Raw genomic sequence first — 57,671 nt, forward strand, 5'->3', positions numbered from 1 at the left:
AGGGGTCTTGAGTCATTCCAGCGAACCTAAGTGAGACTAGGAATCTACTGACAGCTCGCTTTGAATTCAAAACCTTTTATCCATAACCCGAGCATGCTAGTCATAGGTACTGAATCACGCTCGTGCCTCGTTGACCAGAATGACGAAAAGGAAGACTCTCAATTAAAGCCGAAAAGTAATTACTTCTCGTCTTCTGGCAGCTTCACGTTGAGCTCAAGAACCGAAATATCATCGTCCTTGTGTTCGAACGTCAAATCCACCATGTTTGGATCAATCGCAACGTATTTGCTGATCACCTTCAAGATGTCCTCTTTCAATTGAGGCAAGTAAGAAGGCGCAGGATCGTTCTGGCTACGACGCTCAGCAACGATGATCTGCAAACGCTCTTTGGCTAGATTCGCAGAAGTTTTCTTTTGCGGGCGGAAAAATTCTAGTAGTGACATGTCTAGCCTCCGAATAGTCGTTTAAAGAGTCCTTTCTTCTCCTCAGTAAGGAAACGAAATTCAACCTGGTTGCCCAGTAGGCGGTCTACCGTATCAGAGTAAGCCATGCCTGCATCTGTGTTCTCGTCAAAGATCACTGGCACACCTTTGTTTGATGCATTCAGTACCGCTTGGCTTTCTGGAATTACGCCCAGTAGAGAAATGTGTAGGATCTCTTCTACGTCTTCAACGCTTAGCATCTCACCTTGTGTTACGCGAGAAGGGTTGTAACGCGTCAGTAGTAGGTGCTGCTTAACTGGCTCAAGACCTTGTTCAGCGCGTAGTGACTTAGAATCTAAAATACCTAAGATACGGTCAGAGTCGCGTACCGAAGACACTTCTGGGTTTGTCGTTACAATCGCTTCATCTGCGTAGTACAGCGCCATCAGAGCACCTTGCTCAATACCTGCTGGAGAGTCACAGATGATGAAGTCGAAGCCCATTTCATCCAACTCAGTGAACACACGTTGCACGCCATCTTTGGTTAGCGCGTCTTTATCACGTGTTTGAGAAGCTGGAAGAATGAATAGGTTATCTGTGCGCTTGTCTTTGATCATCGCTTGGTTAAGCGTTGCTTCACCGTTGATGACGTTAACAAAGTCATACACCACGCGGCGTTCACAGCCCATGATAAGATCGAGGTTACGCAAGCCGATATCAAAATCGATCACCGCAGTCTTTTTGCCCTTAAGAGCCAGACCAGAGGCGATGGCTGCGCTTGAAGTGGTTTTACCAACGCCACCTTTACCAGACGTTACTACAATAATGCGTGCCATTTTATTTCCTTTTTAGACTAAATCGTGAGTGTTTCTAGATGTAATGATTCTTCGGCTTTACTGATCATTACTTTCTTTTGCCAATACTCACTCTCAATTTGATCGCTCAACCAGTAATCTCCTGCAATGGAAACCAGTTCAGCTTGTAAATCGTGACAAATAATTCGTGCTTCTTGTTGGCCGCTCGCCCCAGCAATGGCGCGTCCGCGTAGGGTGCCATGAATGTGGATAGAGCCATCAGCAATCACTTCTGCACCAGCGCTTACGTGTGCCAGTACAACCAAGTCACCGTCTTTGGCGTAAATCTGCTGGCCAGAACGTACAGGCGTACGAACGATTTTGGTCGGCGCCATTTTCGCTGGTGCTTGAGTTGGAGATTTGCTCGCAGACATGATGGCGAAGCCCGCTTCAGAGGCAAGGTTTTGAACGCGCTTATCTTTACAGCCAGTCACGCCAACCGGAATAAACCCTGCATCGGCGATGCCTTGTTTAAGTGCGGTGAAATCAATATCGCCTTCTACTTTTGCTATATTGATAACCAGAGGTGCGGATGCGAAGAAAGAGGGTGCTTGAGAAACCTTTTCTTGCAAAAATTCGACAGTCTTAGCGATCTCGTTGTCAGAAAGGTGTAAAACTGACAATGTAAAACTGCTACCTTTAAGGTCAGGTGAATGGGTCATCGTGGACTTCTTGCCTTTATTGAAAGAGCGTTGCCTTAAACTAGGTCTGTCATGTTATATTTCATCCTTTAGCGCAGCAAGTTCTCAAGCGGGCAAATAAGTGAATTAATCTCAAATTTGCTATCAAGTTTGCGAGAATTTTACGTTTTCAACAAAATCCGCACTCAAAGCGGGTAAATCAGCACAAAAGGCTCGTCATGCTTTGTTCTATTTATAAAAGCTCCAGAAAAGAAGGCACTTATCTCTATATTCCGAAAAAGGATGATTTCTCACAGGTTCCTGACACGTTAATGCAGATGTTCGGTAAGCCTATGCCGGTGATGACAATCAAACTTGATGGTCGTACTTTGGCACAAGTTGATGTCGAGAAAGTGAAAACGTCATTAATTAATGATGGTTTCTTCCTACAGGTTCCGCCTCCGCCGGAAAACCTACTAGAAAAATACAAAGAACAAAAAGCCCAGCAGAAAGGCGAATAACGTCACCGCTTTTCATCTGGGAATTCTGCCTCGCTCAAGGAGGGCGATATGAAAAAGATACTGGCAGCAATGCTCAGCGTTGGTATGTGCACTTCAGCCTTTGCAAGTAGCGATGGCTTTGATGAATACCTAAATAAATTGCGTGCAGAAGCGCGTGATAAAGGCATTTCCGAACAGGTGATCAGTGCCGCTTTTGCTGATGTGGAATACAAACCACGTGCAGTCAAAGCCGACCGTAACCAACCTGAGAAGAAACTGACGTTAGACGAATACATTCCGCGCGCGGTACCTGAGTGGAAGGTTAAGCAAGCGAAGCAACTGTATAAAGAACACTACGCTGAACTTAAACGCATTGGCGATGAGTTTGGCGTGCAGCCGCGCTTTATCGTTGCTCTATGGGGCGTAGAAAGTAACTTCGGTAAGTTTACTGGTAACTTCCGAGTGATCGACGCGTTGTCGACCATGGCGTTTGAAGGTCGTCGTGAAGAGTTCTTCCGTAAAGAAACCATGGCGGCACTACAAATCCTAGATGAAGGTCATATCGAGCTAGAGAACTTCAAAGGTTCTTGGGCAGGCGCGATGGGTCAATGTCAGTTTATGCCAAGCTCATTCCTACGCTTTGCTGCGGATGGTAACGGCGATGGCAAGAAGGACATCTGGCAATCAGAAGCGGACGTGTTTGCTTCTACTGCGAACTACCTAAGCAAATCTGGCTGGGATGATAAATTCACTTGGGGTCGCCAGGTTAAGGTGCCACACGGCATCGACCACAACCTGCAAGGTCGCGAAGCGGAAAAAGGTAAGTATCTGCAAGAGTGGAGCAAGCTTGGCATCACCAAATACGATGGCAGCCCACTTCCTAAGCTGGACGAAGACATCAAAGCTTGGCTGATCATGCCAGACGATGAGAACGGTCGTACTTACCTGGTGTACAACAACTACAATGTGTTGATGAAGTGGAACCGCTCTTACTACTTCGCACTGGCGGTAAGTCACTTAGCTGACCGCATCACATTCTAGGTTGAATGTATAAACGAATAAAAAGGGGCTCTTCGGAGCCCTTTGTTTTCTCTATTTGAAACGAGGTTTGCGTGTTATCTGAACGTGCTGCACAAATGGTGATCTTCTCAGCGTTGATCAAACATAAGAACTTTACCGCTGCGGCAAAGAGCCTAGGTGTGTCTGTTTCTCACGTCAGTAAACAGCTCAGCCAGTTGGAAGCTTCACTGGGCATTAAGCTTGTTCAACGCACCACGCGCAGCTTCACACCAACCGAAGCTGGGCAAACCTTCTATCACCATTGTGAACAAGTGGTGCAAGCTGTTAGCAGTGCCACGTTAGAGATGGAAAGCCAACGCGATGAAGTCGCCGGTTTGGTTCGTCTTGGGTTGTCGCAGTCTTTTGGCACGCTGCATATCATCCCTGCCATTCAAGAACTTCGTGAGAAATACCCGCAACTGCAAGTCGAAGTGCATTTGTTCGATTACAAGGTCGATATGCTCGAAGAAGGCTTGGATTTATGGATCACCAACAATGAACACCTACCAGAAGGCTACATTGCTCAGCGATTAGCAGATTGCCAATTTGTGGTAGCGGCATCGCCGGATTACTTACTCAAGTTCGATACGCCAACCGAACCGAATGACTTGTCGCAGCATAACTGCCTTATTTACCGCAGTTGGGAGCGTGACTACACCAGTTGGGCGTTCACCAATCGCGAACAAGAGCTTAATGTGAAAGTCTCTGGTAACTACTCGGTCGATTTAGCAGAAGCGGTGCGTGATGCTGCAATCGCAGGGTGGGGGATTGCTTACTTAGCCACTTATTTACTGGGGGATGAGTTCCGCTCAGGCAAATTGATCCAGCTTCTACCTGATTGGAGAGCCAGCCAATCCATGCCGTTTTATGCGGTGTACCCAAGTCGTCAGCATATGCCGAAAAAGATCTCAGCAGTGATCGAATTCATCAAACAAAAGATCGGATCGCCTTGCCATTGGGATCAGCGATTAGCCCCGTATATTTCGATTCCGAAGTAGGGAATACATAAGGTGATTTGAGTCACAAAATTTTTCCAAATCCAGAAACATCTTTTCCATTTGGAAATAATAACTTAAGGCAAACGTTTATCTTTATTTAATTCAAAGAGTTATTTTGCTGGTTAAAGAGTGAGCAGACGAGATTCTCAGCCTGTTAACATCCCCAACTTGCAGCATTTTTTACGCTCTATACAATCCGACGCCTTTCCTGTTCCCCCTTTTGTCGGATTCATTTTATGAACTCAATTCTTGGTATCGTAGTCATCCTATTCGTAGCATGGCTGCTTTCGACTAACCGTAAGAACATTCGTCTACGAACGGTGTCTTTGGCTTTTGCTCTGCAAGTAATCTTCGCGCTATTGGTACTTTACGTACCAGCGGGTAAAGAAGCGCTTAACGCAGTAACTGGCGCGGTTTCTAACCTAATCAACTACGGTCAAGAGGGCATCGCGTTCCTATTTGGCAACCTAGCAACAGGTGGCTTTACTTTCGCGATTAATGTTCTAGGTATCATCATCTTCTTCTCAGCGCTGATTTCTGGTTTGTACCACATTGGTCTAATGCCAAAAGTAATCAACCTGATCGGTGGTGGTCTACAGCGTTTGCTAGGCACAGGCCGTGCAGAATCGCTATCTGCAACAGCGAACATCTTCGTTGGTATGATTGAAGCGCCACTAGTCGTGAAGCCATACCTTAAACACATGAGCGATTCTCAGTTCTTTGCAGTAATGACTGGTGGTTTGGCATCGGTTGCTGGTGGCACGCTAGTGGGTTACGCATCACTGGGTGTGGATCTTAACTTCCTAATCGCGGCGGCATTTATGTCAGCACCAGCGGGTCTTCTAATGGCAAAAATCATGATGCCAGAGACAGACAGTGCAGCACAGGATATGGATCTAGACCAAGTAGAAATGCCACGCGCAACCAACGTGGTTGAAGCAATGGCAGACGGCGCAATGTCTGGTCTACGTATCGCAGTGGCGGTAGGTGCAACGCTATTGGCGTTCGTGAGTGTTATCGCGATGCTAAACGGCATTCTAGGCTGGTTCGGCGGTCTATTCGGTATGGAACTGAGCTTCGAGCTAGTACTTGGCTACCTATTCGCACCAATCGCATGGTTGCTAGGTATTCCTTGGAATGAAGCTATCGTGGCTGGCTCCCTGATCGGTAACAAGATCGTGGTAAACGAGTTCGTAGCCTTCATCCAACTGATGGAAGTGAAGTCTCAGCTAAGCGCACACTCACAAGCTATCGTAACCTTCGCACTGTGTGGTTTCGCAAACATCTCAACCATGGCAATGCTAATTGGCGGCCTAGGCTCACTCGTACCAGAGAAGCGTTCATTCATTTCGAAATACGGTTTCCGCGCAATTGCAGCAGGCGTAATGGCGAACCTGATGAGTGCATCAATCGCTGGCGTGATTCTGAGTTTGTAACAGAACCCCTCCCTAACCCTCCCCTTAGAAAGGGGAGGGGACTAGACCTGAGTGCGCTGATTGTGAAGCGCTAATCCACAATTAATATGATGTGCGCTGTGATTTCATAGGGAAAAGCGATCTCAGTCCGGTCCTCCCCATTTTCAAGGGGGAGTTAGAGGGGGTTGTTGCTTCTAACTAAATACAGTTTCGGTATTTGAATAAGTCTGCGAACGAAAAAGCGCTCTCTGTCCGGTCCTCCCCATTTTCAAGGGGGAGTTAGAGGGGGTTGTTGCTCCAAACTAAATCCGGTTTCGATATTTGAATAAGTCAGCTAGCCAAAAGCGATCTCAGCCAGGTCCTCCCTATTTTCAAGGGGGAGTTAGAGGGGGTTACTGTTCCGAACTAAATTGAATAACCTTTCCAAAACAGACTCGGTTTGCTTCATCACTTCTTCGTTGGTAAATCGCAGAACCTTAATCCCCAATGTTTCCATGAATGCATCCCTAATTGTATCTTTCTCTTTTCCCTCATCAGAGAAATGGCTATCGCCATCAATCTCAATAACCAAGTTCAATTCCGCACAATAGAAGTCAACAATATAGCGACCAATGCCATGTTGCCTACGAAACTTTACGCCAAGCTGTTTACGTCTGATTCTTTGCCAGAGTACCTCTTCAGGTTTTGGCATATTTGCACGTAACTGACTCCTGATTTGCTTTTGGTACTTTAAGTTAAAAGTTCGTTGTGGCACTGGTGCTCCCTTTGCGTTCTTGACCCCTCCCTAACCCTCCCCTTAGAAAGGGGAGGGGACTAGATCGGAGTGCGCTTAGTGTGAAGTACCAGTCGACAATTAATATGATGTGCGCTGTGATTTCATAGGTAAAAGCGATCTCAGCCCAGTCCTCCCTCTTTTCAAGGGGGAGCTCGAGGGGGTTGTTGCTCCGAACTAAATCCAGTTTCGGTATTTGAATAAGTCAGAAAACAAAAGTGAGCTCAGTCCAGTCCTCCCCATCTTCAAGGGGGAGCTAGAGGGGGTTGCTGCTCCGAACTAAATCTAGCTTCGGTATTTGAATAAGTCAGCGAACCGAAAGCGAACTCAGTCCAGTCCTCCCCATTTTCAAGGGGGAGTTAGAGGGGGTTGTTGCTCCGAACCAAATCCAGCTTCGGCACTTGGATAAGCCAGGGAACCAAAAGCGAACTCAGCCCGGTCCTCCCCATTTTCAAGGGGGAGTTAGAGGGGGTTGCTGCTCCGAACTAAATCTAGTTTCGGTATTTGAATAAGTCAGCGAACCGAAAGCGATCTCAGCCCGGTCCTCCCCATTTTCAAGGGGGAGTTAGAGGGGGTTGTTGATCCAAACTAAATCCGGTTTCGGTATTTGGGTAAGTAAGAAGGCCAAAAGCGATCTCAGCCCGGTCCTCCCCATTTTCAAGGGGGAGTTAGAGGGGGTTGCTGCTCCGAACTAAATCCGGTTTCAGTATTTGAATAAGTCAGCGAACCAAAAGCGAACTCAGTCCAGTCCTCCCCATTTTCAAGGGGGAGTTAGAGGGGGTTGTTGCTCTGAACTAAATCCAGTTTCGGTATTTGAATCAGTCAGCAAACCAAAAGCGAACTCAGTCCAGTCCTCCCCATTTTCAAGGGGGAGTTAGAGGGGGTTATTACTCCAAACAAAAAGGGCCCCTTGCGGAGCCCTTTCAGTATCATAATTCTTTATTTCTTCGTATGGAATTGCTCGCAAGCCAGCATCGTGTTCTCAATTAGGCTTGCTACTGTCATTGGGCCAACGCCGCCCGGGACAGGGGTAATGAAGCTCGCGTTCTCACGTGCTTTATCGTATTCCACGTCACCGACTAGTTTGCCTGATTCAAGACGGTTGATGCCCACATCGACCACAACAGCGCCTTTCTTAATCCACTCGCCAGGAATGAAGTTTGGTTTACCAACTGCAACCACAACAAGGTCAGCTTGGCGAACGTGACCCTCTAGATCTTTAGTAAAGCGGTGACAAGTTGTTGTTGTACATCCAGCGAGCAACAGCTCAAGTGTCATTGGGCGACCAACGATGTTTGATGCGCCAACCACAACTGCGTGCTTGCCACGTAGCTCAATGTTGTATCGGTCAAGCAGCGTAATAATGCCTTTTGGCGTACAAGAACGAAGCTTAGGAATTCGCTGTGCTAGACGGCCAACGTTGTAAGGGTGGAAGCCATCCACGTCTTTCTCTGGGTGAATACGCTCAAGAACGTGCGTTGCATCGATGCCAGCAGGAAGTGGCAACTGAACAAGAATGCCATCGATTTCTTCGTCGTTGTTTAACTCATCGATAAGTGCCAACAACTCTTCTTCCGACGTTGTCGCAGGAAGGTCAAAAGACTTAGAGACAAAGCCAACTTCTTCACACGCACGGCGCTTACTGCCAACGTAAACTTGAGAAGCTGGATCTTCACCAACTAAAACAACTGCAAGACCAGGAGCACGAAGGCCAGCCTCAACGCGAGCTTTCACACGTGCTGCAACTTCGGATCGAACAGTTTGGGAAATGAGAGTTCCATCTATATTTTGAGCAGTCATGACTTTCCTTTTTAAATTGAGAAGGCAAATTATTTGCGGCGCATTGTCGCAGAAAATCTATTTAACATCCATACGCAAACGTTTGCTTTGGGGTGTTTTTGAACATTTATCGCTTTAGTGCCCTTTTTTTAGGCATTCAGATCAGAATGTTATGAAAACCCGTTGATTTAAGCGCTTGAACTCGTATAATCCTGTCCCTGTAGCGCGCCCTTAGCTCAGCTGGATAGAGCACGTCCCTTCTAAGGATGTGGTCATAGGTTCGAATCCTATAGGGCGTGCCATTTATTTAGAAACCCTGATAACTCTCCCGAGTTATCAGGGTTTTGTCGTTTTAGGCGCCAGAATTTCCAACTCAACGTCTCCTACAACTTTTGCACTACCTTCTAGTCTTTGCAATCAATAGCACTTACTATGTGTTCAGTTCAATTGCAGCCTTATCTTTATGTCTTCTACCTCCAATTTCTATAACCAAAATGCGAGCTCATTAGCGGAGCAATATAACTCGACGACGTTTGAGAATGTTCACGCGAGCTGGCAGGCTTTTTGGCCTCATGCTGGCGATCGGGTATTGGATGTGGGAGCAGGATCTGGGCGAGATGCAAAATGGATGTCGGAGCAAGGCTGTGAAGTGATTGCTCTTGAGCCTGCTGCATCTCTACTAGCGTTTGGTAAAGTTAAGACGGGTGATTCGGTTACTTGGCTTGACGATGCCTTGCCTGCGCTTGAGAAAACCACCAACTTAGGGCTTCGCTTTGATCTTATTTTGGTGAGTGCGGTTTGGATGCATCTTGCGACTTCTCATCGTGAACGCGCTTTCCGTAAGCTCTCTAATCTACTAGCACCAAATGGTCGATTGGTCATAAGCCTTCGTCATGGTGACTTCACTGATGGGCGCAAAGCTTATCCTGTCTCCGTTCAAGAATTAGAAAAGCTGGCGAAGAACAGTGCGCTTATGGTTAGGCATGTCTCCGACAGTGACGACCAACTCAAGCGTGATGACGTTCATTGGCAGACAATTGTCATGTCACTTCCCGATGATGGTTCAGGTGATCTCAACAAGGTTCGCCATATTATCGTGAACGATTCTAAGTCAGCGACTTACAAACTGGCATTGCTACGAACCTTATTGCGAATTGCAGACGCACATTCTGGAGCCGTTATTGATCATACAGACGGGAAAGTCGCGATCCCCCTTGGTTTAGTTGGCCTTTATTGGATTCGTCAGTTCAAACGTCTCATCGATAAAGAAAACATCCAGCAGAATTCCAATGCCTCAAAAGGGCTCGGATTCATTAAGCCTGATGGTTGGGACAAACTTTCTCATTTAAGTCCTGATGATTTAGCGATTGGCACCATGTTTGTTGGTGATGATGCGGCTGCTTTAGACCAAGCGATTAAAGACAGTTTGAAAACCATCAAAGATGGCCCAGTTACCTATACATACCAAGGTGACAAATCGAATCCATATTTTGAAATGGTACGTTCATCGAAAAAGCATAAAGGCACTATTGTTGTTGATGGAGCATTCCTTGAAAGCTATGGCCAATTTATTCTGGATGAGAGCTTGTGGGACTGCTTTAGGCTTTATCACTCTTGGATTGAACCTCTGGTGGTCAACCAATGGATCCTTGAAATGCAGCGGTTTAGCTCAAACCAAGAGCGAGGCATCGCGCTGCAAACATACCACGACTGTTTGGTTTGGATTGATAAAGATCACGACACTCGCGCGGTACGCAAGCGGGTAGAGCAGTTGCGTTCGAATCACTCTGAGATCATCAGTGTTTGGAGTGGAAGCAAGTTGCGTAACGAATACCATGTTGACCACTGTTTACCGTTTGCTTATTGGCCGAACAACGATAAATGGAACCTGCTGCCCACATCCAAAACTGAAAATCTCAACAAGCGCGATCGGCTGCCTGCGGTCTATCGGTTGAATGCGTCGAAACAACGTATTTTGGATTGGTGGGAATTAGCGTGGGGAGAATCAGAGACACTCAGCCAATCATTCTTTACAGAAGCATCGCTGTCTTTACCCAATGTGCCCGCCTCCTGCCAAGACTTTGAACATGTATTTGAGGCTATGGGGTTGCAGATTCGCGGTGTGAAAAGTCGCCTTTGTATTGCTGAGTGGTAACTGAGCTCTCCGTCCAAGTTTTGATGGAGACGGAATGCCCCGAGATTAAGACTTCGGTAACCTTCCATGCAAACTGTATGCATGGAGGTGAGCATGGTGAATTTGACGGTTGATGCGCTGGTTCTGGCGGCTCTCTCTACCGCTAGTTGGGATGGTGTTTATCACTGTGAGGTTGGACTTGGTCAGACCAACTCTGGTCTAAATGCATGGGTTGAGTATCAACTTTCTATTGATGATGAAAGCTGTACTTTGGGCATCTTGGGCTTTCAGACAGAAGAGAACATAAAGTGTGCGACGAGTCGTCAAGACCACACTATCGATATTTTATTTACGTCTTATTCTAACGGTAGAGTTACCAATCGATATGGTGTTCAACTTTACCAAGTTGGAGAGCCTCTACTCAGACTAATTCAGCGTGAAGACAGTGTTGTGACTGAGTGGAAGGCCATTCAACCGAATTCCGATGTGCAACAAACTACTTATTGCTTTGATCGGAAAGAAAAATCATGAAGTATGATTTTTTCTCATTCCTATTCTTATCCTAAATGTTTTCTATAAAGCTCACCGATCCACCTCACACTTTTGTGCTTCACAACTGATACTGATGTTAAAAAAGTAAGAAATGGACTACAGTTTTACAAATGTTTTCCCACTGTGGTTTTATCGTGAAAACGGTTTCTAAGCGATTGTATAAGCTACTAAAAATAACAAAGCTTAAGCACAAAAAAGATAAGGTTTTTTCCTTTCCTAACAGCCTGATGCGTAAGAATCAGAAGGTTGTAAACACACTCTCGCCTTTATCTTTATTCCCTAATAAAAATGATGTTTCTTGTTCGTGTTTTTCCTCCTCTCCTGTTGATGCCCTAGCTTGGGGTAATCGCGTTTCACCCGAGTTTAAAAGCAAAGTCAGCGACATTTCTCAAGAGCTCAATATAGACCCAAACCACCTAATGGCTTGCATGGCGTTTGAAACGGCAGAGACGTTTAGCCCGAGCATCAAAAATGGTTCTGGAAGTGGCGCAACAGGGCTGATTCAGTTTATGCCTTCAACGGCCGAGGCGCTGGGTACCAGTACCAGAAAGTTGGCCAAGATGAGCGCAATTGAGCAGCTCGATTACGTCAAAGCGTACTTCTTGCCGTACCGTGGCCGAATGGACTCTCTTGAGGATGTGTACATGGCGATCCTCTATCCGGCTGCCATTGGTAAACCCCATTCGCATGTGTTGTTTAAACAGGGGTCGATCGCGTATCGTCAGAACGCGGGGATCGACCGCAACAACGCTGGCAAGATCACGTTAGGTGATGTGTCCTACAAGGTGAGGCGCAAGCTAGAGAAGGGCAGGCACCCCAAGTTTTACGGTTAACTTTCCGTTCGGCGGAGGATCAGAAGGTCGCTCCGCCATCCACTCTCAAATCATGCATGGTGATATGACCTGATTTATCACTGAGCAAAAACTCAATCGCGTTGGTGATGTCCTTGGTCTCGGCAATCTTGTTTAACGGAATGCCCATGCGATGGGAGACCAAGTTGCCTTGAATTGTTTCTCGCTCGCCATAAGCTTCATTCCACATCTGCTCTTGCATTGGGGTCCGGGTTGAACCGGGGCTAACGATGTTGCAGCGAATGCCATGCTCTGCCAGTTCTAACCCCAAACATTGCATCCACATGTGCAGGCCAGCTTTGGAAGTGCAGTAAGCGGACATCTTGACGCGTGGTGTGTCTGCGGCGTTGGAACCGACGGCCACAATCGCGCCTTGCTTGCTGTGTTTGACCAGAATTTTAGCCAGTTGTTGTGTGAGCAGCATGGTGCCTTTTAAGTTCACATCCAAGGTTTTAGTCAGTGCTTTCAGTGGCAAATCTAAAACTGATTCGAGATGCAAAGTGCCAGCACAAGTGACGATGTAATCAGGGATAAGTTGGTCTTGCTCTAGATTGTGGCAAGCGGTTTGAATTGCCTTTGCATCTGCCAGATCAAAAGGGACAAGCAGCGTATTCGATTGTTGGCATTCTGGTAGCGACTGCTGGAAGGCATCGAGTGCTAATTGAGTGACATCGCAGGCAATCACTCGTGCTCCTTGTGCCAATAAGCTTTTGGCACATGCTAGGCCAATCCCTTGTCCTGCGCCGGTCACTAAACACAGTTTGCCGTTGAATTCTGAGCGGTTTTCACTCATTCCTTTCTCCTTTTGTGCAACAAGTATCAAATCAAAATTGGATGGATGATAATGATTTTTGTTATCGTTGTCGCGATATTAACAAGGAGGTCGTGAAATTGATGAATAAATTTGGCTGGAAAATCAAACCTTGGCTTTTGGCTGTGGGGCTCGTTGGAATGGTTGGGTGTGAGTATTTACCACACTATGCCGAGGTGAACTTAGCCCAGCAGAAAATTGAGCAAGTAGTGAAACAAGCCCAGCCTGCAAATGCGGCCATTTTAAAAGCGTTCGAGCAACACAATTTTGTTGGGATCGGTGATTACCATTGGAACGATGCATTTCTGAATTACGCTACCGAGCTGGTGACGACTGAGGCGTTCTCTGACCAGGTTACTCATATTGTGGTTGAGTTTGGCAATGCGAAATACCAGCCAGTGCTGGATGAATATTTGGCTGGGGGCGAGGTGACTCAAGCGCAGTTGGAGGAGGTGCTTAGAGGGTCGATTTATTTTATGGCCTGGATGCCTGATGCGTACCGAAACTTTTTTGAGGCGATCAGAACGCGCAATGCGGCCTTGCCTGAAGGGAAAAAAATTCAGGTGCATTTAGCGGAAGCCCCTTTTGATTGGCAAGGCCTTCAAGATGAAAAAGTGTGGAAACTGGCGGCGAAGAATAAAACCGATCACTTCTATCAAATTGCGGCTGAGCGAATGGCCAAGCAAGAAAAAGCCCTGTTGATTTTTGGCGCTTTTCATTTGGTTAATGCGCCCAAGGATTACGTGGCAAAAACGCAAGACAGCGCTTGGCCACTGGCGACGCGTTTGGAACAAGCGTTTCCAGACAGCACGTACTTAATTTGGCCAATGACAGAGCCAGAAGTGGTGGAAACTTTCCACGGTGTGTCAGCCCCAGCGCTGCTGGACGTGAAACAAAGCCCAATTGCGGAGCTGAGATTTATCGACCTCTTGCCGAAGGCCCGTTACAAGTTAGCGGCTATGGACAAGATGGATGCGCAAGTGGGCGAATTGTTTGATGCGTTTCTTTATCTTGGAGCAAATCAACGCACGACAGTATTTCCTCGTGACGTGATGGCAGACCGAAATTGGGTGAATGAGATGCAAAGACGCGTGGATTTAATTGGCGGAAAGATGCAAGACCGCTTCAATGAAATACGAACGTTGAGCGATGAAAAATACGGCTTTAACGATCAGGGTTAATTCACGTCCTATTACGTAAATTCATTGATCCGATCAATGATTGATGGCTGATTCCAAAAGGGTTCAGCCATTTTTTATGTCCGGTAATTTTTCCTCTTAAGTTTTCTAACTATAAGTAATTATTTGCTTTTTTCCATATTCATACTATGGGATTAATTTATAGAATTATTTATAATGCGAGTGATAATTATTATCAAAAAGTGTTTGAACAATTGATTTTGTATGTGTAGTCTCACTCGTCAAATGAGAAGGGATCTCATTTGGAACGCTATGTTTAATAAAGCTTGAGAGATGATTATGCTTCGTAACTCAATGGGAAGTAGCACTATGCTCACCGAGTTTCTTAACGCTCATACGGATGATGCTTCGTTCTTTTTTAGCTCACCGACGGTGACCTTACTTACCCAAGGCATTGCCGCAGAATTTTCCCAACAGGTGAAATTCTCCGAGTTAGATACTCACATCAGTCAATTACTTGAATCGGCAAAGGATGCGGGAAACCAAAACCCCATTGCGGTGGGAGTGATTCCGTTCTCTGAACACAACCCGGTGCACTTTATCGTCCCAGACAGTCTTATCACGACGTCACCAATCAGACCGGATAAAGTATCTGATGTGGATGGGGTTGCTGATTGTCCACCTTCATCGATCCAACCGATTCCTACTCCTGAAGAGTACATGCGCAGTGTTGAGTTAGCGGCGACAAGCTGCTGTCGAGAGGACATTGATCTGGATAAAGTGGTGTTATCACGCACCATGCAGGTCGATACGGAGGAGGAGATTGACCGCGCACGCCTCTTGAAAACCTTACTCAAACAAAACCCAGGTGGCTATACGTTTTCTACCCGTATTGGTGGCAGTCAATCTGACGCGTACTTAATGGGCTCGAGTCCTGAATTGCTTGTATCACGCAAAGGCCCGCACGTTTGTTCCAACCCTCTGGCGGGTTCTCGCCGACGCAGTGACAACGAATGCATTAACCAGCAGCAAGGTGAGCTGATGATGGAGAGCGCGAAAGATCTCCATGAGCATGCCGTGGTGGTGGATGCAGTTGAAAAAGCGCTGCAGCCTTGGTGCCATAACCTGTATGTACCGATGGTGCCATCGGTGATAGAAACCAAAGCCATGCTTCACCTCTCGACTCGCATCGAGGGCACGGTATCGGATGCAAACACGAGTGTGTTGAAGTTAGCAAGTGCACTGCACCCAACGCCAGCCGTATGCGGTTATCCGACGGCGCAAGCTTACGATTTTATTAGCCATGTTGAACCTTTTGACCGCGGTTACTTTACCGGTCTTGTTGGTTGGGTTGATGCTCGTGGCAATGGTGAATGGGTGGTCGTGATTCGTTGTGCGGAGGTCGAGAAAAAACGCCTCAAAGTATACGCGGGCGCTGGGATTGTGGCAGGCTCTGAGCCACAAAGTGAGCTGGAAGAAACCGGTAACAAGATGCGCACTGTCCTCAATGCGTTGGGCATCGAGATCCGTGAAAACATGGAGGTGGTGCAATGAGTCGCGAATCCATGCAAGCATCCGGCTTTACCCCATGGCCAGAAGCGCGAGCAGAACAATATCGCCAAGCTGGTTACTGGACAGATCAAACGATCCCACAAATGTTACAAGCCAGCGCTATTCGACTGCCACAGCAATTGGCATTGGTAGATGGCGAGCGTGAGTGGACGTATCAATCTTTGGCACAACAGGTCGACCAACTGGCGGCAGGTTTCCAAACCAAGTTGAGTCTCAAATCAGGGGACAAAGCGGTGTTGCACCTGCCGAACATTGGGGAGTTTTATCTTAGCTTCTTCGCTCTACTCAAAATTGGCGTGCAGCCCGTACTGGCTTTGCCTGCGCACCGTTATTCGGAGATTCGATACTTTTGTCATTTTACCGAGGCAAAAGTATTGATTACTGCACCGCAGCGAGGTGTGAACACGGCTGATATCGCGCAGCAAGTTGCGGCTGAATTACCGAGCCTTACCAGCATTGTTTGGGCGGGTGAAGCGAGTGAAATGCCTAGTGGTAGCCTAGCGCTCGATAGTCTTTATTCAAACGAAGCAGAACTGAATGAAGAACAGGGAGAAGACTTCGCGTTCTTCCAACTTTCTGGTGGCACTACGGGCACGCCAAAACTGATCCCGCGCACTCATAGCGACTATCTCTATAGCGTTCGTGCCAGCAATGAAGTTTGCCAGTTCTCAGATCGAACTCGTTACCTTTGTGTGTTGCCTGCGGCGCATAACTTTCCGCTTAGCTCGCCAGGTGCACTGGGCTGTTTAATGGCTGGTGGCACTGTGGTGTTAACACCAGATGCTAGTCCTCAGACGGCGTTTTCTTTGATTGAGAAATACCAAATTACCGTGGCGGCTTTGGTTCCACCATTAGCACTCTTATGGCTGGATGAAGCTGCGCGAACAGAACATGACATTACTTCCCTTGAAGTGTTGCAAGTGGGTGGTGCTCGTTTTAGTGAAGAAGCTGCAAAGCGAGTTCGACCAGAGTTGGGCTGTACCTTGCAGCAGGTGTTCGGCATGGCAGAGGGGCTCGTAAACTACACCCGTTTGGATGACCCCGAGTCTGAAATCATTTCTACCCAAGGTCGGCCGATGTCGCCAGCGGATGAGCTGTTGGTTCTCGATGAAATGGGCAACCCCGTTGAACAAGGAGCTGAGGGGATTTTGTTCGTGCGTGGCCCTTACACCATTCAAGGCTACTATCGTGCGCCAGAGCATAATCAGCGTTCTTTTACTCAGCAAGGGTATTACCGCACGGGTGATATTGTCGTTTTGACCGAAGCGGGCAACTTACAGGTGGTGGGGCGCGATAAAGATCAGATCAACCGTGGTGGAGAGAAGATCGCTGCGGAGGAGGTCGAGAACCATCTGCTTGCCCATGACTCGGTGCACGATGCCGCCGTAATTGCCATTCCGGATGACTACTTAGGTGAGCGCAGTTGCGCAGCATTGGTTTGCCCAGAACAGAATCCTAGAGTGATTGAAATAAAACGCTTTTTAAGAGATCGCGGCTTAGCGGACTTCAAGATCCCCGATCGCGTTATTTTTGTTGATGTACTGCCGAAAACTCCCGTCGGAAAAATAAATAAAAACAAGCTACTAGAACTCGTTTAACCAACCCAGCGTCGCAAAGGCTTTTGGGGCGCTGAGCTTTTTTAATATTTTGGAGACAAGCCCAATGGCCATTCCCTCTCTCTCTGGTTACCCATTGCCCAAGGCGATACCAGAAAATCGTGTTAACTGGTCTGTAGACCCCCAGCGTGCCGTGTTACTTATTCACGACATGCAGCAGTACTTCCTCAATTTCTATGATGTCGACAGCGAGTTGATTCAAACCCTGACGCGTAACATTCAGGCGATCAAGCAAACCTGTATTGATGCAGGGATCCCCGTGGTGTACACCGCGCAACCTGGTGACCAAAAGCAAGAAGACCGCGCATTGCTGACGGATTTTTGGGGACCAGGTTTAAAAGCCGACGACAGCATGACTCGCATTTTTCCTGCGTTAGCGCCTACCGAGCAAGATATTGTTTACACCAAATGGCGTTACAGCGCATTCCAGCGTACGCCGCTTAAATCCATGATGGATGAAACGGGACGCGATCAGTTGATCATCGTTGGTGTTTACGCTCACATCGGTTGTTTGCAAACCGCGGCAGAAGCCTTCATGACCGATATTCAAGCCTTTATGGTGTCTGATGCGGTAGCGGATTTTTCTTCTGATGATCATGACATGGCGCTCAACTACGTTGCTGGCCGCTGCGGTTATGTTCTGGATAAACAGCAGCTCCTGTCTCAGATAAACCGTGCCGATGAGTTGATCGGTGATGATTTCTCTATTCCTCAATCTCAGCCCCACTTAACTCAGCAATTGGCTGCTTTGCTAGAAGTGCCAGTCGATGAAATGACACCAGAAGATAGCCTATTGGATTTCGGTTTGGACTCCGTGCGCATGATGTCGCTGGTGAGTGATTGGCAACAAGCGGGACTTGATGTGAGTTTTATGGAACTGGCTGCCAAACCCAGTTTGCAAGATTGGTGGCAACTGATCGAGAAGAAACGGACTTAGCAGCCAAAGAATAAGAAAAACAAAGGAATGAACATGTACGATTTACCTTATACAGCGGAGCAACTGTTGCCGCTGACGGATGCCCAAGCCGGGATTTGGTTTGCCCAGTTACGCGATCCAGAAAATCCAATTTACAAGACAGGTGAATACCTAGTGATTGATGGCAAGGTGGATGAGCCTTGTTTTGTTGAAGCGGTTAAAACGGCGATTGATGAAGTAGATTCCTTACACGCTAAGTTTGTCACCACTACCGAAGGCCCACGCATGGTGATTGACCGCCAAAACTGGCAGGTAGAGCGAATCGATTTCTCACAACAAGATGCACCGCTGGATGCAGCCGTCGATTGGATGAAGTCTGAGTTGAAACAACCTGTCGATTTAGAGCAAGGCCCGTTATTCGTTATGGCATTGCTCAAGCTTTCAGAAGACCAGTTCGTGTGGTTCCTATCGCTTCATCATATCGCGATTGATGGCTACAGCATGTCCTTGGTGGCGGGACGCGTGGCACATATTTATGGCCAACTCGCTCAGGGGAAACCATTCGACAAGATCGAGTTTGTCGACCAGCAAGCCTTGCTAAAAGAAGACGATGACTACAAAGCGTCGGAGAAATACCAAAAAGATCGCGCTTTCTACCTTCAACGTTACGCAGACCATTCAGATACCGTCAACCTCGCGGGCAAACCGACCGTTACATCAGACCGTTTTTTACGTTTAAAAGGCGCGATGGAAGTCGACGATTTCCAACGCATGGAATCACTGGCGAAACAGTGTCGGACCCACTGGTACAGCGTGCTCATTGCATCCATTGCTGCTTATGTGCACCGTATGACGCGTTCAAATGAAGTTGTTCTTGGTGTGCCTTTGATGGGGCGTTTGGGCTCTGTTGCGATTCAAACCCCAGCGATGCGCGTGAATATTTTGCCCGTGCGCGTCAGCTTTGAACAAGGCTTGGATATTAAGACGCTGATCAAACAGGTTAACCAAGAGTTTTCCTCGGTTCGTCGTCACCAAAGCTACCGTTATGAAGAGCTTCACCGTGAGCTTAACTTGGTAAAAGACAACCGTAACCTATTTGGTCCTTTGGTTAACATCATGCCGTTTGAATACGAGCATAAATTTGGCGAGCTTAACTCCAAAGCGCATAACTTGTCGGCCGGTCCAGTAGATGACATCTCGTTTTATTGTTACGAGCTTGGTGGTCAGCTTCATATCGATATGGATGCCAATCCGGAGCTGTATTCCGAGAAAGACATTCACGAGCATCAACAGCGTTTGTTCCACTTTATGAGCGACTTTTTTGCAAGCGCGCAAGCTCAAGATCCAGCTCTTTGCCAAGTCAGCGATATCAATATTCTTCTTGCTGGTGAGCGAGAGAAAGTCATCGAAACTTGGAACGACACTGACCACGAGGTACCCGAGACGACGTTAGCCGCTCTGTTGGCAAGGCAGCGTATTCTTACCCCCCATTCACCAGCAATAATCTTTGAAGGCCAAAAGCTCAGCTACGAAGAGTTAGCGAAAAAAGTCTACTCGTTGACCAACTGGCTGACGGCAGAAGGCGTTACTCTGGGTGATCGCATCGCGGTGTGTGTGCCAAGAAGTGAAGAGTTGATCGTTGTACAGCAGGCGATTCTGGCCGCAGGTGCGGTTTATGTACCGGTGGACCCAGATTATCCAGAGGGCCGTATTCACTACATGCTCGAGTCCTCTGCGCCTAAGTTTGTGTTCTCTACGTCGGCACTGCAAGACAAGTTGCCGCAAGGTGTGGAAGTGAAGCTGGTCGATGATGACACTCTGCCAACCATTTACAAAAGAGTCGAGCCACTGCCACCGCAAGTGAAGCCTGAGCCGCACTCTCCGGCCTACATGATTTACACCTCTGGTTCGACGGGCAAACCAAAAGGTGTGGTGGTCACCCATGATGCAATCGTTAACCGATTGCTATGGATGCATGACCAATATCCGATTACTGCGAAAGATCGCGTGTTGCAAAAAACGCCTGCGGGCTTTGATGTGTCGGTGTGGGAGTTCTTTTGGCCTATGATGGTTGGCTCATGTTTAGTGATCGCGAAACCGGACGGACACAAAGATCCGATTTATCTGCAAGATCTTATTCATCGCGAGAAGATCACCACGCTGCACTTTGTGCCATCTATGCTGCAAATCTTTGTTCAGCAGGCGGACGCCGATTTATGTCAAAGCTTACGCCAAGTTTTCTGTAGTGGTGAAGCGTTGCCTATTGAGTTAGTTAATCACTATTACCAAGCATTCAACGCGCCTCTGCATAACCTTTATGGCCCAACAGAAGCGGCTGTGGATGTGACTTATTGGCCAAGTGAAGCCAATACCGAAGGCACGTCGATTCCAATCGGGCGTCCAGTGTGGAACACGCAAACCTACATTCTGGATGATGCATTAAACCCAGTACCGCCGGGTGTGGTAGGGCACTTGTACATTGCTGGGCGTCAATTGGCGCAAGGCTACCATGGTCAGCCAGAACTGACGGCAGAACGCTTTATCGACAATCCATTTGGTCCACAAGGCAGCCGAATGTATCTATCGGGGGATTTGGCTCGTTGGCGTGAAGATGGTGCGATTGAGTACTGTGGCCGTAGTGACTTTCAGGTCAAGATCCGCGGTTTCCGTATTGAGCTGGAAGAGATTGAGAATGCCTTGGCCAATCACCCAAGTGTTGCTCAAGTGGCGGTGTTGGCTCAGGAATACAATGACGGCGACAAACGCTTGGTTGCTTACGTCACCGCTGAGATTACTGAGCAGGGTATCGATAGTAATGCATTGCAAACGTACCTCGCGGAACCACTGCCAGAGTATATGGTGCCGAGCTACTTTGTTGAGCTTGAAGCCTTTCCATTAACGCCTAACGGCAAATTGGATCGCAGCGCACTACCGAAGCCGGATCTGTCTGGTCAAGTCGGTACCAAGGGGCCAAGTAACTTAGTTGAAGAGCGTTTGTGTAAGTTGTTCTGTCAGTTATTGGATCTGCCTGCGGTCGGTGTGGATGACAACTTCTTCGAGCTTGGCGGGCACTCCCTATTGGCTGCGCAGTTGATTGCCCACGTGAAAGAAATCATGGGGATTGAGTTGTCATTGGCGGCGGTATTTGAATCGCCAACGGTTTCCGGTATCGCGGCCAAGCTCAACGGCAGCGAAAGTGATGATGCACTGAGCATTTTGTTACCGCTGCGTAAGCGTGAAGGCAAAGCGGCTATCTTCTGTGTACACCCCGCTGGTGGTCTAAGTTGGTGTTACGCAGCACTGACGCCAATCATTCCTTCTAATGTTCCGCTTTATGGTGTCCAAGCTCGTAACCTTGGTGACCCTTCTGCACCACTACCAAAGAGCATGAAGGAAATGGCAGAAGACTACGTGGCCGCGATTCGTGAAGAGCAACCCTTTGGGCCTTACCATCTTCTGGGTTGGTCAATTGGCGGCATGATTGTTCACCTAATGGCGGGCATCTTACAAGAGCAAGGCCAAGAGGTGGGCTTAGTCACGTTACTGGATTCTTACCCTGCAGAGCAGTGGCAAACCATTCATCCTCCGGGAGAAGAGCAAGCGCTTGGTGCTCTGATCCGTATGGCGGGGGTTGAGTTTGATGAAGCCGCGCATTCCAGCATCACTAAGCCAGAGGTGATCGACATCCTGCAAGATGCAGGTTCTTCCATGGCGCACCTGAGCACCGAGACCATCACAGCCATGATTGAGGTGGTGATCAACAACAACCAGCGTGTACGTGATGCGGTGGATTACCACTACCAAGGTGATGTGCTGTTCTTCAACGCTGAGAAGCCACCAGAAGAGTCGTTCCTCGATCGTAATGGCTGGTTCAAGTACATGGAGGGTGACCTCAAAGTGGTTGATGTGGCCTGTTTGCACCGTGACATGATGCGTCCAGAGATGCTGCGTTTGATTGGTACCCACATGGTGAAAGAGCTAAGAGAGAGATTCGATGTTTGATTCGTCAACACAATCTAGATCGAACGCTCAGTTGGAGGGGATGATTTCCCCTCTGGCTTTCTTCAAAGCCAAATTGGAAGCTGGTGCCATTTTGGCGATTGGCGAAGCGCATTGGTATGGCGAGTTGTTCGAAAAGATGACCGACGTATTGTTGGATGCGGAACTCGATGGGGTGTTTTCCCATTTATTTATCGAGTTTGGTAACGCGAAGCACCAAGCTTTACTCAACAATTACCTAATGGGCGAGACGATTACCGATGCAGAACTGGCTGCAGTGTGGCTGGATTCGGTTGCATTTCCAGCTTGGTTACACCCGTGTTATGGCCAGTTCTTCCAACGTTTAAGGGCGGTGAATGAACAGCGCAAGGTGCCTATCAACGTTGTGCTGACAGAGCCTTCTTTCCAATGGCAAGACATCGCGCATGCGGGAGAGTTGGCAAAGATTAATGCCCAACGTGATCAAGCGTTAGTCGATGGTGTTGAGAAGCAAGCGGTGAAGAGTGACCGAGGCGTTGTGGTGCTTGTTGGTGCGCGACACATTCTCAAGCGTTCTCCGACGTTAGGTTTTATGGCCAAGCATAAGACGTTTGGTGATTTGGCTCAGCAGAAGTTTGCTCAGCGTTACGTGTCTGTGTGGCCGCACATTCTGACGAGTGAGTTCAGTCACACAGAACATGGCATCTATGCGACAACGCAGCCTAAGTTAAGCCAAAAGTCGTTCCTCGATTTGATCCCGAAGAAACCACCAGTCAATCCTTACGCGTTTATCTCGCTGGATAAATTGGTGGACGCTTATTGGTATCTAGGGCCGCAAAGTCGTCAATTGGACGCACATGGTGTGAACGTACCGTTGATGTGGAAATTACGGCTAGAACAACGGTTGCCGTTAGTCAATGAGCGGCAGCAGATGGTGATCAAAAAGGTCATCGAATAACGAACATGACAAATTCATTAGGAAAAGTAGCACAGCGAGAATACGTATTGCTGGTCAAAGCAGTAGTGTCCATGAAATGAGAGATTTGGCAATTTTGCTTTCAATGCGTCTTGGTTGCGGCCAATCAACGCAAAGCTAAATTGCCCTGAATGTTTGTTCTTGGGCTCTAACGTAATCTGTGCATCGAGAAAATCGAAGTACACCTGAACGAAGGGAAAGCAGCACTTAAAAATGCTTTCCTTGATACTGAATATCAGCGTATCAGGAAGATCGTTAGTACGGTTGAGTAGTGCTTGTTCATCGCGAGTGTAGATGGAAGAGAAAAGGTGCTCGGCAAGCACGGTATTGCTTTCAATATCGATTCCTAGGCTGGCGACTTCGTTTTTTTGGGCACACGCGGCAAGGCAAATGCCATCAGTATGGCTGATGCTGCCACTGATATCACTTGGAAAAAGGGGCTCTCTAAAGTGACCTGTCAGGATCGGCATCTCCGTCATATTAGGTTTGGATAAATCCAAATTTTGCATGGCAGACCGCGCCGCGTGGCGCCCAGCTCTGAACTCGCGTTGGCGCTTCACTACTGCCTTTTGAATGTGTTTTTCTTCTTCGGGAAGGCCCACTTGAGAGTACATCTCCGGTGTGGCTTGCACGATGTAAACCTTTGGACTGGCACCTTCTAGGTGAAGATGAAAAGGGGCGAGGGGACTATCTGGCGCTTCTTTTTTCAATTGTGTCACTTTCAATAAGTTGCCGTTCAAAAATAAAACCTAGTTCAAACCTTAAGGTTGAATACGAATGTTAATAAATTCTATTTATACATTATTCCTTGGGGTTTTCGAGCCTAAATGATTGATAAAATAGATATAAGGAAATGCAGTGAAAACTTCAGTGAAAAAGCCCATGTTTATGCCTTCTGTTTTAACGGGGGCACTTTTGACAGCGTTCAGTGGCTCTGCGCTTGCGAACGATAAAGACGAAGTGGTGGAAATGGAGCGCATGGTGGTAACCGCGTCGCTTACTCAGCACTCTGAGTTAACCGCGCCAGCTTCTGTTTCGGTGATCACCGCCGATGATATTTCGAAGATGCCAGTAAAGGATATCTCGGAAGCGATTCGCAGTGCGACAGGTGTTAGCGTACTGAGCAGCACCGCTTACGGTCGTAATAACATTCGTATTCGTGGTCTAGATTCTAAACACACTTTGGTGCTAATCAATGGGCGCCGCATCAATTCTCAAGATGCGTTGATCCGTGGTAACGACTTTGACCTATCGAGCATTCCTCTGAGCGCGATCCAACGCATTGAAGTGGTTCGCGGCCCAGTATCCTCTTTGTATGGTTCTGAAGCCATGGGTGGTGTGGTTAACGTCATTTTGAAGGCGCCAACAGAAGAACTATCGGGCTCGGTGGGTTTGCAGTATGAGAGCATCCTTGAAGGCGATGGTGGTGACGGCTTGAAAGGGCACGCGTACGCAAGCGGCAGTCTTTTAGACAATGTTGAAGGCAGTATTATTGTTGAAAGTTCGGCTCGTGACCCATGGCGTACCGACACGAATCCAGACTTCGATGCGTTAGAAGAAAAAGACACAACGAACGTCTTTGGTGAACTTGCTTGGCAACTGACAGAAGAGCAACGTTTGATCGCGGATGTGATTTACACCAACGATGAGCGTGAAGCCGATTGGGTTCACCCTCGCTCAGGTTCACAGACGAACACTCAAGATTCCACGCGTTGGAACTATGGCCTTACCCATGAAGGCGCTTGGGATACGGTAGATTCGCAAGTGCGTCTGTATGGCGAAAACATGCAGCTTGATGATGCAAGTACAGCATACAAGAATGGTGCAGCGGACGTTGAACTACAAAACAACACACTTGATTTTAAACTTTCTGGTTTGTGGCGCGATTCGCACGAATGGGTGTTCGGCGGTGAGTACCGCACATCGGAGCTGAAAAATAGCCGTGATGTTCCGTCGGGTGATATCGACAACTATCAAGGAGCGGTCTTTGTTCAAGGCGAGTTTGACCTCAATAAATTGGCGGTGACTTTAGGTGGTCGTCAAGATTTTCATGAAGTGTATGGCAGCCACTTTAGCCCTCGTGCTTACGCAGTTTACAGCTTTACGGATGAGTTTGTTCTGAAAGGTGGCTTTGGTGGTGGTTTCCGTGCTCCGGGTATGATGGAAAGCAGCGACCAAGTTCGCGTGATCAGTTGTGGTAACCGTTGTTGGCTAACCGGTAATGAAGATCTAAAACCGGAAGAATCAGAAAGCTACGAAGCTGGCCTAGCGTATGAGACAACAGCGATGGGTGTTGGTCTGATGTACTACCACACCGACTTGAAGAACAAGATTGAGCGAGATCTAACTAAGCCAGTAGGTTCGGTGGGTAAAATGCCTATTATCACGTATCAGAACATCGGCAAAGCGGAGACCAAAGGTATTGAACTAGAGGGTTGGTATGACATTACTGATAGCATCAACCTAAAAGGTAACTACACCTACACGGACGCGAAAGACAAGAGCAGTGGTGATAAGCTAACTAAAACACCTGAGCATTTGGCAAACCTAGATGTCAATTGGGAAGTCTTCGATTCATTCACCACCTTTGCCCGCGTGAACTACATTGGTAAACAAGTCATTACTAACCAAAGACGTGAAAACAAAACGGTCGATGGCTATACGCTTGTTGGCTTGGGTGTGGGTTACGATTTCCAACAATTTAATCTAAAAGCGGGTTTGAACAACATCTTTGACGTCGAGTTGGATGATGAAGATGATTACTACGGTTATTCTGAGAAAGGCCGCAGTGCGTACGTAAGCGCAACGTACCTGTTCTAATTAGGCTGTTGGCCTTGTTGAACTGCTGGTTTCATTGAAACCTAAAATAGCCTCTACGCAGAGGCTATTTTTTATTTCTATCTCATGAATGTTTAACATTCAGCCTCAACTTCTTTGACGGTTTCTGTGACTTTAACTTGGACGATACGATTGCTCTTCACATGCAGTATCTCGAATCGCCAACGCTGATAGTCAACAGTTTCACCTTGAGTCGGTACTCGCCCGATTAACCAAGTCAAAAAGCCGTTTAAGGTTTGAAAACCCTCACTCTCTTCACCCTCAATGGCATTGAGTTCAAGTTTGTATTTCAGTTCGTTAAGCGGAATTAGAGCATCCATCAGCCAACTGCCGTCTTTCTGTTTTTTCGCCCAAATATGCTGTGGCGCCATGCCCAGCTCTCCCGCTATGGATTTGAGTAAATCATGGTGAGTGACCAAGCCTTGCACATCGCCATATTCATCGACGATAAAGACCATTTCGGTACTGGTTTGTTGCATATAGTTGAGCAGTGGCAAGCCTTTCATCGATTCTGGCACAAAGCGTGAACGTTTGAGCAACTTAGCCAAGCGAGAAATCGACAGCTCGTTGTATTCATCCAGCAAGACTTTGGAAGAAATCGTACCGATGATGTTGTCCAGTCCACCTTTACACACTGGCCAAACGGAATGCTGCGTTTGACGCAAGTTTCTGAGTGTTTCTTCAAGGGGTAAATCGAGGTCGAGATAATGCATATCGCAGCGAGGCGTCATTAGCGAAAGTGCAAGGCGATCGTTGAGGTGCAGCAAATTACGGATCATCAGTTGTTCTTGCGGTTCAATCGCACCGCTTTCCGAGCCTTCACTCACCACGGCAAAAATGTCTTCTTCTGTGACCACCTCACCATTGTTATTTTGGCGCAGCAACTTGAGTAGTGCATCAGTAGAGGTCGTCAGCAGCATGACAAATGGTGTGGTCAGTTTCGCTAACCAATGAATAGGATAAGCGACGATAACCGCAATACGCTCGGCATTGTTTTGCGCAAAACGTTTTGGGACCAATTCGCCTATCACAATGGCGAAGTAGGTGATGACGACAACGACAATGGCGGTAGCGAGTACGGTGGCGACTTCGCGCTCGATACCTTGTGCGACGAGCCAGTGTTCAAACGGAACCGAGAGTGTGGCTTCACCAAAGATACCACTGAGAATACCGATCACTGTGATACCGATTTGGATGGTAGAGAGGAACTGTGTGGGATTGTTTTTTAGTTGTAAGGCGAGGCGGGCTGCAGCGCTGTATTCGGCAAACTTTTTCAGTCGTCCGCTTTTAGCTGTGACCAAGGCAATCTCAGACATGGCAAACACACCATTGAGCGCGATTAATCCAACCAGTAATAAAATGTCCATGAAGTTTTCCAGTGATGCACACCTTTTCAGCATAGCTAGCTTTATCTAGTAGAAACGTGAAGTGGTGAATAAATCATCACGCTGTAACAATCAAATGTGCAATGAAAAGGATAGAATTTGTTTGTCGAGCCAACCAACTTGCTGGTGTGAATGATTCTGTTACTTAAGACGGATTCTGATACACTACGCGCCCATTTCTTCGTTGAGACGTTTCTATGCCATTTTCTAAGCTTGGTTTAAGCGCTCCTATCACAGATGCTGTGAAGGCGCTGGGTTATGAAAAACCGACTTCTATCCAACAAAAAGCCATTCCTATTGTTCTGCGTGGTCGCAACCTGATTGCCGCAGCACAAACAGGTACGGGTAAAACCGCCAGCTTTGTATTGCCAATCTTAGAAAAATTGAGCCAAGGTGAAACGCAACGCAAAAAGCGTGCACGTGCGATCATCCTAACGCCAACCCGTGAGCTTGCACTTCAAGTACACCAAAGCATCGAAGCTTACGCTAAGAACTTACCGTTACGCTCAATGGCGATGTTTGGTGGTGTGGATTACGCACCGCAAAAACAAGCGCTGATCGAAGGTGTCGACATTGTGGTGAGTACGCCAGGACGTTTGATTGACCTTTACGGCCAACGCGCCATTCACTTTGATGAAGTGGAAATGCTGGTACTGGACGAAGCCGATAAAATGTTGGATATGGGCTTCATCGATTCGATCGATAAGATCGTCGATTGCATGCCAGAAGACATTCAAAGCTTGCTGTTCTCTGCGACGCTATCAAACCCCGTGCGTGATTTGGCGAAGAACGCGATTGTCGATCCTGAAGAAATCTCGATTGCGAAACACAGCGCATCAAAATCAAACATCAAGCAGTGGATCACCACGGTTGATAAAGACATGAAGTCGTCACTGTTGAGCCACATGCTAAGCGAGAACGACTGGTCGCAAGTATTAGTCTTCATTGAAACCAAACACGGCGCAGCGAAGCTAGTGACTCAGTTAGAGAAGCGCGGCATCGTGGCTGAAGCGTTCCACAGTGGTCGCAACCAACGCGTTCGCCAAGAGCTGATTGAACAGTTCAAAGCGGGTGAAATTCAATATCTGGTTGCAACGGGTGTTGCGGCACGTGGTATCGATATCGACAACTTGCCAGTGGTGATCAACTACGATTTGCCATACCCGGCAGACGAATACGTGCACCGCATTGGTCGTACTGGTCGTGCTGGCGCGCAGGGTGAAGCGATTTCATTGGTATCGAAAGACGATTTCAAAAACCTATGCATGATTGAAAGCCGTCTTGGCCACTTATTAGAGCGTGTAGAAATTGAAGGTTTTGCGCCAAGAAAGCCTGTGCCAATTTCAATTCTAAACTACGTGCCAAAGAACAAGCGAAAACCGCAAGATCAGCGTCCTCGTCGTGATAACGGTGACAAGCACGATTCTAAATAATCTGCACGTTTGTTTTTGTATCAAACCTGTCTTCATAGAGATAAAGCCACATTTCGATGTGGCTTTTTTGTTTTTGATTTCAGTCTATTACTTTTGATTTCTCGTTGGTGCATGCTTTCCATGGCAGACGAATTGGTGTTTGCTGGCTAAAAGCAGCGGTTTTGAATGGACGATGAATATAACCCCGCACTAAGTGTGAACTTGGTGGCTATTCTTTTGATTTACTTGCGAATAATTAGGAAAACTCAATCATTGTGTCTTACGCTTTACAGACATTGAGTGCGAAAGTCTGAGTTAGGGTTTTGTCAATTTTTTGTCGTCTTGTTTGCAGATGGTGAGGAATAGGCGCAGACTTTCGCGCCTGCTATTCAACGCATAAATGAGGCACGAATGAAAACGGGTGATAAGCAATTTGCGGTAATTGGTCTGGGTCGTTTTGGCTTGGCTGTTTGTAAAGAACTGCAGGATTCCGGCTCACAGGTTTTGGCGGTAGACATCAATGAAGACCGAGTGAAAGAAGCGGCGGGGTTCGTGAGTCAAGCCATCGTGGCAAACTGTACTCAAGAAGATACGGTAGCTGAACTCAAACTCGACGACTATGACATGGTTATGATTGCCATTGGTGCTGATGTGAATGCCAGCATTCTTGCGACGCTGATTGCGAAAGAGGCGGGCGTGAAATCGGTTTGGGTCAAAGCGAACGATCGCTTCCAAGCACGCGTGCTGCAAAAAATTGGTGCAGACCACATCATCATGCCTGAGCGTGATATGGGGATTCGTGTTGCGCGTAAGATGCTTGATAAACGCGTACTTGAGTTCCATCCACTTGGCAGCGGCCTAGCGATGACTGAGTTTGTCATTGGCTCGCGCTGGATGGGTAAAACTCTGGGTGACCTTGCGCTGTGTAAAGTGGAAGGCGTACAAGTGCTTGGCTTTAAACGCGGCCCTGAGATCACCAAAGCGCCTGATCTGAATTCCACATTAGAAATCGGCGACCTCATTATTGTCGTTGGTCCTCAAGACAAACTTGCGAGCAAGTTGAAATCACTATGAAGCAATTTCATCAGAGAGGCGTTTTTTACGTCCCAGATGGCAAACGAGATAAAGCGAAAGGTGGCGAACCGCGCATTATATTGCTGAGCTTTCTCGGTGTGTTATTGCCTTCTGCTGTACTGCTCACGCTACCAGTGTTCTCTGTTACCGGTTTATCACTGACCGATGCATTATTTACCGCAACCTCGGCCATCAGTGTGACGGGGCTTGGCGTGGTCGATACGGGTGAGCACTTTACTTTGGCAGGTAAAATTCTGCTGATGTTTTTAATGCAAGTTGGTGGGTTAGGGCAAATGACCCTCTCTGCTGTCCTGCTCTACATGTTCGGGGTTCGTTTGAGCCTTCGACAACAAGCGTTAGCCAAAGATGCCTTGGGTCAAGATCGCCAAGTAAATCTGCGTAAGCTGGTGAAGAAAATCGTTATCTTCGCACTGATTGCAGAGACGATTGGTTTTATTTTCCTTTCGTTTCGCTGGGTGCCAGAAATGGGCTGGCAAACGGGCATGTTCTATGCGCTGTTCCATTCTATCTCGGCCTTCAATAATGCCGGTTTCGCACTTTTCTCCGATAGCATGATGAGCTTTGTGAATGATCCAGTAGTTATTTTTACGCTAGCGGGTTTGTTTATCTTCGGCGGTTTGGGCTTTACGGTCATTGGTGATTTATGGCTGCATTGGCGCAGAGGTTTCCACTTCTTGCATCTGCATACCAAAATCATGCTCATTGCCACGCCAGTGCTACTTGCTGTCGGTACTGTGATGTTCTGGTTATTAGAAAGGCATAACCCAAACACCATGGAATCTTTACCTGTGGCAGGGCAGTGGCTAGCGGCGTTCTTCCAATCAGCCAGTGCGCGAACAGCGGGTTTTAATAGTGTCGATTTGGCTCAGTTTACCCAGCCTGCTTTGTTGGTAATGATTGTGTTGATGCTGATTGGTGCGGGTTCTACCTCAACGGGTGGTGGTATTAAGGTATCGACCTTTGCTGTGGCATTTATGGCGACATGGGCATTCTTACGCCAGAAGAAACATGTGGTGATCTTCAAGCGCACAGTAAACTGGCAAACGGTGACGAAATCGCTGGCCATCATTGTGGTCAGTGGCGCTATCCTAACGACCGCAATGTTCTTATTGATGATCACGGAGAAAGCGGCCTTCGATAAGGTGATGTTCGAGACCATTTCTGCATTTGCAACGGTTGGCCTTACCGCTGGTTTAACGGCTGAATTGTCGGAGCCGGGTAAGTACATCATGATTGTGGTGATGATAATCGGACGTATCGGACCTTTGACGTTGGCGTATATGCTCGCGCGTCCCGAGCCAACTCTGATCAAGTACCCAGAAGACAATGTCTTGACTGGTTAACAACGGGTTAATCATCAAAAAACGATTACGCGAGAGTGTGGTTTAACCGCCTCTCGCGTTTTTTATAAATTCATCAAATAAATGAGAGTAATTTCTATTTATTTGTGGCGATAGTATTTCAATATTGATTGAAATCTGTAGTATTCGATAGTTCTATTATGTGCAACTTGTTGTTTTATTTGCGTATGAAATGCGTTATCTGCGCATTGAACTCATGGAGCCGTAGTTTGGAGTAAGGTAAGAGCATCATGATTGATGTGTTATCGAATGACTCTGACTTCCACAATGACTTCGGTAGCTCAGGCGGCGGAGGCCGTGTTTCTTACTGGGTGTTAATGCTGTTAGCACTGTTGGGCTGGCGTCGTCGCGCTTAATCGATATCTCAAAGCCACTCCTTCGAGTGGCTTTGTTCTTATTTCTTGTTCCAACGATAAACTCATCAACCTTTTTAGTATGAGATGAGTTTCACTTTTATTTTTACGCGCTGTCTATTTTTGAGGCGTAGTCTATGGCTAGATACTTATAAAAGTAAGGATATTTTTATGTCTGATAATTCGTTTTCTGTTGCGGCTATTTGCCGAGAAGCAATCGTCATGGTCAGGGCAAATTTGCTCGCGATTGTCATTGCTTGTATTCCTTTGATTGTGGTGCACACTATCTTTATCACCCAATACCAAGAAGCCTTGGTCCAAGGCTCGCAAGAGCCCGATTTTTCTAACTTTGGTCCTGGCTTTTTTATTACGACATTCCTTTTGTACCCGCTAGTTGCAGCGATGGCGGCGGTTCGTATTCACCGTATTTACCTTGCTCGTGAATACATGCGTTCCGCTCTTGATGTGATGCGTCTATCCATGCGCGAGCTGCGCTTTATTGGCTGGTGGATTTTGTTTGGCTTAGCAATGGGGTTGATCATCGCACTACCCATCTTCTTAGTGACGTTTTTTGTCGTCTTTGAAGGCGGAGATATTAGTCATCTGGCATTAGAGGCCATTACTTTGGTTCTGAGTATTCCAGGGTACTGGGTCCTTTCTCGTTGGTCATTGGTTTTACCTGCTACTGCCTTGGACCGAGAGCCACGCAGTTTAGGCAATGCTTGGCGACAAAGTCGTCCGTTCAATAAGCAAGTGTTTATCTTGATGGGCTTGATTCCTTTATTGGTGGGAACGGCTAGCCAATTGGTCTTCGCTGAGTTTTCTCACTTGTTGGCACTGATCGTATCTGGAGTGATCTTCGGTATTTTTGGTGCTTTCCAAATCGCACTTTTATCTTTGAGCTACCGCAAGATTGTGGATATCGAGCGTGCTCAGTTTAAGGGCGCACAGGAGCTTCAACAGAGTAACGACGAGTTCCCGGCTTAACCTCGCTTATTCGCCCCGTCTTACTTTCCTTGTGGCGGGGCATCTCAGTTCTTGATTCCCTTCCACTCTCATTTTCCAGCCCTAGCAAATACCCATGCACAATTCGTGGCTGAAGGCGAACGCATACACGGCGTATACTCTTTTACAGGAAGCCATATTTAAGGAATCACAATGTCCAACTGGGAAGGGGTGAATTTCACCCATCGATTCAGTGAATTGCCATCAGTATTTTTCACCTACGTTACCCCGCAGCTCTTAGACAATACCCGCTGGGTGGTATGGAATGGTGAGTTTGCTAAACAGTTTGGTTTACCAGCCACCGAAAACGATGAGCTGTTGAATGTGTTTTCTGGGCAAGTGGATTTTGCGCCATTTGCTCCTTTAGCAATGAAGTATGCGGGCCATCAGTTTGGTGTTTACAATCCAGACTTGGGTGACGGTCGTGGTTTGCTGCTGGCAGAAATGCAACATCAAGATGGCACTTGGTTCGACATTCACCTCAAAGGGGCCGGTCTTACTCCTTATTCCCGAATGGGCGATGGCCGAGCAGTTTTGCGTTCTACGATCCGAGAATATTTGTGCAGTGAAGCGATGGCGGGGCTAGGTATTCCCACCACCAGAGCGCTGGGTATGATGGATAGCGATACGCCCGTCTATCGCGAGAAGACGGAATATGGTGCACTATTGATTCGTGTTGCAGAAACCCACATCCGTTTTGGTCACTTTGAGCACTTCTTCTACACTAACCAATTAGCCGAGCAAAAGCTGTTAGCAGACAAAGTGATTGAATGGCATTTCCCTGACTGCTTAGAAGCCGAGAAGCCATACGCAGCCATGTTCGAGTCTATTGTGGAGAAAACCGCAGAGATGATTGCTTACTGGCAGGCTTACGGCTTTGCCCATGGTGTGATGAATACCGACAACATGTCGATTCTAGGGCAAACCTTTGATTACGGGCCGTTTGGTTTCCTTGATGACTACGATCCTAATTACATCTGCAACCACTCGGACTACCAAGGGCGTTATGCCTTTGAGCAGCAACCGCGTATTGCACTGTGGAATCTCTCTGCTTTGGCGCATTCCTTGTCGCCTCTGGTACAAAGAGAAGATCTTGAGGCTGCACTAGGGAAGTTTGAAGTGCGTCTGAGTCAAAAATTCAGTGAGTTGATGCGTGCCAAACTTGGTCTTCATACCAAGGTGGACGAAGACGGCCGCTTGTTCGAAGCCATGTTTGAACTGTTGAACCAAAACAAAGCTGACTACACTCGCTTTTTCCGTGAGTTGTCTAACCTTGACGTTGAATCGCCTCAAGCTGTGATTGATTTGTTTATTGATCGAGAAGCGGCAAGTGCATGGGTAGACTTATATCTCGCTCGTTGTGAGCTAGAAGTGGATGAGCTCGGTGAGCGTGTCACCGTGCAGCAACGCTGTGAGCGCATGCGCCAAGTGAATCCAAAATACGTCTTACGTAACTATCTCGCTCAACTTGCCATCGATAAGGCAGAGGAGGGGGACTTCAGTGAAGTAAACCGACTGGCTGAGCTATTAAAGCGTCCTTATGAAGAACAGCCCCAGTTTGATGATTATGCCAAGTTGCCGCCCGAGTGGGGTAAGAAAATGGAAATCAGCTGTTCATCGTAAATGTGTCATTTTCCACCCATTGAGCTTGTGCGCGTGGGTGGATTTAACCCCTTATCCTCACCAATAATTTTTCACTTTTATTTAAGTTACTGAATAATAATAAGTAATCGACTTGGTCTGTAACTTGCTCTTTGTTGAACATCCGTACCCATCACCTTCTACCCACTTAGGTGTTCATGGCAAGGATGGGATGTGATTCAACAAGGAGAATAATAATGTTTAAGCCTCTAACTCTACTGTCTGTTTCTGCTCTGGCTATCACTAGCTTTAACGCTGCTGCAAACTGTGACCCTGGTGAAACCGTGATCAAGTTCAGTCACGTAACCAACACAGATAAGCATCCAAAAGGCATTGCTGCTTCGTTACTGGAAAAGCGCGTGAACGAAGAGATGAATGGCAAAGTCTGTATGCAGGTTTTCCCTAACTCGACACTGTACGATGATAACAAGGTGCTTGAAGCGCTACTTAATGGTGATGTTCAACTCGCTGCCCCTTCTCTTTCAAAGTTTGAGAAATTCACCAAGAAGTACCGCATCTTTGACCTTCCTTTCCTATTCGAGGATGTGGCGGCTGTTGACCGTTTCCAAAGCTCGGAATCGGGTGAAAAGCTGAAAAACGCAATGAAACGACGTGGTCTACAGGGCTTGGCTTTTTGGCATAACGGTATGAAGCAAATGTCTGCCAACAAGCCACTGATGGTGCCGAGCGATGCAGAAGGTTTGAAATTCCGCGTGCAAGCGTCAGACGTATTGGTTGCTCAGTTCGAACAGCTTGGTGCAAACCCACAAAAGATGTCTTTCAAAGAAGTGTACGGCGGCCTTCAAACTAAGGTTATCGATGGCCAAGAAAATACGTGGTCGAACATTTACGGTAAGAAATTCTTCGAGGTACAAGATGGCATTACCGAAACCAACCACGGCATTCTGGACTACCTAGTGGTGACATCAAACGACTTCTGGAAAAACCTGCCAGCCGATCAGCGTGAACAGCTCAATACCATCATTCAAGAAGTGACGGCTCAGCGTAATGCGGAGTCGACAGAAGTGAACCTCGCTAACAAGAACAACATCATTGAAGCGGGTGGTGTGGTGCGCACTCTAACGCCGGAGCAGCGTCAAGAGTGGGTAACTGCATTGCAACCTGTGTGGAAGAAGTTTGAGAAAGACATTGGTTCAGATCTTATTAATGCGGCACTTGCATCCAACCAATAATCAACACGCCCAAGCTCTTTGGGTAAATAAGTAAAAATACAAAGCACTACGATTGGTCCTCGTGTACTCATTCATGGGGAAGAGGGCCCTTTTCTCCCAATAATGACGTGATGTAATTATGGAACAGACTTTTTTTGCCAAGGCAGGGCGGATCACCGATGCCATTGAAGAGACGTTGATTGCGTTTTTTCTTGGCGCGATGACATTGCTGACGTTTGCCAATGTCATTTTTCGCTATGTCTTTAACGACAATATTCTTTGGGCACTGGAACTGACGGTATTCATGTTCGCATGGATGGTTCTAGTTGGCGCATCATATGGTGTGAAGAAGCACTTTCACATTGGTGTCGATGTCATCATCAACATGGTTTCGGAGCCGAAACGAAAAGTCCTCGCACTGCTTGCAGCTGCTGGTTGCTTAGCGTTTTCTATTCTGCTTTTGGTCGGTTCTTGGAACTACTGGTATCCGTTTGTCACTGAGCGTGCATGGTATGAAACCGACGATATTCCCATGCCAGAGATGTTTCAGTTTTTAGCCGATTGGCTCAATGAAGGTGAGCGCTATGAGAAGCTGCCTCGCTTTATTCCTTACTTTGCTTTGCCCCTTGGTATGGCGCTACTCACTTTCCGTTTTGTGCAAATCACTTGGCAGATCGCAACAGGCAAACTGGACCGCTTGATTGCAGGTCATGAAGCCGAGGAAGAGTTAGAAGCGCTAAAAGAAGAACTCAGTGAAGCCGCAGACGCGATTCCAAATGGTTCTTCATCATCAGATCGCAAGGAGCAGTAAATCATGGATATTCTGTTTTTATTCTTGATGGTGATTGGCTTCATGCTGATCGGTGTGCCAATTGCTGTCTCGCTGGGCCTTTCCAGTATTCTTTTCCTATTAATGCACTCGGATGCGTCTTTGGCTTCCGTTGCCCAGACATTGTTTAACGCGTTTGCTGGCCACTACACTTTGTTAGCGATTCCCTTCTTTATCTTGGCCTCAAGCTTTATGTCTACCGGTGGCGTGGCGAAGCGTATTATCCGCTTTGCGATTGCTATTGTTGGTTGGTTCCGCGGCGGTTTAGCGATGGCGTCAGTTGTGGCATGTATGATGTTTGCGGCGCTATCGGGTTCATCCCCTGCAACCGTAGTAGCGATTGGTAGCATTGTTATCGCTGGTATGATCAAGAACGGCTACTCGAAAGAGTTTGCAGCGGGTGTAATCTGTAATGCGGGAACGCTGGGCATTTTGATCCCACCTTCTATCGTGATGGTGGTGTATGCCGCTGCAACGGATGTGTCGGTTGGGCGTATGTTCCTTGGTGGCGTTATTCCGGGGTTGCTGGCGGGCGTGATGTTGATGATTGCGATTTACATTGCCGCGAGAATCAAGAACCTGCCAAAACAACCTTTTGTTGGTTGGAAAGAAACCTTCGATGCCGCCAAAGACGCAAGTTGGGGTTTATTGCTGGTGGTGATCATCCTTGGTGGTATCTACGGCGGTATCTTTACGCCGACAGAAGCGGCGGCGGTGGCGGCGGTGTATTCATTCTTCATTGCTAACTTTGTCTACAAAGACATGGGGCCATTTGCTGACAAGCAGAACACTAAACCTGCATTGGTTAAAATCTTCCAAACGTTTGTTCATAAAGATACCAAGCATACGCTGTATGAAGCAGGCAAGCTGACCATCATGTTGCTGTTCATCATTGCTAATGCTCTGATTCTTAAGCACGTGCTTACCGAAGAACGCATCCCGCAAATGATCACCGAATCTATGCTATCAGCGGGTCTAGGGCCGATTACCTTCTTAATTGTGGTTAACGTGTTGCTGCTGATTGGCGGTCAGTTCATGGAGCCGTCTGGCTTGCTCATCATAGTCGCACCGTTGGTGTTCCCAATCGCGATTGCACTGGGTATTGATCCGATCCACCTTGGCATCATGATGGTGGTGAACATGGAGATAGGCATGATAACCCCGCCTGTGGGGCTCAACTTATTTGTGACCGCTGGTGTGGCGAAGATGTCGATGATGAATGTGGTGAAAGCGGCATTGCCATGGGTGGCGGTGATGTTCCTCTTCCTGATTATCGTCACTTACGTGCCTTGGGTATCGACTTGGTTGCCAACGACATTGATGGGGCCAGAAATCATCACTAAGTAATGGTTTTTAGCCATAAAGACAAAGAGGTGTGACTATTCACACCTCTTCATCTATGGATTTATAGGCTGGTCTTCTTGGGTCCGGTTTCACTCGACGCTCGTAACCGAGCCATTTCTTTTTGTTTTTACGCCGGTCTTCTCCCGAGCGCCTCTCTTCTTGATAATGCCCGTCAACCATCACAGTATCGGTGATCACGGGGATTTTGATCTTTTCTGTCATATCCGTTTAAGCCATCTTTTCGTTGTTATAAAAAGTATGATTCAAGTTGGATATAACGACAAACCGCAAACTGCGTTTTATTTATATAGATCCTTATCTATCTGATAGCGTTGCATTTTGTCGTACAGGGTTTTTCGAGGCACATTCAATTGTTCCATGGTCTGTTTGATACTGCCGCTGTTCTCCAGTAATGCACTTTCAATCGCAGCTTTCTCAAATTCCGCTACCTGCTCCGCAAGGCTAGATGAAGAAGACGAGGTTGAAATGGTATCTCCCATTTGGATTAATTTACCCAGTAAGACAAATCGTTCCGCCGCATTGCGTAATTCACGTACATTGCCCGGCCAGTCATGGGTCATTAACTGAGCCAAATCTTGTGAGGAGAGACTAGGGGAGGTTTTGCCGTAACGAGACGCGGCAACCAATAAAAAGTGATGGAACAGTGCAGGAATGTCCTCTTTGCGCTCGCGCATTGGCGGTAGATCGAGAGTGACCACATTAAGGCGATAATAAAGATCCTGACGAAATGTGCCTTCCTCTGCCGCTTGTTTTAAGTCGACCTTAGTAGCCGCAATGACGCGAATATCCAACGGCAGCAATTCGTTCGAGCCAACACGTTCAATCACTCTTTCTTGAAGCACCCGTAGCAAACGGATTTGTGCCTGAATCGGCATAGATTCGATTTCATCCAAAAACAGTGTGCCGCCCTGAGCAAATTCAAACTTACCAATTCGGCGACTTTCTGCTCCGGTAAAGGCACCTTTTTCATGGCCATAAAGTTCGCTCTCGATAAGGTTTTCTGGCACCGCGCCGCAGTTAACGGCAACAAAGTTTTGATTGCGGCGATTACTTTGTTCGTGAAGAGACCTAGCAATCAGTTCTTTACCTGTACCGGTTTCACCAAACAATAAGATATCCGCATCGGTATCGGCAATGTGAGTGATAGTTTCACGCAGTATTTGGATACTCGCGGTTTCGCCAATGATTCGCGGACCAAGGGTTTTACTTGCTTTGAGTGACTGGCGCAGTTTTTCGTTTTCATTGGTGAGCTTTCGCTTCTCAATGGCCCGCTTAACGGTTTCCACTAGGTGCTCTGGCGCAAAAGGTTTCTCGATAAAATCGTAAGCGCCCTGATGGAGAGCTTGTACGGCCATGGAGATATCGCCGTGTCCGGTGATCATGATGACGGGGAGGTTTGAATCGCGCTGAGTGAGTGTGGTCAGCAAGTCCATGCCAGAAATTCCCGGTAAGCAGATGTCGGTGATCACGACGCCCGCTTCTTCGCCTTGCTGCATGGCAATTAAAGCCGATTCAGCATCCGGAAAAAACTTGGCATCGATATCCGCCAGCTCAAAAGTTTGCTCGATGGCCAGTCTGAGATCGGCTTCGTCGTCAATAAAAAACACCTGACACATGGTCTCATCCTTCTGGTTGTGCGGCGAGCGGTGTAACAATAGGTAGGCAGAGTGAGAATCGAGCACCGCCTTGTTCTCGATTCTGTGCGCTTAATTTGCCATGCATGCTAGCTAAGATTTGTTGGGAGATAGAAAGCCCTAACCCCAAGCCATTTTGTTTGGTGGTAAGGAAGGGTTCGCACAGCTCTGAAAGGGTAAAATCACCCAGCCCTGAACCGTTATCGTCCACATGAATCCAGACGAGTTTGGTCTCGCGGTCTTGAACCACGGACAGCTCGATTTGCTTGTCTTCTTGCTCTCTAAGTGCCTCTATCGCATTGGTGATTAAGTTCACTAACACTTGTTCGAGTTGAATCGTGTTAACCTGGACGTCGGCATCCTGCCCTAACCAATTGGTTGTTAGGGTTACTCGTGCTGATTTTAAAGCAGGCTTCATCAACTCTTTTGCTGAAGCAATGACGGGTAGTAGCTGAGTGTGAACCAGCTCATTACCACTGGTTTTCTTGGCAAAAGACCGCAGTTGTTGACTGATGTTAGCCATTCGGTCGGTAAGGGCCGAGATGCGAGTAAGGTTGTCTTCAACACGGTCGAACTTCTCTTTATGGAGGAACAGTTTACCGTTCTCAGCGAAACTACGAATAGCCGCCAATGGATTGTTGAGTTCATGGCTGATGCTGGCCGACATTTGCCCCAGTACCGCCAACTTGGCCGCTTGAACCAATTCGTCTTGAGTCTGACGAAGGGTTTGTTCGGTTTCGCTGCGTTGAGCAATCTCGGCTTGTAACTCTGCGGTACGCGCCATCACTTGGTATTCAAGTTTCTGATTGGCTTCTTGTTGTATTCGCTCAATTTGGCGGTGGCGTTGTTGACGGTGGTAGATGAGCTGGCCAACCAAAAATAGAACCGTGAAGCTAAGCGTTAACACGAGTAAATAGCCCATGGTGATCCAAACCACGGACTGCTTGGGAGATAGCACTCGGATGGTGAGTTTGAGATCTTGCAGAGGGAGAGAAGAAACCACCAGTGTTCCTCGATTGTATGGGTAGCCTTGCTTCGCTTCTGTATGCGCCAAACCCATATCGCCAACAAAACCCAGTGACTCGATGGTGGTGTCTAAATACTGGCGGCTAGCCCAAACCTCTGCAGTTTTTGGATCGTCGAGTGGCTGTAAGCTTTTGAATAGCCAGTCACTCCGGCTACTCATAAACACAATGCCATTTGGGTCACTCGCAACAAAGACGCTTTTAGGGTGTTGCCAGTTATCTTCTATCTTACTTAAATCCATTTTGACCACCACGACACCAAGCACGCCCCCGGCATAGACGATTGGGTAGGAGTAGTAGTAACCGCGCTTTCCTGAGGTAGATCCGAGGGCGTAATATTCAGCCCGCTGACCGACAATCGCTTGTTTGAAGTAAGGACGGAAAGCAAAGTTGCGGCCGATAAAAGAACGCGCTTTGCGCCAGTTACTGGCGGCGATCGTCGTGCCCCATTTGTCGATCAAATAAGTGTCTGAAGCGGCAATGACATTGTTGACCGATTCTAAATATCGATTCGTGATTTCCAGTTGGGCACTGTTGGCTGGATTGAGTAGGGCTTCAACCAAAGGTTCGTCTTTGGAGAGTAGATGAGGGATGTGCGCGTACTTATCTAACTTGTTCTGAATATGGCTGGAGAACCGCTCTAACTGGGATTGATGTTTATCGAGCAAAGATTGGTAGCTGGCTTGCCAAACCCAATGCCCACCAACGAAGGCACAAAGGAAATAGAAGGCGAAAAAAATCAGTAGAATACGACTTTTTTGCGACATCCTTGCGCTCCCTTACATCTTGTTTTCACCACGTAAGAAAATGTTAATAGTTTGTAGGGATGAATGGGGATTTCGTTTCCAACTCTGTGGAGTAAAACAAGAGCAAGATCTCTTTTTAGGCTTTTCAATAAAAAAAGCTGTCGATTCTCTTGAAAAAGTCGCTATTGTCCCCATTCTAGATATGCTGGCTAAGGCGAAGCGATGCTAAAAGGGCATTTTTCGTAAAAATTGAGTCCGTATTCGAGAATTTAGCGCAGACAATGTCCACATAGTGGCTATTGGCTCGACAGGATTGCGACAGATCGCTAGAATGTCGCGTCTAAAAATTCTGTCCTGAGGCTAATAGGAGATACCTTTTGCGTTTGCTGAGGATATCACTGATTAGTCCGGTGTTGGTTTCCAGCATCGATACTCGGTTTTAACTTAGGTGTTCGGACAGGACACTACACAAGGATGAAGCGTGAACTCAAAGAGTCTCGCTCATAAGCTCGGGAAGACCGAGCCACTTTAGAGGTTTATATATAATGCAAGTTACTGTTGAAACGCTAGAGGGCCTAGAGCGCCGTCTAAACATTACTGTTCCAGCTGCAAACATCGAAGACGCTGTAACAGCTGAACTACGCAACATCGCTAAAAACCGTCGTTTCGATGGTTTCCGTAAAGGTAAAGTGCCTCTAAAAATGGTTGCTAAGATGTACGGCAAAGCAGTACGTCAAGACGTTCTTGGTGAAGTTATGCAACGCCACTTCATCGAAGCGATCGTAAAAGAGAAAATCAACCCAGCTGGCGCACCAACGTTCGCTCCAGTTGAAAACAACGAAGGCGCAGATCTAGTATTCACTGCAACTTTCGAAGTTTACCCAGAAGTTGAGCTAAAAGGTCTAGACAGCATCACTGTTGAAAAACCAACAACTGAAGTTAACGATTCAGACGTAGAAGAGATGATCGAAACTCTACGTAAGCAACAAGCTACTTGGGCTGAAGTTGAAGAAGCTGCAGAAGCTGGTAAGCGCGTAAGCATCGACTTCGTTGGTTCTATCGACGGTGAAGAGTTCGAAGGCGGTAAAGCTGAGAACTTCCCACTAGAAATGGGCGCAGGTCGCATGATCCCAGGTTTCGAAGACGGTATCGAAGGTAAAACTAAAGGTATGGAATTCGAAATCGACGTAAACTTCCCAGAAGATTATCACGCTGAAAACCTAAAAGGTAAAGCGGCTAAGTTCGCAATCAAAGTGAACAAAGTTGAAGCTCGTGAACTACCAGAACTAAACGACGAGTTCGTTTCTAAGTTCGGTGTTGCTGAAGGTGGCGTTGAAGCACTTAAAGCTGAAGTTCGTAAGAACATGGAGCGTGAACTTAAGCAAGCTGTTAAGAACCGCATCAAAGAGCAAGCTATCGACGGTCTAGTTGAGCAAAACGAAATCGACGTACCAGCTGCACTTATCGACCAAGAAATCCAAGTTCTACGTCAACAAGCTGCACAACGCTTCGGTGGTAACCCAGAAGCAGCTGCACAGCTTCCACGTGAACTGTTCGAAGAGCAAGCTAAACGTCGCGTAGTTGTAGGTCTTCTACTAGGTGAAGTAATCAAGTCTGAAGAGCTAAAAGCTGACGACGAGAAAGTGAAAGCACTTATCGAAGAGATGGCAACTGCTTACGAAGATCCATCAGAAGTTATTGCTTACTACGAGCAAAACGAGCAAATGATGAACAACATGCGTAACGTTGCTCTAGAAGAGCAAGCTATCGACGCGATCATCGCTAAAGCACAGGTTACTGAGAAAGAAGTAAGCTTCAACGAGCTACTTAACCAACAACAACCTGCTGCTTAATAAGCAATATCTTGCGTAGAAGGTTGACTTAACGTCGACTATTCTGCTAACAATGGTCCGTATGATACATCATCATCCGGGCCATTTATTTTAGGGACATAAGAATATGAGCTACCAAGAAAAAAACGCAATGTCGCCAATTATTGACGCGCTAGTGCCAATGGTGGTTGAACAAACTTCCCGCGGCGAACGCTCTTACGACATTTACTCACGTCTGCTTAAAGAGCGCGTGATCTTTTTAACTGGTCAAGTGGAAGACCACATGGCAAACCTTGTCGTGGCTCAACTACTTTTCCTAGAATCTGAAAATCCAGATAAAGATATTTTCCTATACATCAACTCACCAGGCGGCAGCGTAACAGCAGGTATGTCTATCTACGACACCATGCAGTTCATCAAGCCAAATGTAAGCACAGTATGTATGGGTCAAGCTTGCTCTATGGGTGCGTTCCTGCTTGCAGGTGGTGCGCCAGGTAAGCGTTACGTTCTGCCTAATTCACGTGTGATGATCCACCAACCACTAGGTGGCTTCCAAGGTCAAGCTTCTGATATCCAAATCCATGCTCAGGAAATCCTGACCATCAAGCAGAAGCTAAACAACCTATTAGCAGAACATACTGGCCAGCCTCTTGAAGTGATTGAGCGCGATACCGATCGTGACAACTTCATGTCGGCAGATCAGGCAGTAGAATACGGTATTGTGGATGCAGTGTTGAGCCACCGCGGCGAGTAATTTAGCCAGCGCATTTTGGCTAAATTTGATATACACTCATTCATAAAGAGTAAAGGCTAAGAGGTTAGCGAATGACAGATAAAAGCAAAGAAAGTGGCAGCGGCAAATTGCTGTACTGCTCTTTCTGTGGCAAAAGTCAGCACGAAGTTCGCAAGCTAATCGCAGGTCCGTCAGTTTACATTTGCGACGAGTGTGTCGACTTATGTAACGATATCATTCGCGAAGAAATCAAGGATGTTCTCCCTAAGAAAGAATCTGAAGCGTTACCAACGCCAAAACAGATCCGTGAACACCTTGATGACTATGTGATCGGACAAGATTACGCGAAAAAAGTGCTCGCAGTTGCGGTATATAACCACTACAAGCGTTTACGCAATGGTGATACAACGAGCGAAGGTGTGGAACTTGGTAAAAGTAACATCCTTCTAATTGGTCCAACGGGTAGTGGTAAAACACTGCTTGCTGAGACGCTAGCTCGATTCCTGGATGTGCCATTTACAATGGCTGACGCTACCACACTAACCGAAGCAGGTTACGTTGGTGAAGACGTTGAAAACATCATCCAGAAGCTTCTGCAAAAATGTGATTACGATGTAGCGAAGGCTGAACGCGGCATTGTATACATTGACGAAATTGACAAAATTTCTCGTAAAGCTGAAAACCCATCAATTACGCGCGACGTATCTGGTGAAGGTGTTCAGCAGGCGCTACTAAAACTTATCGAAGGTACGGTTGCATCGGTTCCGCCACAAGGTGGTCGTAAGCATCCGCAGCAAGAATTCCTACAAGTGGACACGTCTAAGATCCTGTTCATCTGTGGTGGTGCATTTGCTGGCCTGGATAAAGTGATTGAACAGCGTGTAGCGACAGGCACAGGTATTGGTTTTGGCGCAGAAGTGCGCTCTAAGAACGAAACCAAAACAGTCGGTGAACTATTTACTCAGGTAGAGCCTGAAGATCTAGTGAAATACGGTCTGATTCCTGAGTTCATCGGTCGTCTACCAGTAACAACAACACTGACTGAGCTTGATGAAGAAGCGCTAATTCAGATCCTATGTGAGCCGAAGAACGCACTGACCAAGCAATACGCAGCATTGTTCGAGCTAGAAGACGCTGAACTTGAGTTCCGTGAAGACGCGCTTCGTGCTATCGCTAAGAAAGCGATGGAGCGTAAAACGGGTGCTCGTGGTCTACGCTCAATCTTAGAAAGCGTTCTGCTAGAAACCATGTATGAATTACCATCAGCGACGGACGTAAGTAAAGTCGTAATTGATGAATCAGTGATTAACGGTGAATCAGAACCATTGCTCATTTACAGCAACGCCGACAATCAGGCCGCTGGAGCAGAATAAATTCAGCCATGAATAGAAAGGAGGTAAGTAATTACCTCCTTTTTTATTTCTCTTATTGAATCCAAATAATTAGACCCCATATACTGCCTTAAGTAATACGTTAAACGTGAAAGCGGAAGAGAGAATTATATGAACTTGGAACGTTCCGAGCGTATCGAGATCCCGGTATTACCTCTACGTGACGTAGTGGTCTACCCACACATGGTCATTCCATTGTTTGTTGGTCGCGAGAAATCGATTAGCTGTCTAGAAACGGCGATGGAAACAAACAAACAAGTTCTGCTTGTGGCACAAAAGCAAGCTGACACTGACGAGCCGACGGTTGACGACCTATTTGAAGTAGGTACGGTAGCAACCATTCTCCAGCTTCTTAAGCTACCTGACGGCACCGTTAAAGTGCTGGTTGAAGGTCAGCAACGCGCTAAGATTAACCACTTCAAAGAAAGCGAATTCTTCCTTGCTGAGGCTGAGTTTGTGGTAACGCCAGAGCTTGATGAGCGTGAGCAAGAAGTGATTGTTCGCAGTGCGATTAACCAATTTGAAGGCTTCATCAAACTGAACAAAAAGATCCCGCCAGAAGTACTGACTTCACTAAGCGGTATTGATGAAGCGGCGCGCCTAGCAGATACGATCGCAGCGCATATGCCTCTTAAGCTGGTGGACAAACAACAAGTACTTGAAATCGTTGATGTGACTGAGCGTCTTGAGTTCCTAATGGGCCAGATGGAATCAGAAATCGACCTTCTTCAAGTAGAGAAACGCATCCGCGGTCGTGTTAAGAAGCAGATGGAAAAATCTCAGCGTGAGTACTACCTGAATGAGCAAATGAAAGCGATTCAGAAAGAACTTGGCGAGATGGAAGACGCACCTGATGAGTTCGAAACACTGAAGCAAAAGATCGAAGAATCGAAAATGCCTCAGGACGCACGTGAAAAGACAGAACAAGAGCTGCAAAAGCTTAAGATGATGTCTCCAATGTCCGCAGAAGCGACAGTGGTACGTAGCTACATCGACTGGATGGTAAGCGTTCCTTGGAACAAGCGTTCTAAAGTGAAGAAGAACCTTGCGAAAGCAGAAGAGATTCTAAACGAAGACCACTACGGTCTAGAGCGTGTTAAAGAACGTATTCTTGAGTACTTAGCGGTACAAAACCGTATCAACAAGCTGAAAGGCCCTATCCTTTGTCTTGTAGGTCCTCCTGGTGTGGGTAAAACATCGCTAGGTCGCTCTATCGCAGCTGCAACAGGCCGTAAATACACACGTATGGCTCTTGGTGGCGTGCGTGATGAAGCGGAAATCCGCGGTCACCGTCGTACTTACATTGGCTCATTGCCAGGTAAGCTTATTCAGAAGATGTCTAAAGTTGGCGTGAAAAACCCGCTGTTCCTTCTGGATGAAATCGACAAGATGTCTTCAGATATGCGTGGTGATCCATCGTCAGCATTGCTAGAAGTACTAGATCCAGAACAAAACAATGCATTTAACGATCACTACCTAGAAGTAGATTACGATCTGTCTGATGTAATGTTCGTCGCGACGTCTAACTCGATGGATATTCCGGGTCCGCTACTTGACCGTATGGAAGTGATTCGTCTTTCTGGTTACACAGAAGATGAGAAGCTAAACATTGCCAAACGTCACCTTGTTGATAAGCAAGTGAAGCGTAACGGTCTGAAACCAAACGAAATTACCATCGAAGATTCGGCAATCATCGGCATTATTCGCTACTACACGCGTGAAGCGGGTGTTCGTAGCCTAGAGCGTGAGATTTCTAAGATCTGCCGTAAAGCAGTGAAGAACATCCTGCTTGATACAAGCTTGAAGTCAGTGACGGTGACAATGGACAACCTGAAAGAGTACCTAGGTGTTCAACGTCATGACTTTGGTAAAGCAGATGACAGCAACCGTATTGGCCAAGTAACTGGTCTAGCTTGGACACAAGTTGGCGGCGATCTACTAACGATCGAAACGGAAGCGATGCCTGGTAAAGGTAAGCTGACGCAAACTGGTTCTCTTGGCGACGTAATGAAAGAGTCGATCCAAGCGGCAATGACGGTTGTACGTTCACGAGCTGAAAAGCTGGGTATCAACTCAGACTTCTACGAGAAGCGTGACATCCACGTGCACGTACCAGAAGGCGCAACACCTAAAGACGGCCCAAGTGCGGGTATCGCAATGTGTACTGCGCTAGTTTCTAGCTTGACGGGTAACCCGGTAAAAGCAGAAGTAGGTATGACAGGTGAAATCACTCTACGTGGTGAAGTTCTACCTATCGGCGGCCTAAAAGAGAAGTTACTTGCGGCACACCGTGGTGGCATCAAAACGGTACTGATTCCGAAAGACAACGAGCGTGATTTGGAAGAGATTCCAGAAAATGTTATCGCGGATCTGAAGGTTATCCCAGTACAGTGGATCGACGAAGTTCTGAAAGTTGCACTAGAGCGAGACCCGACGGGCGTTGAGTTTCAGTCTCAAAAATAGTGATGTGCAGCAAAAATAAGTAAAACTTTACGCTGATAGGCCTAAAAAGGCTTGTCAGCGTTTTTTTTGGAGGCTAAGTTAAGTTCGAAAGCTTGCAGCCCTTGAAGGATAAGGGGCGAAGCATATTTTCTTAATTATGGAACGAAAGTCATCACAAAAATAATCACAGATGACACAAAGGGGAAATCACAGTGAATAAAACTCAACTAGTAGAACAAATCGCAGAAAACGCAGACATCTCTAAAGCATCAGCTGGTCGCGCTCTAGACGCATTCATCGAAGCAGTAAGCGGTACGCTTCAGTCTGGTGATCAAGTTGCTCTTGTTGGCTTCGGTACATTCAGCGTTCGTACTCGTGCAGCGCGCACTGGCCGTAACCCAAAAACTGGTGAAGAAATCCAAATCGCAGAAGCTAAAGTACCTTCTTTCAAAGCTGGTAAAGCTCTAAAAGACGCTTGTAACTAATTCTTTGCGTCGATGACGCAGAGCTGGTTCAGCGAACGGCCGTTGCATGATTTTTGTCCAAACAGTCAGATTTGAACAAAAATTTACAAACTAAGAGCCGAACTTTCTTAAATTATGCGCATCCTACTGATGCGCATTTCTTTTTCTGATATTATCGCGACATTACATTTTCTATTAGAAGCAGTCGGCTTCAATTGTGGAGAGCAGTTAAATTATGATGGATCGACTACGCGAAGGCGTGAATAGCATCGCGGTCAAAATTATCCTTGGACTTATCATCCTTTCTTTCGTATTTGCTGGTGTAGGTAGCTACATCGTTGGCGGTAACAACAACGCAGCAGCGAAAGTAGGTAACACCGAGATTGCTCGTGGTGAGTTCGAGATGGCTTACCAAAATGAGCGTAACCGCATGCAAGCTCAATTGGGTGATTACTTCTCTCAAATGCTGGCTGACCCTGCATACGTTGAATCTTTCCGCAAATCTGTTCTAGATCGTATGATCAATGACGTGCTGCTTGACCAACAAGCAGAAGCACTTGGCCTACGCATTAGCGATGCTCAAGTACGTAGCATGATTCTAGATATGCCTCAGTTCCAATCGAACGGTAAATTCGACCAAGAGATCTACCAAGCATCTCTACGTCGTGCAGGTTTCTCTCCAGATTCTTTTGCTGAGTACATGCGTCGTGAATTGGTTCGTGAGCAACTGTTGAACGCACTACAAACCAGTGAATTCACTCTACCTGGCGAAGTTCAATCTGAAGGTAAACTGTTCACTCAGACTCGTGACGTTCGCACAATCACTATCGATTTGAATGAGTTTGCTAAGAAGGTAGATCTGACTGACGAAGAAATTCAAGACTACTACAAAGCAAACCCAGAAATGTTCACTCGTCCTGAACAAGTTAAGGTTGCTTACATTGAGCTTTCAGCTGACGAGCTTAAGAAGCAAATCCAAATTTCTGACGAAGACGTTAAGAAATACTACGATGAGCACTTAGACAAATACTCTACAGAAGAGCAGCGTCGCGTAGCACACATCCTTGTTGAGGGTGATGACGAAGCGAAAGCACAAGCGATTCTTGACGAGCTAAACGGTGGCGCTGACTTCGCTAAACTAGCAGAAGAAAAATCAGACGACTTTGGTAGCGCGGAAAACGGCGGTGACCTAGGTTGGATTGAGCGCGACGTGATGGATCCTGCATTCGAAGAGGCAGCATTCGCACTTAAGAACCCTGGTGATATGACAGGTCTAGTGAAGTCTGACTTCGGCTACCACATCATCAAGCTAGAAGAGCTAAAAGGTGCGGTTGCTAAGCCGTTCTCTGAAGTAGCAGCTGAAATCAAACAAGAAATGGTTGACCAGAAAGCGGTTGATCAATTCTACGAACTGCAAAACGAACTTGAGAAAGTGGCGTTTGAATACCCAGATTCTCTAGACGACGCTTCTAAAGCCGTTGGTCAGAAAGTGAAGACAACGGACTTCATCTCTCAAGTTGATGCGCCTGAGGTTCTTAAGAACCAAGCGGTAACGCAAGCAATCTTGAGCCCAGAAGTGAAAGAAGATGGTCTGAACTCTGAAGCTATCGAAGTGGCTCCAGAGCACATCATCGTTGTTCGTGTTGAAGACGCTCGTGACGAGACGGTTCTTCCTCTTGCTGACGTGAAAGACCAAGTGGTTGCTGAACTGTCTCGCGTTAAAGGTGAGCAAGGTGCAATTGAACTAGGTACTAAAGTTGTGGCGGCTCTGAAAGATGGTAACAAAGACATCCTTGCAGAAAACAGCCTAGCGTTTGGTGAGCAAGAATCTGTTGATCGTCGTTCTCCACTCGCTGCAACAGTATTCGCTATGGCGAAACCTGAAGGTGACAAGCCTGTATACGGTCAATCTAAAGATCTAGAAGGTAACGTTGTAGTTGTAGAGCTTGATGCGGTACACGCGGAGCTAGACAGCGCGCTAGAAGAGCAAGTTGCGATGCAAATGCAACGTGCTTCGTCTCAACAAGATCTTACTTCGGTAATTGCAGTACTGCGCGCAAACACGGACATTGAGTACTTTGTTGTGAGCAACTAAGCATTACTGATGTAATTTGCATGTTAACTAAAACGGGTCGCATTAGCGGCCCGTTTTATTTTTATCTGAAGAAACTTCAATACAAACAGCGCTTTGCCTAAAGTAGTTTTCGTTCTGATACAACTACTAAAGGGAGATTGCTCAAATGAAATGGATGTTAACGCTGTGCTTATTGATACTCGCGCCGATGAGCTGGGCGGAAACAAAGACTAAAGCAGATAAGTATGAAGGTATTGAGATTACGGTTAACGTTAACTCTGCCACTGCAGAAGAGATTGCGACGCTACTTAATGGTATTGGTGAGAAGAAAGCGCAAGATATTGTTGAGTATCGTAACGAGCACGGTCCATTTAAAACAGCTGCGGATCTTACTAAGGTGAAAGGCATCGGTGAGGCGACTGTTAAGAAGAACGAAGACCGCATCCTGCTGTAATCGACGTTCTTGCCATTAAAAGCAAAGTTTTTGTTTCCTATTACTGCTTTCCCGAACCAAGCCTCTTTGCTGGTTCGGGATTTTTTTACTCTTCTATGGGGCTATTTACAGATTAGTGGTGAACTGGGTTTCAATTCTCTAATCTCTAGCCAAAGATACGACGATGGGTCAGTTTCTCTAACCAAGCCATACTCAAACCACCTATTGCACCAAACAGGTGAGCATCCACCGCCACGCGAGCCCCAATCATCGCCGCTGTGCTTGTTGAAGGGCCGTAGAACTGCTCCCAAGCGACTTTAGCAATCAAACCACCTACCAGCACTAAACTGCTTCTTCTACCGTCGAAAACCTCTGCCAGAGCCCAGAAACCAAACAATCCGTGTAGAACTCCAGACAATCCAACGTAAACCGACATGTTGGTGAATAAGTTCATTGCACCGACGAAGGTACATAGGACAAGAAAGACGATAGAGAAGTTACGCACCGAAGGGCGAAAGATGAATCCAATTACCCATAAGCCCGCTAAATTCATCCCGAGGTGAGCGAAGTTGGTATGCGTGAGATTTCCTGTTACGATTCGCCACCATTCGCCGTGGCGTATATTGTAGGCGTGCCATTCGGTTAGGCTTGCCATTGGTTCGAATTGCAGTATTAAACAGATAACGCTGATGATGCTCAGCAATGTATAAAGGTTCACTCTATGTCTCGTTATTGTTCTCAGTGTGGAAAATCGCGCAAAGCTTGTATTTGCCAATGGATTGTACCGCTAGCAAACGAGGTTGAACTTATCATCCTTCAGCATACGAGTGAAGAACATCGTCCTCTTGGTACGGCACGAATTCTCAATTTGAGTCTAAATCATTGTACTTGTTTGATCGGAGAAGACTTTTCAGATAGCGAGGCCTTGAATGAGTTGCTTGAGGATGACACTTTTCAACATTTCATTCTTTACCCTTCAGAACAATCGTTGTGCCTTTCAGAGTTGGCGACGGTCGGAGAGGCGGCAGATAAGAAAACACGCTTGATTTTACTCGATGGCACTTGGAAGAAAGCTTACAAAATGTGGCAACTTTCGACCAACTTGCATGCTATCCCAACAGTGAAACTGCCAGAGGACCTGCAAGGTCATTACACCATTCGTAAGGCACCATCGAACAACAGCTTATCTACCGTGGAAGCCGGCTTTCATGCACTGAGCCTGATGGAGTCTGGGAAAGATTTCACGCCTTTGTTAACGGTGTTTGAGAAGATGATTGAATTTCAAATCGCCCAGATGCCTCCGGGCGTATTTGAAAAGAACTATCTGAAAGACGAGTAGCGAACCGATCGAGTACTTCTCTAAAGGACTATTGAAGAGAACAACTGTCGATGCAGCTTTTGTGCGTGGCCATCGGTCATCGCCGAGATGTAATCCGCTATAACACGCATTTTCGCGCTCTCGTTAGCCGCCTCTTGCCACAATGCTTGGGTATGTGTCGGAAGTAAGCGTTCAGGATCCGCACTTAACGCTTCAAACAAATCCATAATGATCTGTTGTCCTTTGTACTCAACAATCTGAACCTGATGTACTTGAATCACATACTTACTAACGAAGTGTTTGAGTACTTCAAGCGCTTTTGCCATCTGTGGTTCAAGACACGCGTTCCAAGCCAACAATGGGTTGCTGAAAGGTTCATCTACGACCTTGATTGAAATACTGGTCAGCAGCGCATTGACCATGCCACCAATCGCATCTTTACGCTCATGATGCTTACCACTAAACAGCATTTGTCCAATTGAGCCAATGTGCTCTTCAAACCACGCATCGCCACAATCGGCCAATTGACTGGCTGCGCCTTCTTGCCATTGCTGACGAGTGACCATTCCTAGCACAATTGCATCTTCCAAGTCATGCACGCCATAAGCGATGTCGTCTGCGAGCTCCATAATTGAGCAGTCGAGCGATTTGAATCGAGTTTTGCAGTGTTCAAACTCTGATTCCGGACGACAGCGCATTTGGCTTAACAGGGCTTTGTCGTTGTCGGTTAATGGTGCAATGACCCAATCGAACAGATCTTTGTCACAGTCGTAAATGCCTTTTGCTGGGCTCCAGTCTTTTGCTTTCAATTTGCGCTGGTGCTCGACTGGCTTCGGCAGGCAAACCGCGCGAGTTTGACTAAGCAAGGCTGGGTACTTGATCAGACCGAGTAAGGCTCGGCGTGATAGGTTCATGCCAAAGTGCTCGGTATAGGGTTCTAACTTGGTGACGATGCGGAAGGTTTGGGCATTGCCTTCAAAGCCACCATGCTCACGCATCATATAATTCAGTGCTACTTCACCGCCATGCCCATAAGGTGGGTGGCCAATATCGTGCGCCAAACAGAGTGAATCAATCAAGCTGTCAGACGGTAGAAGGTCTCGAAACTCAGGCTGTTTCTTCTTAAGTTGAGCCACAATGCCCGTACCCAGTTGCGCCGCTTCGAGAGAATGGGTCAAGCGAGTACGGTGAAAGTCTTCCAAGCTGTTTCCATGGACCTGAGTTTTTGCCTGCAATCGACGGAAGGCAGCCGAGTGCAGAATACGAGCTCGGTCTCGTTGGTAGGGGCTACGATGATCGTCACGACGGATCTTGTGCTCATCATCATGGCGCTCTTGCCATAAGGCATCTAATTCAAACGACACTTTTCTCTCCATCAATTAGCTGATTTCATCCAGCGATAATTCAAAACTTGGGGCAAAGGTATGAAGGAAGTATTCCATTTCCGGTGTTTTGCGTTCTTGCAGAGTGATATCGAGACGCTTTTTCGCTAGAGCAAACTCGTGGTTGCCGGCGCTAAGTTCTTCGAGACATTTTAAGTAAGCGCAGATAGAGTCTGCTTGCTTGACGATCAATGCATCTTCTTCGTGCGCAGAGTGCGATAACAAATAGGGCGCAAAATCATCTTGGAATTCTTCTGGCAGCATAGATAACAGCTTTTGTTCAGCTGCCGCTTCTATCTTTTTATATTCTTTAGAAATTTCTGGGTTGTAATACTTTACTGGGGTTGGAAGATCACCCGTTAAGACTTCACTGGAATCGTGGTACATAGCGAGAATAGCGATGCGTTCAGGGTTTAAGTTACCGCCAAACTTTTTGTTTTTGATTAGGGCTAGGGCATGAGCAACAAACGCGACTTGCAAGCTGTGTTCAGAAACGTTTTCCGGCGATACCGAGCGCATTAAGGGCCAGCGTTGGATGAGCTTCATTCGTGCCAAGTGGGCGAAAAAATGGCTTTCTTTCATTGCTGTCTCCAATTTTGATTCTGATACAAAAAAAGGAGCTCACTAGGAGCTCCTCTAAGCATATGAGAGATCAGCAGTAATTACTACTGGCTATACGTTGATAGGAAACGCTCAAAGCGACCAATCGCGGTTTCGAGATCTTCTACGTGAGGTAGAGTTACGATACGGAAGTGATCGGGCTTCGGCCAGTTAAAGCCAGAACCTTGAACCAACAGGACCTTCTCTTGTTTCAAGAAGTCCAACACCATTTGTTGGTCATTTTTGATGTTGTACATCTTGGTATCGATTTTCGGGAATAAGTACATCGCGCCTTTTGGCTTCACACACGAAACCCCAGGGATCTGGTTGATCAGCTCGTAAGCACGGTTACGTTGTTCAAGCAGACGGCCTCCTGGCAGGATTAGCTCGTTAATGCTTTGGTAGCCACCCAATGCGGTTTGGATTGCGTGTTGCATTGGCACGTTGGCACACAGGCGCATGGAAGACAGCAGTTCAAGACCGTTGATGTAGCCTTGTGCTAGGTGTTTAGGGCCAGTTAGGAACATCCAGCCACCACGGAAGCCACAAACACGGTAAGCTTTCGACAGGCCGTTGAAGGTCATCACCAATACGTCGTCGGTTAGCGTCGCAACTGATGTGTGTGTTGCACCGTCGTAAAGCACTTTGTCGTAGATTTCATCGGCGAAGATCATCAGTTTGTGTTGACGTGCAATCTCAATCACTTCCAACAGGAAATCACGGCTGTATACGGCACCCGTTGGGTTGTTAGGGTTGATCAGAACAATACCGCGTGTTTTTGGCGTGATTTTCTTTTTGATGTCTTCTAGGTCTGGATACCAGTCTGCGCCTTCGTCACATAGGTAATGAACAGGCTTACCGCCAGACAGTGCAACAGACGCCGTCCATAACGGGTAATCTGGTGCTGGGATCAGCATTTCGTCGCCGTTGTTCAGTAGCGCTTGCATTGCCATCACGATTAGCTCTGAAACGCCGTTACCTACGTAAACATCTTCAACATCAAGAGAACGAATGCCCTTGCGCTGGTAATGCTGCACAACAGCTTTACGCGCAGAGTAGATACCTTTGGAATCACAATAGCCTTGAGAAGTTGGTAGATTGCGGATGACATCTACTAGAATCTCATCAGGGGCGTCAAAACCAAATGGGGCGGGGTTACCAATGTTTAGCTTTAGGATTTTATGCCCCTCTTCCTCCATGCGTTTAGCATGTTTGAGTACAGGACCCCTAATGTCGTAGCAGACATTGTCGAGTTTTGACGACATCCCGATATTTTGCATTGTATAATTCCTAAAAAATCGTTAATTTCTTTATTAAAGTACAATAATTTGTTTTTTATTAGAATAAAAATCTGTAAATTATCCGTTTAATGGCTAACTTTTGTCCGGTTGTTATCACAGGATTTTGCAAAAGATCGCATACGACCTTGATTTGCTTTGGGTCTAAACTTAGAGTAGCCGTCAGTTATCACTTATCCTCACATATTTCGAGGTTGATTTGTCACAGTTCCATCAAGCCGTAAAGAGAATTATCGAGCGAGTTCAGCAAACGGAAGGCAATCAAACACGTTTAGTCGAGCCACTCAGCGAGAAACCCAATTTCGCGTTTATTGACTGGCTTGAAGCACAACCACTTTTTCCCAAGTTTTACTGGCAGTCCCGTGATACTCGTGAAGAAGTTGTTGCCCTAGGTCAGCTCCATTCTTTTGTTGAGCCCGGCCCTGCTTATACGATCCTTGGCGAAGGCCAACGCGTATGGGGTGGTCGCTCTTTCGATGGTCAGCACGAGAAGAATCGTCGCTGCATGCCGTCTTTCTTTTTTCTACCGCAAATCGAGCTGATTCGATTCGATCAGCAATGGTCACTCGCGGTGAATATCTCAGAAGATAAAACACGTACATTAGCAGGCTTGAAAAAGTTGGTATGTGACGTGCCTAGTCTTGCGCCAATTTCATCTCATATTCGCTCAATTGATCATGCGCCAACACAGCCTGAATGGAACGCGTTGGTCGAAAAGGTGCTCACAGGCATCGACAACGATGAGTTTAAAAAAGTGGTTCTGGCTCGCAAATCGACAGTAATGCTGAATTCAACACTTTCTGCTGCGCAGCTTCTTAAAGCGAGCTACCTAAATAACCATCACAGCTTTCACTTTTTGTTGAGTTTAGACAGCAAGCACAGCTTTATGGGCTCGACGCCAGAGCGCCTATACTCGCGAGTGGGCCATGAACTGCACACGGAAGCGTTGGCTGGCACGATTGGCCGCGGTGACAACGCGACGCAAGACATGGAGCTAGCGAACTGGCTGTCGCAAGATTCTAAGAACCTCAACGAAAACCAATATGTGGTGGATGACATCATTGATCGGCTAACACCGCATTCGGAGCGTGTTGAGGTAGAAAAAGAGCCTCGATTGGTTCGTCTGAGAAAGGTCCAACATCTCAAGCGTAATATTAATGCGGATCTGAAAGCGGGCATCAACGGTGTTCAATTGCTTTCAGCTTTACAGCCAACCGCCGCGGTAGCCGGTTTACCGCGTAAAGAATCGATGCAATTTATATTGGATAACGAGCCGTTTGCACGCGGCTGGTATGCAGGCTCGATGGGATACATTAGCCATGAGCGTGCAGAGTTTTGCGTCGCAATTAGAAGCGCGTTGGTTTTGAGTGACCAAGTACAACTGTTTGCTGGCGCGGGTATTGTTCCAGGCTCCATTGCAGAACACGAATGGGCCGAGTTAGATAAAAAAATGTCGACGTTACTTTCTCTTATTTCAGACCACCCGCCGCTTGGGGTTGCATCATGAGTGCAGATCAAGCTGTTTTAAATCGCATTTGGTCTGAAACCATCCTGACAGAATTGAACCGCTTTGGTGTGAACCACGTTTGTATTGCACCCGGTTCTCGCTCCACACCTTTAACGGTCGAGGCGGCAGATAACCCAAATTTTACCATCCACACCCATTTTGATGAGCGTGGCTTGGGCTTTATGGCTCTGGGACTTGCTAAAGCAAGTAAAGAACCAGTGGCGCTGATTGTTACATCGGGTACAGCAGTGGCGAACTTGTTGCCTGCGATTGCAGAAGCAAAGCTGACTGGTGAAAAGTTGGTGGTGCTAACTGCAGACCGCCCGGTTGAACTTGTGGGCTGCGGTGCAAACCAAGCCATTAATCAATTGGGTATTTTTTCAGAACATGTTTCTGACAGTCTTAACCTGCCGAGTCCTACGCTATCAACCCCGTTGAATTGGTTGCTTACTTCTGTTGATGAGGTGATGTTTACGCAACGCCTAAGAGGCAGCTCGGTACACATTAACTGTGCGTTTCCAGAGCCTTTGTACTCCAACACAGACAAGAGCACCTATCAGGGGTACCTTGATACCGTTGCTGGTTGGAGAGACAGCAAGGTCACGTATTGCCAACGCTTCAATCCAAAAACCAGCAGTGCAATACCAAGCTGTGGTGACAACAAAGGCTTGGTGGTCATTGGCAGCTTACCTTTGATTCAAGCGCAAGCGGCACGTGCATTTGCTGAGCAGATGGGATGGCCAGTACTGGCTGACCCACAAAGTGGTGTGAGCTCAGATTGGGCACATTTCGATCTATGGCTGCAAAATCCAAGAATGGCGAGTCAGCTTGATGACTGTGATTTGATTGTTCAGTTTGGCAGCCGAATCATTTCTAAACGTTTTAACCATTGGCTAGAGAAACACGTATCACGCAACCAGCAGGGTGGGGATACACAATATTGGTTTGTCTCTCCTCGGTTAGACCGTGACAACCAGAGTCATTTACCTCAATGGCACTGGGCTGAGCAACCAAGCGCTTGGGTAGAACGCACGTCGGGTTTCTCATCAGAACACGCTGGCTGGGCAGATGAGTTGGCTGCGGACATTAAACAGGTCACGCAGCATGCCAAAGGGCTGTTTGTTTCGGATCCTAAGAGTGAGCTGAGTGAAATTGCATTGGCGATTGATGTTGCCGAGCGCGCTCAAGGTGTGGATCTGTTTGTCGGCAACAGTTTGTTTGTTCGTTTAATCGACATGTTCGGTAAGCTTGATAACACAGAGGTTTTCACTAACCGTGGAGCGTCTGGCATTGATGGCCTGTTTGCCACTGCAAGTGGTGTACAACGCGCGCGGAATAATCCGATGTTGATGTTTATTGGCGATACTTCTGC

At 47.0% G+C, this 57,671-nt stretch carries 48 protein-coding genes and 1 tRNA gene (1 of these 49 running past the window's edge); 34 read left to right on the forward strand and 15 right to left on the reverse strand.

Annotated elements, in window-relative coordinates; translation table 11 throughout:
* Positions 1–179: 179 nt before the first annotated feature.
* From minE to minC, 3 genes are read right to left on the reverse strand one after another with little or no spacing between them, the layout of a single operon-like run.
* On the reverse strand, positions 180–443 hold the full coding sequence (minE, locus tag GXP65_RS18120; RefSeq protein WP_005437690.1) for a cell division topological specificity factor MinE: 264 nt from the start codon (positions 441–443) through the stop codon (positions 180–182).
* 2 nt (positions 444–445) lie between these two features.
* Complete coding sequence (minD, locus tag GXP65_RS18125; RefSeq protein WP_005437688.1) at positions 446–1,258, reverse strand: septum site-determining protein MinD; 813 nt, start codon at positions 1,256–1,258, stop codon at positions 446–448.
* A gap of 17 nt (positions 1,259–1,275) precedes the next feature.
* On the reverse strand, positions 1,276–1,938 hold the full coding sequence (gene minC, locus GXP65_RS18130; protein WP_005437686.1) for a septum site-determining protein MinC: 663 nt from the start codon (positions 1,936–1,938) through the stop codon (positions 1,276–1,278).
* Between the two features lie 197 nt (positions 1,939–2,135).
* Here minC and GXP65_RS18135 point away from each other — a divergent pair, with 197 nt between their 5' ends.
* The 4 genes from GXP65_RS18135 (at position 2,136) to GXP65_RS18150 (ending at position 5,889) form a co-directional block, all read left to right on the forward strand.
* Positions 2,136–2,417 carry a YcgL domain-containing protein gene (locus GXP65_RS18135; RefSeq protein ID WP_005430875.1) on the forward strand — a complete coding sequence of 94 codons (282 nt, stop codon included), beginning with the start codon at positions 2,136–2,138 and terminating at the stop codon, positions 2,415–2,417.
* 48 nt (positions 2,418–2,465) lie between these two features.
* Positions 2,466–3,437 (forward strand): lytic murein transglycosylase, encoded by a 972-nt coding sequence (locus tag GXP65_RS18140; RefSeq protein WP_005430863.1) that lies wholly within the window; start codon positions 2,466–2,468, stop codon positions 3,435–3,437.
* A 71-nt stretch (positions 3,438–3,508) separates the two neighbouring features.
* Entirely contained in the window at positions 3,509–4,453 is a 945-nt protein-coding gene (locus GXP65_RS18145) for a LysR family transcriptional regulator (RefSeq protein ID WP_005446456.1), read from the forward strand.
* Between the two features lie 236 nt (positions 4,454–4,689).
* A complete protein-coding gene (locus GXP65_RS18150; protein ID WP_005430867.1) occupies positions 4,690–5,889 on the forward strand; it encodes a NupC/NupG family nucleoside CNT transporter in 1,200 nt (399 codons plus the stop codon).
* Between the two features lie 361 nt (positions 5,890–6,250).
* Here the strand turns inward: GXP65_RS18150 and GXP65_RS18155 are convergent, their stop codons facing one another.
* Entirely contained in the window at positions 6,251–6,622 is a 372-nt protein-coding gene (locus GXP65_RS18155; RefSeq protein WP_162093414.1) for an endonuclease domain-containing protein, read from the reverse strand.
* A 957-nt stretch (positions 6,623–7,579) separates the two neighbouring features.
* Positions 7,580–8,440, reverse strand: coding sequence for a bifunctional methylenetetrahydrofolate dehydrogenase/methenyltetrahydrofolate cyclohydrolase FolD (gene folD / locus GXP65_RS18160; RefSeq protein WP_039985725.1), 861 nt, complete (start codon positions 8,438–8,440; stop codon positions 7,580–7,582).
* Between the two features lie 204 nt (positions 8,441–8,644).
* Between folD and GXP65_RS18165 the strand changes: the two genes are divergently transcribed.
* The 4 genes from GXP65_RS18165 to GXP65_RS18180 all read left to right on the forward strand — a co-directional run bounded on the left by GXP65_RS18165 (position 8,645) and on the right by GXP65_RS18180 (position 11,938).
* A tRNA-Arg gene (locus GXP65_RS18165) sits at positions 8,645–8,721 on the forward strand.
* A 161-nt stretch (positions 8,722–8,882) separates the two neighbouring features.
* Positions 8,883–10,574: a class I SAM-dependent methyltransferase gene (locus tag GXP65_RS18170; protein ID WP_162093415.1), complete on the forward strand. Its 1,692-nt coding sequence runs from the start codon at positions 8,883–8,885 to the stop codon at positions 10,572–10,574.
* Positions 10,575–10,667: 93 nt separating this feature from the next.
* A complete protein-coding gene (locus GXP65_RS18175) occupies positions 10,668–11,084 on the forward strand; it encodes a DUF5991 domain-containing protein (protein WP_005430881.1) in 417 nt (138 codons plus the stop codon).
* Between the two features lie 131 nt (positions 11,085–11,215).
* Positions 11,216–11,938: a transglycosylase SLT domain-containing protein gene (locus GXP65_RS18180; protein ID WP_162093416.1), complete on the forward strand. Its 723-nt coding sequence runs from the start codon at positions 11,216–11,218 to the stop codon at positions 11,936–11,938.
* A gap of 19 nt (positions 11,939–11,957) precedes the next feature.
* Here the strand turns inward: GXP65_RS18180 and GXP65_RS18185 are convergent, their stop codons facing one another.
* Positions 11,958–12,749: a 2,3-dihydro-2,3-dihydroxybenzoate dehydrogenase gene (locus tag GXP65_RS18185; RefSeq protein WP_162093417.1), complete on the reverse strand. Its 792-nt coding sequence runs from the start codon at positions 12,747–12,749 to the stop codon at positions 11,958–11,960.
* A 101-nt stretch (positions 12,750–12,850) separates the two neighbouring features.
* Between GXP65_RS18185 and GXP65_RS18190 the strand changes: the two genes are divergently transcribed.
* The 6 genes from GXP65_RS18190 to GXP65_RS18215 all read left to right on the forward strand — a co-directional run bounded on the left by GXP65_RS18190 (position 12,851) and on the right by GXP65_RS18215 (position 22,946).
* Positions 12,851–13,948, forward strand: coding sequence for a hypothetical protein (locus tag GXP65_RS18190; protein WP_162093443.1), 1,098 nt, complete (start codon positions 12,851–12,853; stop codon positions 13,946–13,948).
* A gap of 291 nt (positions 13,949–14,239) precedes the next feature.
* Entirely contained in the window at positions 14,240–15,460 is a 1,221-nt protein-coding gene (locus tag GXP65_RS18195) for an isochorismate synthase (RefSeq protein WP_162093418.1), read from the forward strand.
* Complete coding sequence (locus GXP65_RS18200; protein ID WP_162093419.1) at positions 15,457–17,076, forward strand: (2,3-dihydroxybenzoyl)adenylate synthase; 1,620 nt, start codon at positions 15,457–15,459, stop codon at positions 17,074–17,076. Before GXP65_RS18195 ends, GXP65_RS18200 begins: the two co-directional genes overlap by 4 nt.
* A 64-nt stretch (positions 17,077–17,140) precedes the next feature.
* Entirely contained in the window at positions 17,141–18,031 is an 891-nt protein-coding gene (locus tag GXP65_RS18205; RefSeq protein WP_162093420.1) for an isochorismatase family protein, read from the forward strand.
* A gap of 33 nt (positions 18,032–18,064) precedes the next feature.
* Entirely contained in the window at positions 18,065–22,012 is a 3,948-nt protein-coding gene (locus tag GXP65_RS18210; RefSeq protein ID WP_162093421.1) for an enterobactin synthase subunit F, read from the forward strand.
* Positions 22,005–22,946, forward strand: a complete 942-nt coding sequence (locus GXP65_RS18215; protein ID WP_162093422.1) for a hypothetical protein — start codon at positions 22,005–22,007, stop codon at positions 22,944–22,946. The genes GXP65_RS18210 and GXP65_RS18215 overlap by 8 nt, the downstream gene beginning before the upstream one ends.
* Positions 22,947–22,963: 17 nt before the next feature.
* On the opposite strand, the gene GXP65_RS18220 is transcribed toward GXP65_RS18215, so the two are convergent.
* A complete protein-coding gene (locus GXP65_RS18220) occupies positions 22,964–23,704 on the reverse strand; it encodes a 4'-phosphopantetheinyl transferase superfamily protein (RefSeq protein ID WP_162093423.1) in 741 nt (246 codons plus the stop codon).
* A gap of 118 nt (positions 23,705–23,822) precedes the next feature.
* On the opposite strand from GXP65_RS18220, the gene GXP65_RS18225 reads away from it, so the two are divergent.
* Positions 23,823–25,784, forward strand: a complete 1,962-nt coding sequence (locus GXP65_RS18225; RefSeq protein ID WP_162093424.1) for a TonB-dependent receptor — start codon at positions 23,823–23,825, stop codon at positions 25,782–25,784.
* Between the two features lie 92 nt (positions 25,785–25,876).
* Here the strand turns inward: GXP65_RS18225 and GXP65_RS18230 are convergent, their stop codons facing one another.
* Entirely contained in the window at positions 25,877–27,202 is a 1,326-nt protein-coding gene (locus tag GXP65_RS18230; RefSeq protein ID WP_162093425.1) for a hemolysin family protein, read from the reverse strand.
* Between the two features lie 182 nt (positions 27,203–27,384).
* On the opposite strand from GXP65_RS18230, the gene GXP65_RS18235 reads away from it, so the two are divergent.
* The 9 genes from GXP65_RS18235 to GXP65_RS18270 all read left to right on the forward strand — a co-directional run bounded on the left by GXP65_RS18235 (position 27,385) and on the right by GXP65_RS18270 (position 37,402).
* Positions 27,385–28,620 carry a DEAD/DEAH box helicase gene (locus GXP65_RS18235; RefSeq protein WP_162093426.1) on the forward strand — a complete coding sequence of 412 codons (1,236 nt, stop codon included), beginning with the start codon at positions 27,385–27,387 and terminating at the stop codon, positions 28,618–28,620.
* Between the two features lie 390 nt (positions 28,621–29,010).
* Positions 29,011–29,673, forward strand: a complete 663-nt coding sequence (locus GXP65_RS18240) for a TrkA family potassium uptake protein (protein ID WP_005430853.1) — start codon at positions 29,011–29,013, stop codon at positions 29,671–29,673.
* Positions 29,670–31,037 (forward strand): TrkH family potassium uptake protein, encoded by a 1,368-nt coding sequence (locus GXP65_RS18245; protein ID WP_005430871.1) that lies wholly within the window; start codon positions 29,670–29,672, stop codon positions 31,035–31,037. The genes GXP65_RS18240 and GXP65_RS18245 overlap by 4 nt, the downstream gene beginning before the upstream one ends.
* Before the next feature lie 248 nt (positions 31,038–31,285).
* A complete protein-coding gene (locus GXP65_RS25425; RefSeq protein WP_275898099.1) occupies positions 31,286–31,411 on the forward strand; it encodes a hypothetical protein in 126 nt (41 codons plus the stop codon).
* A gap of 168 nt (positions 31,412–31,579) precedes the next feature.
* A complete protein-coding gene (locus tag GXP65_RS18250) occupies positions 31,580–32,395 on the forward strand; it encodes a hypothetical protein (protein WP_050906807.1) in 816 nt (271 codons plus the stop codon).
* Between the two features lie 171 nt (positions 32,396–32,566).
* On the forward strand, positions 32,567–34,036 hold the full coding sequence (locus GXP65_RS18255; RefSeq protein ID WP_162093427.1) for a protein adenylyltransferase SelO: 1,470 nt from the start codon (positions 32,567–32,569) through the stop codon (positions 34,034–34,036).
* A gap of 215 nt (positions 34,037–34,251) precedes the next feature.
* Positions 34,252–35,247: a TRAP transporter substrate-binding protein gene (locus GXP65_RS18260; RefSeq protein ID WP_162093428.1), complete on the forward strand. Its 996-nt coding sequence runs from the start codon at positions 34,252–34,254 to the stop codon at positions 35,245–35,247.
* Between the two features lie 118 nt (positions 35,248–35,365).
* Entirely contained in the window at positions 35,366–36,037 is a 672-nt protein-coding gene (locus GXP65_RS18265) for a TRAP transporter small permease (RefSeq protein ID WP_010649185.1), read from the forward strand.
* Positions 36,038–36,040: 3 nt separating this feature from the next.
* Positions 36,041–37,402 (forward strand): TRAP transporter large permease, encoded by a 1,362-nt coding sequence (locus GXP65_RS18270; protein WP_005437607.1) that lies wholly within the window; start codon positions 36,041–36,043, stop codon positions 37,400–37,402.
* Between the two features lie 36 nt (positions 37,403–37,438).
* On the opposite strand, the gene GXP65_RS18275 is transcribed toward GXP65_RS18270, so the two are convergent.
* The 3 genes from GXP65_RS18275 to GXP65_RS18285 form a co-directional block, all read right to left on the reverse strand.
* Positions 37,439–37,621 carry a hypothetical protein gene (locus GXP65_RS18275; RefSeq protein ID WP_043883365.1) on the reverse strand — a complete coding sequence of 61 codons (183 nt, stop codon included), beginning with the start codon at positions 37,619–37,621 and terminating at the stop codon, positions 37,439–37,441.
* A 77-nt stretch (positions 37,622–37,698) separates the two neighbouring features.
* The gene (locus GXP65_RS18280; RefSeq protein ID WP_162093429.1) at positions 37,699–39,036 is read right to left on the reverse strand and encodes a sigma-54 dependent transcriptional regulator; all 1,338 of its coding nucleotides are present in this window, start codon (positions 39,034–39,036) and stop codon (positions 37,699–37,701) included.
* A 4-nt stretch (positions 39,037–39,040) separates the two neighbouring features.
* Positions 39,041–40,846: an ATP-binding protein gene (locus tag GXP65_RS18285; protein WP_162093430.1), complete on the reverse strand. Its 1,806-nt coding sequence runs from the start codon at positions 40,844–40,846 to the stop codon at positions 39,041–39,043.
* Positions 40,847–41,370: 524 nt separating this feature from the next.
* Here GXP65_RS18285 and tig point away from each other — a divergent pair.
* From tig to GXP65_RS18320, 7 genes are all read left to right on the forward strand, one after another.
* On the forward strand, positions 41,371–42,678 hold the full coding sequence (tig, locus tag GXP65_RS18290; protein ID WP_005529913.1) for a trigger factor: 1,308 nt from the start codon (positions 41,371–41,373) through the stop codon (positions 42,676–42,678).
* A gap of 106 nt (positions 42,679–42,784) precedes the next feature.
* Positions 42,785–43,411 carry an ATP-dependent Clp endopeptidase proteolytic subunit ClpP gene (gene clpP, locus GXP65_RS18295; RefSeq protein ID WP_005430931.1) on the forward strand — a complete coding sequence of 209 codons (627 nt, stop codon included), beginning with the start codon at positions 42,785–42,787 and terminating at the stop codon, positions 43,409–43,411.
* A gap of 71 nt (positions 43,412–43,482) precedes the next feature.
* A complete protein-coding gene (gene clpX, locus GXP65_RS18300; RefSeq protein ID WP_005430932.1) occupies positions 43,483–44,763 on the forward strand; it encodes an ATP-dependent protease ATP-binding subunit ClpX in 1,281 nt (426 codons plus the stop codon).
* 129 nt (positions 44,764–44,892) lie between these two features.
* Positions 44,893–47,244 carry an endopeptidase La gene (gene lon / locus GXP65_RS18305; RefSeq protein WP_005529911.1) on the forward strand — a complete coding sequence of 784 codons (2,352 nt, stop codon included), beginning with the start codon at positions 44,893–44,895 and terminating at the stop codon, positions 47,242–47,244.
* A gap of 191 nt (positions 47,245–47,435) precedes the next feature.
* Positions 47,436–47,708, forward strand: a complete 273-nt coding sequence (locus GXP65_RS18310) for an HU family DNA-binding protein (RefSeq protein WP_005430934.1) — start codon at positions 47,436–47,438, stop codon at positions 47,706–47,708.
* A gap of 214 nt (positions 47,709–47,922) precedes the next feature.
* On the forward strand, positions 47,923–49,782 hold the full coding sequence (gene ppiD, locus GXP65_RS18315; RefSeq protein WP_162093431.1) for a peptidylprolyl isomerase: 1,860 nt from the start codon (positions 47,923–47,925) through the stop codon (positions 49,780–49,782).
* A gap of 145 nt (positions 49,783–49,927) precedes the next feature.
* Complete coding sequence (locus tag GXP65_RS18320; RefSeq protein ID WP_005425566.1) at positions 49,928–50,215, forward strand: helix-hairpin-helix domain-containing protein; 288 nt, start codon at positions 49,928–49,930, stop codon at positions 50,213–50,215.
* 145 nt (positions 50,216–50,360) lie between these two features.
* Here GXP65_RS18320 and rrtA read toward each other — a convergent pair whose 3' ends face one another.
* On the reverse strand, positions 50,361–50,912 hold the full coding sequence (gene rrtA, locus GXP65_RS18325; RefSeq protein WP_162093432.1) for a rhombosortase: 552 nt from the start codon (positions 50,910–50,912) through the stop codon (positions 50,361–50,363).
* Positions 50,913–50,915: 3 nt separating this feature from the next.
* On the opposite strand from rrtA, the gene GXP65_RS18330 reads away from it, so the two are divergent.
* Positions 50,916–51,533 carry a DTW domain-containing protein gene (locus tag GXP65_RS18330; protein ID WP_162093433.1) on the forward strand — a complete coding sequence of 206 codons (618 nt, stop codon included), beginning with the start codon at positions 50,916–50,918 and terminating at the stop codon, positions 51,531–51,533.
* A 20-nt stretch (positions 51,534–51,553) separates the two neighbouring features.
* Here GXP65_RS18330 and GXP65_RS18335 read toward each other — a convergent pair whose 3' ends face one another.
* The 3 genes from GXP65_RS18335 to GXP65_RS18345 all read right to left on the reverse strand — a co-directional run bounded on the left by GXP65_RS18335 (position 51,554) and on the right by GXP65_RS18345 (position 54,774).
* Entirely contained in the window at positions 51,554–52,888 is a 1,335-nt protein-coding gene (locus GXP65_RS18335; RefSeq protein ID WP_172840961.1) for an anti-phage deoxyguanosine triphosphatase, read from the reverse strand.
* Between the two features lie 3 nt (positions 52,889–52,891).
* Positions 52,892–53,476: a 5'-deoxynucleotidase gene (gene yfbR / locus GXP65_RS18340; RefSeq protein ID WP_005425568.1), complete on the reverse strand. Its 585-nt coding sequence runs from the start codon at positions 53,474–53,476 to the stop codon at positions 52,892–52,894.
* Positions 53,477–53,559: 83 nt separating this feature from the next.
* Positions 53,560–54,774 (reverse strand): pyridoxal phosphate-dependent aminotransferase, encoded by a 1,215-nt coding sequence (locus GXP65_RS18345; protein WP_162093434.1) that lies wholly within the window; start codon positions 54,772–54,774, stop codon positions 53,560–53,562.
* A 217-nt stretch (positions 54,775–54,991) separates the two neighbouring features.
* Here GXP65_RS18345 and GXP65_RS18350 point away from each other — a divergent pair, with 217 nt between their 5' ends.
* Both GXP65_RS18350 and menD read left to right on the forward strand, forming a co-directional pair.
* Positions 54,992–56,299 carry an isochorismate synthase gene (locus tag GXP65_RS18350; RefSeq protein WP_162093435.1) on the forward strand — a complete coding sequence of 436 codons (1,308 nt, stop codon included), beginning with the start codon at positions 54,992–54,994 and terminating at the stop codon, positions 56,297–56,299.
* On the forward strand, positions 56,296–57,671 hold the 5' portion of the coding sequence (gene menD / locus GXP65_RS18355) for a 2-succinyl-5-enolpyruvyl-6-hydroxy-3-cyclohexene-1-carboxylic-acid synthase (RefSeq protein ID WP_162093436.1). Its footprint extends 343 nt past the window's final position; 1,376 of the gene's 1,719 nt are visible here — the first part of the coding sequence; the start codon lies at positions 56,296–56,298; its stop codon lies off the right edge, out of view. The genes GXP65_RS18350 and menD overlap by 4 nt, the downstream gene beginning before the upstream one ends.

Origin of the sequence: Vibrio sp. LB10LO1 (genome assembly GCF_010092875.1) — a bacterium.
Classification (GTDB): Bacteria; Pseudomonadota; Gammaproteobacteria; order Enterobacterales; family Vibrionaceae; genus Vibrio; species Vibrio campbellii.

What these genes read in the sequence shown, in the direction of transcription:
- minE (WP_005437690.1), bottom strand. Translation starts at nt 443, where the DNA reads ATGTCACTACTAGAATTTTTCCGCCCGCAAAAGAAAACTTCTGCGAAT.
- minD (WP_005437688.1), bottom strand. Translation starts at nt 1,258, where the DNA reads ATGGCACGCATTATTGTAGTAACGTCTGGTAAAGGTGGCGTTGGTAAA.
- minC (WP_005437686.1), bottom strand. Translation starts at nt 1,938, where the DNA reads ATGACCCATTCACCTGACCTTAAAGGTAGCAGTTTTACATTGTCAGTT.
- GXP65_RS18135 (WP_005430875.1), top strand. Translation starts at nt 2,136, where the DNA reads ATGCTTTGTTCTATTTATAAAAGCTCCAGAAAAGAAGGCACTTATCTC.
- GXP65_RS18140 (WP_005430863.1), top strand. Translation starts at nt 2,466, where the DNA reads ATGAAAAAGATACTGGCAGCAATGCTCAGCGTTGGTATGTGCACTTCA.
- GXP65_RS18150 (WP_005430867.1), top strand. Translation starts at nt 4,690, where the DNA reads ATGAACTCAATTCTTGGTATCGTAGTCATCCTATTCGTAGCATGGCTG.
- folD (WP_039985725.1), bottom strand. Translation starts at nt 8,440, where the DNA reads ATGACTGCTCAAAATATAGATGGAACTCTCATTTCCCAAACTGTTCGA.
- GXP65_RS18170 (WP_162093415.1), top strand. Translation starts at nt 8,883, where the DNA reads ATGTCTTCTACCTCCAATTTCTATAACCAAAATGCGAGCTCATTAGCG.
- GXP65_RS18175 (WP_005430881.1), top strand. Translation starts at nt 10,668, where the DNA reads ATGGTGAATTTGACGGTTGATGCGCTGGTTCTGGCGGCTCTCTCTACC.
- GXP65_RS18180 (WP_162093416.1), top strand. Translation starts at nt 11,216, where the DNA reads ATGTTTTCCCACTGTGGTTTTATCGTGAAAACGGTTTCTAAGCGATTG.
- GXP65_RS18185 (WP_162093417.1), bottom strand. Translation starts at nt 12,749, where the DNA reads ATGAGTGAAAACCGCTCAGAATTCAACGGCAAACTGTGTTTAGTGACC.
- GXP65_RS18190 (WP_162093443.1), top strand. Translation starts at nt 12,851, where the DNA reads ATGAATAAATTTGGCTGGAAAATCAAACCTTGGCTTTTGGCTGTGGGG.
- GXP65_RS18195 (WP_162093418.1), top strand. Translation starts at nt 14,240, where the DNA reads ATGATTATGCTTCGTAACTCAATGGGAAGTAGCACTATGCTCACCGAG.
- GXP65_RS18200 (WP_162093419.1), top strand. Translation starts at nt 15,457, where the DNA reads ATGAGTCGCGAATCCATGCAAGCATCCGGCTTTACCCCATGGCCAGAA.
- GXP65_RS18205 (WP_162093420.1), top strand. Translation starts at nt 17,141, where the DNA reads ATGGCCATTCCCTCTCTCTCTGGTTACCCATTGCCCAAGGCGATACCA.
- GXP65_RS18210 (WP_162093421.1), top strand. Translation starts at nt 18,065, where the DNA reads ATGTACGATTTACCTTATACAGCGGAGCAACTGTTGCCGCTGACGGAT.
- GXP65_RS18215 (WP_162093422.1), top strand. Translation starts at nt 22,005, where the DNA reads ATGTTTGATTCGTCAACACAATCTAGATCGAACGCTCAGTTGGAGGGG.
- GXP65_RS18230 (WP_162093425.1), bottom strand. Translation starts at nt 27,202, where the DNA reads ATGCTGAAAAGGTGTGCATCACTGGAAAACTTCATGGACATTTTATTA.
- GXP65_RS18235 (WP_162093426.1), top strand. Translation starts at nt 27,385, where the DNA reads ATGCCATTTTCTAAGCTTGGTTTAAGCGCTCCTATCACAGATGCTGTG.
- GXP65_RS18240 (WP_005430853.1), top strand. Translation starts at nt 29,011, where the DNA reads ATGAAAACGGGTGATAAGCAATTTGCGGTAATTGGTCTGGGTCGTTTT.
- GXP65_RS18245 (WP_005430871.1), top strand. Translation starts at nt 29,670, where the DNA reads ATGAAGCAATTTCATCAGAGAGGCGTTTTTTACGTCCCAGATGGCAAA.
- GXP65_RS25425 (WP_275898099.1), top strand. Translation starts at nt 31,286, where the DNA reads ATGATTGATGTGTTATCGAATGACTCTGACTTCCACAATGACTTCGGT.
- GXP65_RS18250 (WP_050906807.1), top strand. Translation starts at nt 31,580, where the DNA reads ATGTCTGATAATTCGTTTTCTGTTGCGGCTATTTGCCGAGAAGCAATC.
- GXP65_RS18255 (WP_162093427.1), top strand. Translation starts at nt 32,567, where the DNA reads ATGTCCAACTGGGAAGGGGTGAATTTCACCCATCGATTCAGTGAATTG.
- GXP65_RS18260 (WP_162093428.1), top strand. Translation starts at nt 34,252, where the DNA reads ATGTTTAAGCCTCTAACTCTACTGTCTGTTTCTGCTCTGGCTATCACT.
- GXP65_RS18265 (WP_010649185.1), top strand. Translation starts at nt 35,366, where the DNA reads ATGGAACAGACTTTTTTTGCCAAGGCAGGGCGGATCACCGATGCCATT.
- GXP65_RS18270 (WP_005437607.1), top strand. Translation starts at nt 36,041, where the DNA reads ATGGATATTCTGTTTTTATTCTTGATGGTGATTGGCTTCATGCTGATC.
- GXP65_RS18275 (WP_043883365.1), bottom strand. Translation starts at nt 37,621, where the DNA reads ATGACAGAAAAGATCAAAATCCCCGTGATCACCGATACTGTGATGGTT.
- GXP65_RS18280 (WP_162093429.1), bottom strand. Translation starts at nt 39,036, where the DNA reads ATGTGTCAGGTGTTTTTTATTGACGACGAAGCCGATCTCAGACTGGCC.
- GXP65_RS18285 (WP_162093430.1), bottom strand. Translation starts at nt 40,846, where the DNA reads ATGTCGCAAAAAAGTCGTATTCTACTGATTTTTTTCGCCTTCTATTTC.
- tig (WP_005529913.1), top strand. Translation starts at nt 41,371, where the DNA reads ATGCAAGTTACTGTTGAAACGCTAGAGGGCCTAGAGCGCCGTCTAAAC.
- clpP (WP_005430931.1), top strand. Translation starts at nt 42,785, where the DNA reads ATGAGCTACCAAGAAAAAAACGCAATGTCGCCAATTATTGACGCGCTA.
- clpX (WP_005430932.1), top strand. Translation starts at nt 43,483, where the DNA reads ATGACAGATAAAAGCAAAGAAAGTGGCAGCGGCAAATTGCTGTACTGC.
- lon (WP_005529911.1), top strand. Translation starts at nt 44,893, where the DNA reads ATGAACTTGGAACGTTCCGAGCGTATCGAGATCCCGGTATTACCTCTA.
- ppiD (WP_162093431.1), top strand. Translation starts at nt 47,923, where the DNA reads ATGATGGATCGACTACGCGAAGGCGTGAATAGCATCGCGGTCAAAATT.
- GXP65_RS18320 (WP_005425566.1), top strand. Translation starts at nt 49,928, where the DNA reads ATGAAATGGATGTTAACGCTGTGCTTATTGATACTCGCGCCGATGAGC.
- GXP65_RS18330 (WP_162093433.1), top strand. Translation starts at nt 50,916, where the DNA reads ATGTCTCGTTATTGTTCTCAGTGTGGAAAATCGCGCAAAGCTTGTATT.
- GXP65_RS18335 (WP_172840961.1), bottom strand. Translation starts at nt 52,888, where the DNA reads ATGGAGAGAAAAGTGTCGTTTGAATTAGATGCCTTATGGCAAGAGCGC.
- yfbR (WP_005425568.1), bottom strand. Translation starts at nt 53,476, where the DNA reads ATGAAAGAAAGCCATTTTTTCGCCCACTTGGCACGAATGAAGCTCATC.
- GXP65_RS18345 (WP_162093434.1), bottom strand. Translation starts at nt 54,774, where the DNA reads ATGCAAAATATCGGGATGTCGTCAAAACTCGACAATGTCTGCTACGAC.